This is a genomic window from Pseudacidovorax sp. 1753, assembly GCF_040544975.1.
Taxonomy (GTDB): Bacteria; Pseudomonadota; Gammaproteobacteria; order Burkholderiales; family Burkholderiaceae_C; genus Xenophilus.
In genome coordinates, this window is sequence record NZ_JBEPKY010000010.1 from 165,211 (window position 1) to 220,954 (window position 55,744).

Genomic DNA, 55,744 nt, shown 5'->3' on the forward strand with positions numbered 1-55,744 from the left:
TGGCAATGGCGCAATCCGCGTTCAAGCGGCGTGCGAGATCGCGAGCTTCGCGTGCCGTCTCGATGGGCACATGCATCACGGCCCGCGCATAAATCCCTGCAGCTCGGCCCCCGAGGCGGTCGGCCACAGCCCGCGCCTGGCCGGCTTGCTCCGGTGTTGAAAGGACGAGCGCGCGTTTGGCACCCAGCAAGTCAATCTCCCGCTCCAAATGCGCGAGGCTCCCTGCGCCGAACACCACGCGCGACGGCAGAGCGTTGTAGATAAAACTGTTCATTACGGCGCTTGGCTTTTGTCGGCGGCGGGCACGTGGTAGTCGACCTGATGCCGTGCGATACGTATGTTCTGCAGTTCTGCCTTCACACGCATGTGCTCAGGATGTTCAGCGTAGGCATCGAGTGCAGCTTGGGAATCGACTTCGCTGTAAAGCACGACGTCGCAAGAGTATGAAACACGACTGTGGTCGACGCCGATCTCAATGTGCCTTAGCCCGGGTATCCGGCCGCGAAGACTCTGGAAACTGTGTTGCAGTTGCTCCACATTGCGTTTCTTATCTTCCGGGCACCGTATGTACCAGCCCCGAGTCGGCATCCACACCGATGTGCGCCTTCATGCCGAAGTGCCACTGGTTGCCCTTCTTGCTCTGGTGCATCTCGGGGTCTCGCTTGCCATCCTTGTTCTTAGTTGAACTCGGCGCCGCAATGAGCGTGGCATCCACCACCGTGGCCACGTGGGCGAACTCCCAGCCTGCGCCGTCCACCGAGTCACGCCGGTTGCCCGTGACGCGGTGGCTAGGCCGCACGATGCGCCCGAGCTTCTTGGTGTCGATGTGCAGAAGCTCACCCGGTGCCTCTCGCTCGTAGCGCAGCGGCGCGCGGACGGGCTCGAGCGCCTTCAGGCTGGAAACACCCAGGCGGGCGAGCAGCCGGCACACCGTGGGCACGCTGCGCCCGACGATGCGAGCGATATGGCGCATGGGCATGCGCGAGCGGCGAAGCTGTTCGATGCGCTCGCACAGCCGTGCATCCAGGCAGGAGCGCGTGCGCAGGGGGCGTGAGCTGCGGTTCAGCAGGCCTTGTTCCCCCTGCTGCTCGAAGCGCTGCAGCCACTTGCTTGCGGTGCGTGGGCTGATACCCGCAGCCTCGGCTGCGGGTATCAGCCCCAGGGTGGCAATGCGCTGAACAAGCAACTTGCGTCCTTCGAAGGTCAATCTGGCATTCTTATGGCTGTTCACTCGGCAGGTCCCTCTGGTGACTGAAGCGTGGTAACTCCAGTCTCCCAGCCGCTGTCGGGTGAACAACCTATTGAGACATGACACCGAGCTCTTCATCTTCGAACCGACCTCCAACTCGTTGTTTTTTGGAGTCCGTACCCCCGCCCGTACCCCGATAAATTTGTAACCTTAAAAACGCCCTACCGATCAAGGTCCTGCACGCACTTTTCGATTCCGCCCCAGTCCCCGTGACCTTTGCGCCTTCACGACCGCCATGCCTTCCAAAGCCTCGTCTCCTTCCACTGCGCCGGCGCCGCGCAAGCGTCTGGCCCGCAAGGCTGCCGCCGCATCTGCGCCCGCGGTGGAGGCGGCCATGGACGAGGAATTCCCTGCGGACGAGGGCGGTGACGGCAGTGCCCGGCTGACCCAGGCCGAGCGCCGGGCGCTGGCCGAGCGGCGCATCCTGGACGCCGCGCTGGGGCTGGTCGCGCGCCGCGGCTCGGTGCGCATGACGCTGGCCGAAGTGGGCGAGGCGGCAGGCTACAGCCGCGGGCTGCCGGCGCATCGCTTCGGCAATAAGGGCGGGCTGTTGCAGCGGGTGGTGCTCAACATCGGCGCGCGCTTCGAGGCCCGGCGCCTTGCGCTGCCGCAGCACCGCCCGGGGCTGGATGCGGTGCGCAGTCTGGTCTCCACCTACTTCGTCCGCGACGACACCCGTTGGATCGAGACCCGCGCCCTGCTCGTGATGATGACCGAGGGCTTCATGGAGGACTCGGAGCTCAATCCCTACATCGGCGAGTACATCCGCAGCAGCATCTCGCGGCTGGAGCAGCACATCCGCGACGGCATCGCGCTGGGCGAGATCCGCGCCGACATCGACCCGACCACCGCCGCCACGCTGCTGCTCGGCGCGCTGCGCGGCGTGCTGCACCAGCGGCTGGTGCTGGGCGACCTGCGCCTGGACAAGGTGCGCGATCTGGCGATGCAGATGGTCGATCGCACGCTGGCGGTGAAGGACTAGCCGATTCCGCCATGCGGCGTTTAGCGTGACCCACCCGCCGGCGGCGTGAGGCGCTCAGCCGCCGCGCCCCGCCCGTGCGCGGGCCCAGTCGTCGGGACCCCAGGCCAGCAGGTCTTCGGCGCCGGAAGTGCGCAGGTGCTGGCCGCCGTCGATGGCGATCATCTCGCCGTTGATGTAGGCGGCACTGTCGCTGACCAGGAAGGCGGCCAGCTCGGCCAGCTCCGGCGGCCGACCGACGCGGCCCAGCGGATTGGCCGGGTAGGCAGCGCTTGCCCCCACACCCGGCGCCGCATTGGCAAACGCCCGCCCCGCCGTCGGGTCGAGCGCCTGGCCCGCGCCCGCCGTCGGAAAGGGCCCGGGGGCGATGGCCACGCTGCGAATGCCGTGACGGCCCCATTCCACGGCCAGGCTGCGCGTCATGGCCAGCAGCGCCGACTTGGCCATGGCCGAGGGCACGGTGAAGGCGCGGCCGGTGCGGGTGGAGGTCGAAAGAATGCTCAGCACCACGCCCGGCCGGCCGCTGTCGATCCAGCGTCGGCCCGCCTGCAGCGTGCAGTACAGCGCGCCATGCAGCGTGGGCCCCAGGATGGCGTCGGCCGCGCGAGCGCTCAGGCGTTCGGTCTGTGCGATGAAGGTGGCGGCGGCGTTGTTGACCAGCACGTCCAGCGGGCCTTGCTGCCAGGCGGCATCGAACATGGCGTCGACGGCGGCTGCGTCGCGTACATCGCAGGTCAGGGTCTGCACATGGGCGTCATGGCGCGCCACCAGTCCGTCGCGCGCGGCGGCCAGCACCTCGGCCCGGCGGCCGGACAACACCAGCTGTGCGCCCAGCGCCGCAATGCGTTCGGCCATGGCGAGCCCGAGCCCGGTGCCGCCGCCAGTGATGAGGATGCGCCGTCCGCGCAGCAGTCCGTCTTGAAGCATCGGGTGGTCCTTGGCCCGCGATCCGGGCGTTGTTGCGAAAGAGGAGGCGTGGGCGAGAGGTGTCGCGGGCTCACCGGCCGCTGAACTTCGGCGGCCGGCGCTCGGACATGGCCTGCACGCCTTCGCGGAAGTCCTCGCTGCGGAAGTGCGCGAACTGCATCTCGCTCTCGCGGGCCACGGCTTCGCGCAGTTGCGGCAGCAGGTCGCGCCGGAGCGTCGCGCGGGTGGCCTGCACGGCGATGGGCGCAGACAGCGCGATCTCTTGCGCGAGGGCGAGGGCTGCGCCACGCACGGCCTCGGGTGTGTCGGCCAGATCGTCGACCAGGCCCAGCGCCTGCGCCTGCGTGCCGTCGATACGCCGGCCCGTGTAGAAGAGCAGGGCCGCCTGCTGCGGACCCACCAGCCTCGGCAGCGTGACCGAGAGGCCGAAGCCGGGATGGAAGCCCAGCCGGTTGAAGTTGGCGCTGAAGCGGGCCTGCGGGCAGCTCACGCGAAAGTCCGCCGCCAGCGCCAGGCCCAGCCCGCCACCGATGGCCGGCCCTTGCACGGCCGCGACGATAGGCTTGCTGGTGGCGTAGATGCGCAGCGCTTCGGCGTAGATCGGGTTCAGCGCGCGCGGGCTGGCTGCCGCGGTGGCGTCGGTGTTGCCACCGAAGTTGGCACCGGCGCAGAAGGCCGTGCCTTGCGCCGCCAGCACCACGGTGCGGCAGTCGGCATTGGCTTCCAGGTCCTCGAGCGCATCGGCGATCGCGGTGATCAGCGGCACATCGAAGAAGTTGTGCGGCGGGCGGCGGATCTCGATGACGGCGACATGGCCGTCCATGTCGACGCCCAGTTCGGTGTAGCTGCGTGGGGGCATGAGGGTCTCGTTGCAACAGGGGGAGGGAAGGGCGGGTTCAGCCCGCGGCCGCCGCGGAGAACTGCCGCTGCGTCATCGCCGGCCAGAAGCCGGCCGCGCGGGCGCGGATGGCCGCCGCGCCCAGTCGCTGCGCCCACCAGGCGTCGGCGCCGTACGCCGCGCGCCAGGCCCACAGCCGGCGCGTGGCGAAGTGCAGCGCATGCTCGTGCGTGAAGCCGATGGCGCCCAGCACCTGGTGGGCGGTCGCGGCCACGCGGGTCGCTGCCTCGCCGCAGCGCACCTTGGCGGCGGCCACGCCGAAGCCCACCCGCGCTGCGCGGTCCGCCTCGCCGAGCTGGAAGTCCAGCCCCGCCGCGCGCACCGCCATGCGGGCCGAGGCCACATCGCCCGCGGCCTGCGCCAGCATCTGCTGCAGCGCCTGGTTCTTGCCGATGGGCCGGCCGAACTGCACGCGATCGTTGGCGTACTGGATGGCCTCGGCCAATGCCCATTCCATGGCGCCCACCATCATGGCCGCATGCAGCAGCGCCGCGGTGCTGCGCAGTGGCAGCGCGATGCCGAAGGCCGCGGCCGGCAGCACCGCCCGCACCGCGACGCCGGCCAGGCGCAGCCGGTCGGCGGGCAGGCCGGCCAGATCCAGGCCCGGCTCGCAGGTGAGGCCGGCCGCATCCTTCAGGTCCACCACTGCGATGTCGCCCTGCGGCAGTTGCACCAGCGCCCAGGCGGCATGGCGGCCCCAGGGCACGGCGGGCGCCTCGCCGCTCAGGTGGCGGCCGTCGGCCGTCAGGGCCAGCGTCTGGCCCGGCCCCGCATCGATCAGCGTGCCCGGTCCGGTCAGCGGCGCATGGCCTGCGCAGGCCAGCAGGGCCAAGCCAGCGGCCGTCTCGGCCAGCGGCAGCGGCACGCGGTGGCGACCCAGCTCTTCGAAGATCGGCAGCGCCTGGTCGGGGGTGAGGTCGAAGCCCTGCTCGCCCGCGGCCAGCGCAGCCGCGAAGCCGGCCTCTTCCACCTGCAGCCACAGTGCCTGCGGAAACTCGCCGGCCTCCACCTGCGTGTTGAGTGCGGCCCCGGCCGCATCGGCGAACAGGCGCGCGGCGCTGTCCTGGATCATCTGGTGGTCGTTGTTCATCGGAGGCCCATGCCTTTCGCGAGCATGCCGCGGAGGATTTCGCGCGTGCCGCCGCGCAGGGAGAAGGAGGGCGTGGCCAGCACCAGGTGCCGCTGCACGCGCGCCAGGTCGCTCTCGGGCGGCAAGCGGCCACCGAAGAGTTCGTGCGCCAGGTCGGGCAGGCCCTGCTCCAGCAGCGCGCCCTGGTCCTTGACGGCCGCTGCGGCGAGGGCGGGGTTCTGGCCCGCGGCCAGCATGCCGGCCACGCCCAGCGACATCTGCCGCAGCGTGGCGTACTGCGCCGCCAGGCGACCCAGCACCAGCTGGTGGTGCGGGTTGTCGGCATCGGCGGCGTCCAGCATCTCCAGCATGAGCTGCGTGCTGCTCATGTAGCGCTCGGGGCCCGAGCGCTCGAAGGTGAGCTCGGTCGTGACCTGGTGCCAGCCTTCGCCTTCGGCGCCGATCAGGTGGTGCGCGGGCACGGGCACTTCGTCGAAGGTGACCTCGTTGAACTCGTGCTCGCCCAGCTGGTTGACGATGGGCCGGATGGTCAGGCCGGGACTGCGCATGTCCACCAGGAACTGTGACATGCCCGCATGCCGGTCGGCGCTGGGTGGCGCGGTGCGCACCAGCGCGATCATGTAGTGGGCCTTGTGCGCGGCCGAGGTCCACACCTTGCGGCCGCTGATGCGCCAGCCATCGCCATCGCGCACGGCCCGGGTGCGGATGGAGGCGAGGTCCGAGCCCGAATCGGGCTCGCTCATGCCGATGCAGAAATGGCACTCGCCTTGCACGATGCGCGGCAGCAGCTCGGGCGCCAGCACCTCGGGCGAATAGCGCATCAGCAGCGGGCCGCTCTGGCGGTCGGCCACCCAGTGGGCCGACACGGGGGCGCCAGCGGCCAGCAGTTCTTCCAGCACGACGTAGCGCTCGAGCATCGAGCGCTCGCCACCGCCATAACGGCGTGGCCAGGTCATGCCGATCCAGCCCCGCTGGCCGAGCGCGCGGCTGAACTCGGGGCTGTAGCCCGACCAGTTGCGCGCCCGCTCATGAGGCGGCAGGTCGCCGAGCGTCTGCGCGAGAAAGTCGCGCACCTCGGCGCGCAGCCGCTCGCAATCGGGTGGCAGTTCGGCCGGACGGATGTCCAGGGCTTGCATGGCTTGTCTCCTTCGGAGGTGCGTGCCGGGCAGGAGCGTCCGGGTCAACACCTAAAGCAACTTGCTTGTTGGTCAACAAATATAAGTGCTAGAGTCCGCCCAGGCAAGCGAGGTCCACCCCGGGCCTACCCGGACTTGCGTGAATCCACAGCAACACAGACGGAGACATCCCATGACCCTTGAACGTCGCGCCTTCCTGGCTGCGCTGGGCGCCATCGGCGCCAGCGGAGCGCTGCTGGCCGCCAGCCCGGCCGCCCTGGCCCAGCCGGGCTTTCCCACCAAGCCGCTGCGCATCGTCGTGCCCTTCACCGCAGGCAGCGGTTCGGATTCGGACTCTCGCTTCTACGGCGACCTGCTCGGCAAGAAGCTGGGCCAGCCGGTGATCGTGGAGAACCGGCCCGGCGGCAGCGGTCTGATCGCGGTGCAGTCGGTCAAGTCGGCCCCGGCCGACGGCTACAGCATCCTCCTGGCCAGCAACTCGCCCATGTCGGTCAACCCGGCCGTGATGAAGAACCTGCCCTACGACCCGTTCAAGGACTTCAAGCCGCTGGTGGGCTCGGCCGTCGGCCCGGCCGCCTTCGTGGTGAAAGGCGATTCGCCGGCGCACAGCATCCAGGACGTGGTGGCCGCGGCCAAACGCGAGAGGCGGCCCATCGCGGTGGGCAACTATTCGGCGGGCTATCAGCTGGTGGCCGCGTGGTTGGGCACCGCCTCCGGCGCGCAGATCAACCACATCAACTACAAGGGCGGCTCGCAGATGGTCACGGACGTGATCGGCGGCCAGCTGGAAGTGGCCATCGTCGACCCGTCCGCCTTCGTCGAGATGCAGAAGGAAGGCCGCGTACGCATGCTGGCGGTCACCGGCGCCAAGCGCATGGGCACGCTGCCCGCGGTGCCCACCATGATCGAGAGCGGCTTTGCCGACTTCGAGACCTACGTCTGGAGCTCCTTCTTCGTGCGCAGCGAGACGCCCGCCGACATCACCCAGAAGCTCATCGGCGCGTTGGCCGAGGTGATGGCGCAGCCCGAGGCCGTGGCCTACCGCCAGCAGCGCGGGGCGGACTTCCTGGACCTCAAGGGCGACGACATGCGCAAGTTCCAGCAGCGCGAGTACGAGCGCTTCAAGCGCGTGGCCGAAGCGGCCGGCCTGGTGCAGCAATGACGATGACCCGGCCGGCAGACGCCTTGGGCCCGCCGGCCTTTTTTCCTTCGATTCCATGAAGCCTTCCGAGCAGACCCCTTCCTCCGCCAGCGGCCCGCTGGCCGGCCTCCGCGTCCTCGACCTCACCGCCGTCGTGCTGGGCCCGCTGGCCACCCAGATCCTGGGCGACCAGGGCGCGGACGTGATCAAGGTCGAAAGCCTGGAGGGCGACCTGATGCGGGCCAACGGCGTGTCGCGCCACCGCGGCATGAGCTCGATCTACCTCAGCATCAACCGCAACAAGCGCTCGCTGGCGCTGGACCTCAAGCGCCCCGAGGGCGTGCAGGCCCTGCTGCGGCTGGCGGCCACGGCCGATGTGTTCATCCACAACATGCGCGTGCCGGCCATCGAGCGGCTGGGCCTGGGCTACGAGGCGCTGCGCCGCGTGCGGCCCGACATCGTGTACTGCGTGGCCACCGGCTACCAGGAGGGCGGCGCCTTCGCCGGCAAGCCGGTCTTCGACGACATCGTGCAGTCGGGCTGCGGCCTGGTGGACCTGAACCTGCGCGACGGCGCGCAGCCGCGCTACATGCCCACGCTGGTGGCCGACAAGGCCGCGGGCCTGATGGTGGCGCAGGCCGTGACGGCCGCGCTGCTGCACCGTGCGCGCAGCGGCCAGGGCCAGTATGTGGAGGTGCCGATGTTCGAGGCCATGACCGCCTTCACCCTGGTCGAGCACCAGGGCGGCCATGCCTTCGAGCCGGCCACTGCGGAGCCCGGCTACGCGCGGGTGCTGGGTGGCGGGCGGCGACCCATCGCCGTGCGCGACGGCCATGTGACGGTGCTGCCGTACTCGCCCGCCCATTGGCAGGCACTGTTCGAGCGCACCGGCCACGCGGCCCTGCTGCAGAAGTACGGCCCCATGGACCGCAGCCAGCTCAATGCCCGTGTGCGCGAGCTGTATGCCGACCTGGCTGCCGTGGTGGCCGACATGGACTGCGACGCCTGCCTGGCGCTGTGCGAGGCGCTGGACATCCCGGCCACGCGCATCTATGCGCTCGACGAACTGCACGAGCATCCGCAACTGGTCAGCGTCGGCCTGTTCGAGACCCACGAGCATCCCACCGAAGGCCCCACGGTGCAGGTGCGGCCGCCCGTGCGATTCGGCAGCACGCCGGCCCGCATCGCGCGCCTGGCGCCGGCCCTGGGTGAGCATTCGGCCGAGGTGCTGCGCGAGGCGGGGCTGACGGACGAGGAGATCGCGGCCTTGAATGCTGCCGGTACCGTGAAGCAGGCAGCCTGAGTGACCTTGGGGCAGCTGGACCTGCGACCTGCTCTTCGGGGCCACGCCAGACCCCGGCAGCCGCCTACTGCACTGCTTCCTCCGCCCGCCGCTTCATTCCGGGCGTCAATGCTGTCGTTCGTGACGGCAGGGGTTGTGCGCCGCGGGTGCCGCTGCGTTCGATGTCGGCAATGAGCATCTTCATTTCGGCAATCTCCCGCACCTGGGCCTCGATGATGCCGTCGGCCAGCTTGCGCACCCGCGGGTCCGCGGTTCGGGCACGGCTGCTGGTCAGCACCGCGATGGAGTGATGCGGAATCATGGCGCGCAGGTACGCCAGATCGTTGACGGTGGCCTGGGACCTGACGAGGCCCAGTCCCGCCATGAACAGCACGAAGGCGATGCCCATGCCGCCAGATTCATCCGCCTGTTCGGGTACATGTTCCACATGAACCCCATCATGACGGCGGTCATGAGGCCGCCCATGATCAGTGCCATGAACACTCGGGTCCAACTGAACAGCACATGGTCGAGTTGATAGGTGTTGAGATACATCGCGCCCCAACCCAGGACGGTCGATGTGGCCACCATCGCCCAGAAGCGCCCGTAGCGGCCTTTCTTCATCGAAGGCATCTGGTGCTCGCGGCTCGGACCTTGCTCGGCATCTGGGCGCCCGGGGTTGGGCGGTGTTCGGATATCCATAACGGCCTCCAGCGCAAGTGAGTGGATGCGACATGCGGGGCCAGGGTACGCCGCCCGATCACCGGCCTTCGTAGTCCCGCTCCTCATGCGCCGACGGACGTGGTGCGGAAGAGGCATCTGGGCAAGTGCGATGGTGAAGGGCCCCGTTGCGGCGGTGATGCCGCGCGTCGCCGCAGGACCGCGGCTCGGCCGCTTCCATCATCGAGGCGCTGGCGTGTTGGCCTCGGCGGTGGTGGCGCTGCCGATCTCCTGCACCATCGCCGGAGAGCTGGAGCCCGAGGCCATGGCCGAGGCAAAACGGGAAGACGGCAAGGTCAGCTGAGCGCGGGCTTCAGCCGGCGATCGGCGTCGCGGCGGGCGCCTCGATGTCCACCTCGAAGTTCTCGAGGAAGCGGCTCACCATCATGTAGAAGCCGATCACGAGCGTCAGCTCGGCCACGAGGGCGGGCGAGAGTTGCTGGCACAGGGCGTCGAACATCGCATCGGGTGCCTTGACGTGCGCCACCACCTGGTCGACGTAGTCCAGCACCATGCGCTCGGTGGCGTCGAGCGCGCCCGTGTCGGCGCCGATCTCCAGGGCCGCCACCTTGTCGTCGGCCAGACCCACGTTGCGTGCCACCCGCCGGTGCTGGTGCACTTCGTAGCTCGACCCGCACAGCAGGCCGACGCGCAGGATGGCGATCTCGCGCAGTCGCGAGTCCAGCCGGTTCTCGCGCAGGATGGCGCCGCCCAGTGCCAGGAAGCCTTCGGCGACCTTGCCGGCATGCGGCAGCATGCGGTAGAGGTTGAGCGGCGGGCGCGAGCCGATCAGCTGGCGGTAGTTGTCGGAGGCTTGGTCGAGATCGAAGTAGGGAACGCGGGCCATGGTGTGGTGTGGGGTTGAGCCGCATCGGCGGGCGGGCGGCCGATGCAATGGGCAGTGGGCGATGCGCAGTGGGCAGAGCGCTCAGCGGCTTTCGGCGCTGGTGCTGGCGATGAGTGACTTGTAGAGGGTGACCTCGTCGACCATCATCTTCTGGATCGCGGGCATGTCGTCGAGCATGGGCTCGGAGCCATTCGCCCGCAGGAAGGCCGGGTAGTCGGGGCCGTGGAGCACCCGCTTGACCGCAGCCATCAACTTCTCGGTGATGGGCGCCGGCGTCTCGCTGCGAACCAGGAAGACGTCCCAGCTGTAGTAAGAGAAGTCGGGCACCCCGCTTTCGGCCACCGTGGGCACGTCCGGGTAGTTGGGGTGACGCGTGGTGCCCGTCACCGCCAGGGCGCGGATCTTGCCGGACTTGATCAGCTCCTGCGTGGCCGTGGCATCGCCGTAGCCGATGTCGATGCGGCCGGCCGCCAGGTCGGGCAGCGAGGCGGGATAGCCCTTGTAGGGCACGTTGCGCAGCTTGATGCCGGCCAGGTTGGCCAGCCGCTGCGAGGTGAGGTAGTAGCCGTCGGAGTAGGTGCCGATGGTCAGCGGCTCGGGCTTGACCTTGCCCACCTCGATCATCTGGCGGATGGTGGTGAACCTGGAGTCGGGCGGCACCGTCAGGATGGCCGGCGCGCGCAGCATGCCGCCGACGAGCTTGAAGTCCTTGAAGGGGTCGTAGGGCAGGCTCTTGCCGTAGGCGACCGGAATGGTGATGCCCGACGAGCTGCCCACCAGCAGCGTGTAGCCGTCGGCGGGTGCCAGGCGCACGGCCGAGAAGGCGATGACGCCATTCGCCCCGGGCCGGTTGTCGACCACCACCGGCTGCCCCAGTTCCTTGCCCAGCGCATCGGCGAAGTTGCGGGTGCTGGTGTCCAGCCCGTTGCCCGCCGGGAACATCAGGATGATCTTGAGCGGCCGATCGGGAAAGGTCCCGCCCTGGCCTTGCGCCTGCGCCCGCGCCGGCGCGGCGGCCATCAGGCCGGCGCCCAGCAGCAGGCCCGTGACAGCGCCCAATGCGCGGCGGCGGGGCGTGCGAAGAAGGTGCGTCATCGCGGAATCCTTTCGTGGGTTCAGTGCACAGGGCCCGAGGGCGGGTTGGTGGTGGGGAGCGCGTCGGCGGTCCGCATGGACGCCAACAGCGTGTCGTAGCCGGGCTCGAGCTCGATGTCCATGGACTGCAGGAAGCGCCCCACGCACACGTAGAAGCTCGCCGTGAGCACCAGCTCGACCACGGCGGCATCGTCGAAGCCGCTCTGCTTCAACTGCTGCACCGTGGCGTGCGATGCCGCGGGGCCGCGCGTGACCTCGTCGGCCAGCTGCAGCACCGCGCGTTGCGGGCCGTCGAACAGGGCCGATGCCTGCCAATCGGAAAGCGCATCGATCTGTAGCTGGCTCACGCCGGCCTCGAGCGCCATGGGCACGTGGTGGGCCCATTCGTAGGCAGTGCCGGAGAGCTGCGCACCGCGCAGGATCAGCAGCTCGCGCAAGGGCCGTGGCGTGTGGGCGTTCTGCCGCAGCGGCCAGGCGAAGTCGAGCCAGCCACGGAACATGGCCGGCGCCGTGGCCAGCACGCGGTAGAGGTGCGGCATCGGAAAGTCCGGGCCGCGGGCCTGGCGCACTTCGTCGAAGAGGGCGGCGGCCTGTGGATCGGCCGGGTGTTCGGGGAGGAGGGGGATGCGGGGCATGGGGCTGGATGGCGATGGGGCAGGGGTGAGCTCAGCCGGCCTTGGCCTCGCGCTCGTCGGGCTTCAGGCCCGGCGAGGGCGCCTTGCCGGCGGTGGCCCCGGCATCCACGGGCAGGATCACGCCCGTGACCCAGCGTGCCTCGTCGCTGGCGAGGTAGGCCACGGCCTGGCCCACGTCCCAGCCGGAGCCTTCGGTCTGCAGCAGCGAGCGCATGCGCCGTTCCTCGCGCACCTCGGGCGTCATGCGCCCCGCGACCATGGGCGTGTAGACCATGCCCGGTGCCACGCAGTTGACGCGGATGCCTTCCGTGCCGTGGTGCGCGGCCATGGCCCGCGTCATGTTGACCACGGCCCCCTTGGAGGTCGGATAGAGCAGGGCGGGCGTGCCGCCCATCAGCCCCGCCACCGACGCGATGTTGACGATGGCGCCGCGGCCCAGTTTGCGCATCTCGGGGATGGCGTAGCGCGCCATCAGCATCATCGAGGTCACGTTGATGCGCAGCGCACGGTCCCACTCTTCCAGGTCCAGGTCAACCGCGCTGCCGCCGGGGCCGCCGATGCCGACGTTGTTGATCAGGATGTCGACGCGGCCCCAGGCTTCCACCGCCGCGGCGACGGCCTGGCGGCAGGCCTCGGCCTGGGACACGTCGCATGCCAACGTGATCGCCTGCCCGCCCTCGGCCGCGATGGTGCGCTCGGTCTCGCGGGCGGCATCGGGCTGCAGGTCGAGCAGCAGCACGCGGGCGCCGCGGCGCGCCAGCAGGATGGCGGCCGCGCGGCCGTTGCCCACGTCGGCGGTGCGCGAGCCGGCGCCGGTCACGATGGCGACGCGGCCATCCAGGCGGCTGCTCGCGGGTTGGGAATGGTCGGCGGCGCCGAAGGGGGTCGGAGTGGTGTTCACGCGGGGCCTCGGGGCCGATGGCCCATGGAGTGATGACCCCAGCGTAGGTCTGCGCGCAACCGCACAAGAAGAGCGTTTTCCCCAGGGTGAAACGTTTCACCGTGAGGTGTATTGAGTACCGCGGCCCGAATGCCGGTGGACTCAGGTGCGCGGGGTGCGTGCGCGGCGAAGAGGCAGCGTGGGAGCGGGCCCGGTCGACTCGCGCGCCACGAAGCGGGCGGGCGCCATGGCCTCGCGCGGTTGCGCGGGCGGGTCACCGCGCATGCGTTTCAGCAACATGTTCACGCCGGCCTCGGCCGCGATCTCGTGGTCGATGGCGATGCTGCTGATCGAAGGCCGGTGATGGCGGGCAAAGTCCGGGTCGCCCAGGCTCACGATGGAGACGTCGCGCGGCACCTGCAGGCCCAGCGCTTCGGCCGCGTTGAGCGCATCGGCCAGCACGCTGGTGCCGGGGGTGATCAGCGCCGTCGGCCGGTCGGCGGGGCGCAGGAGGCGCAGCACTTCGTCATAGGCCGGGCTGGTCGATGAGCCCAGGCGCACGACCCGCTCAGGGCGAAGCGCCAGACCGGCGGCTTCGAGCCCGGCCTTGAAGCCTTCGAGGCGCCGACGCATGGGCCGGTTGGGCACATCGGCGATGAGCAAGGCTACGTCGCGGTGCTGCAGTGCGGCCAGGTGCTGCACGGCGTCGTGCAGGCCGCGCAGATGGTCGAACAGCACGCGGTCGTGCGCCACGTCCATGTCGCGGTCGAGGATGACCACCGGCAGGCCGAGCTTTTCCATCGTCTCCAGCAGGGCCGGATCACGCTCGTTGCCCGGCGCGACGATGGCGCCGTCCATGCGGCGGCTCTGGAACATCGACAGGATCTCGCGCTCACGCTGCAGGTCGTTCAGGCTGTTGGCCAGCAGCACCATGTAGCCGGCCTTGTGTAGCTTGGTCTCGAAGGTCTGATAGAGCCGCGCATAGAGCGGATTGGCCACGTCGGTGAACATGCAGCCCACGGTGCGCGAACTGCGCGAGCGCAAGGCCTGCGCCGTCTGGTCCGGCGAATAGTCCAGCTCGCGCATGGCGCGCTCCACCCGCGCACGCACTTCGTCGCCGACGTTGCCGGCCTTGTTGATGACCCGCGACACGCTGCCCAGCGACACGCCCGCGAACGCCGCCACGTCCTTGATGCTGGCGCGTTTGGCGTGGTGTTTCATGAGCAGGTGAGGGACGCTGGAGCGGGCGGATTCTAGGGGTCGGCTCTGGGGTCGACGGCCGCTGCCATCAGCGCGCTTCGCTGTCGGCGGCCAGGGCCAGTTCGGTCAGCTCGAACAGCAGCGGCACCAGCTTGCGCTCGATCTTCGGCGCACCCATCTGCGTCGACGAGCCCGCGCAATTGAAGCTGAGGATGCCGTGCGCCGGCAGGTGCACCGCCCGCGCCACGCCCACCACGTCGGCCACCCATGAGGCCTGGCACCAGCCATGCATCTGGTGGCGCTGTACGCCCGCTTCGATCTGCGCGCGCAAGGCGGCGCGGTCGCCCGTGTGGCGCGCGAGCAGGTGGGTGATCTGCGTGGCCCGTGCTTGCGCCGGCATGCAGGCCAGCGCGGCCGTGCCGAGGGCGGTGTAGGTCATGGGAATGCGCACGCCCGGCGCAATGTGCATCAGCGTTTCGCGCCGCGCGCGGCGGAAGGTGTCGACGTAGACCATGTCGTCGCCGTCGGGGGCGGCCAGGCTCACGCTCACGTTGTGGCGTTCGGCGGCCTCTTCCATGCGGGCCAGCACCTGCTGCCGCACGGATGCCATCGCCTGGAAGGTCGCAAAGCCCAGGCTGATGCAGGCTGCCGTGGGCGCGTAGCCGCCCGCGCCCGGCAACTGCCGCAGCAGGCCTGCCTCGACCAGCGCCCCGGTCATGCGGCTGACCGTCGACGGCGCCAGGCCGCTCAGCTCCGCCAGGGCGCCGTTGGTCAGGACGGGAAAGCCGGGCCGGAAGGCCTTGAGCAATGCCAGGCCGCGGCGCAGGGTCTGGTTGGTGGCGGTGTCGGTGCGGTCGACGGGCTTGCGAGGTCGCAAAGAGCAGCTCCTGGGTGCGGGGTGCCAGCGGGAGTTTTCCATTCTATGGAAATGACTGCCGCGGGCCCGGTTGAGAAAGACGGGGCTGCCGCCCATGATCGACAGCGGTCGGCAACAACAACGGAGACATCGTCATGCCCCAGCATTCCTTCACGCGCCGCCGGTGGCTTGCATTGCTTGGCAGTGCCGGCCTCGCGGCCACCCAGGCGACGGGCGCCCTCGCGGCGACGGAGCCCTTCCCCTCGCGTCCGCTCAAGCTGGTGGTGCCCTTTCCGCCGGGCAGCGGCACGGACATCGCGGCGCGGCACTTTGCGCGGCTGCTCGGGGAGATGTCGGGCCAGCCCGCCATCGTCGAGAACAAGCCGGGCGGCAATGGCTTCATCGCCGTGCAGATGGTGCTGAATGCGCCGGCCGATGGGCACACGGTGCTGCTCGGCAGCAACTCGACCCTGGCGACCAATGCCGCGGCCTTTCGCAAGCTGCCCTACGACCCGCTGGTCGACCTCGCGCCGATCTCGTTGCTGGTGGGCGCGCCCGTGATGCTGGTGGTGCCGCCGACGTCGCGCTACCGCACCGTGGCCGATCTGGTGGCCGATGCCAGGCAGCGGCCCGGCGCGCTCAACTACGGCTCGGGCTCGATCTCGTACACGCTGTATGCGGAGTGGATGGACCAGCTTGCCGGCATCAAGGCCACGCCCATCAACTACAAGGGCTCGGGAGACGCCGGTGCCGCCGTCATGGCGGGCAATGTGGACTTCGCCATCGTCGACGCGAGCAGCACGGTCGAGCTGGTCAAGTCGGGCCGCCTGCGCGGGCTGATGCTCGCGGCGCCCCAGCGCTCGCCCCTGATGCCCGACGTGCCCAGCGCGCCCGAGGCCGGCCTGGCTGCCTTCGATGCCTTCACCTGGGTGGGCGCGGCCGTGGCCGCCAGGACGCCACCCGAGGCGACGCGGCGGCTCGCCGAACTGTTCACCCAGGCCGGGCGCAGCGACGAGACCCGCAAGTTCTACGAAGGCCAGCTGGTGAACATGCGGCTTTCCACGCCCGAGGACATGCGCCGCTACCAGGTCGAGGAGATCGCGCGCTGGAAGTCGCTGGTCAAGCTCACCGGCCTGGAACTGCAATAGGCCGGCCGTCATGCACATATCCCCTTAATGCCATCACGGCGGCCCATTGCGCCGCAAGGAGTCCAAGCGACATGAATGACGAGCTGTACCGCGGCATCTACACCCTGCCCAAGATCGAGCGTGTGGTCTTTGGCCAGCCGGCGGCCGAGGTGGTCGCGGCAGAGGCCGAGCGCCTGGGCGCCAAGCGCGTCTTCGTGCTGACCGCCGCGCTGTTGGCCGAACAGACGGACGTGCCCGCGCGCCTGGCCGTCGCACTGGGCGCGCGCCATGCGGCCACCTGGAGCGGCATCGCCGCCCATACCCCGCGCGACGACGTCATCGCCGCGGTGGAGGCCGCCCGGCGCGCCGACGCCGATCTTCTGGTGGCGCTGGGTGGCGGCTCCGTCATCGATGCGGCCAAGGTGGTGGCGACCTGCCTGGTCAACGACGTCGGCACGGTGGACGACATGGACGCCTTGCGCAAGTCGCCCTCGCAGTCGATGACCGCGGCAGGTGCTGGGGTGCGTGCGCCGCAGTTGCCGCTGCTGGCGGTGCCCACCACACTCGCCGGCGCAGAGTTCACGGCCTATGCCGGCGTCACGCATCCGCGGACGCGCCTGAAGGAGGTGTTCACCCATCCGCAGCAAGTGCCGCGCGTCGTCGTGCTCGATCCAGCGGTGACGCTGCCCACGCCGCAGGCGCTGTGGCTGTCGACCGGCGTGCGTGCGCTCGACCATGCGGTGGAGGACATCTGCTCCATCGACGCGCAGCCCTATTCGCAGGGCACGGCGCTGCAGGCCATCCGCCTGCTGACCCGCGCGTTGCCGGCCACCCATCGCGACGCGGGCAATCTGCGCGCGCGGCTCGATGCGCAGGTGGCGGGCTGGCTCTCCACCGTGGGCTCTCAGGCCGGCGTCAACAAGGGCGCGAGCCATGGCATCGGCCACGCCCTGGGCGGCACGGGCGGCGTGCCGCACGGACTCACGTCCTGCATCCTCATGCCGCACGTGATGCGCTTCAACGAGCCGGTGGTGCGCGAGCAGCACGCGATGATCAGTGAAGCCATGGGCCAGCCCAGCGTGCCCGCGTGGCAGGTGGTGGCGGGCCTGATCGAGGGGCTGGGGCTGCCGCTCACGCTGCGCGCGGTGGGCCTGGACGACGACGAGCGGATCGAAGCCGTGGCCCAGGCGGCGATGCACGACCCGTGGATCCGGACCAATCCCCGGCCCATCGAGGGCGTGGCGACGGTGCGGAGGTTGCTGGAGGCGGCGCGTGCCTGAGGCTGCGCCACCGGTGCCGATCGTCTGCCGACGCTACGCAGGTCCGGTGTTGCGGCCGGCGCAAAAACCTGTCGCCATCAGCGGTACCAGGTGCCGCGCACCCAGGCCCACCCGCCGGCCTCCGGCCGCCAGACCCAATGGCCCGGCACCCACACATGCTGCGGTGAGGGCGGCACGCCGATCTGTTCGATGATGACCGGCGGCATGGGTGGCACCGGCTGGCGCACCCACTGGCCGTGCTGCCAGAGCCAGTCGTTGCCGGCCCAGCGCCAGTGGCCCGGCACCCAGTTGAAGCCCGGGCCGGGCGGATTGCCCCGGTCCTCATGCACGGGCGCGGGCATGGCGCGCACGACCACATGCGGTGCGGGTGGCGGCGGTGGTGGCCGAACGATCACGGGCCGCTCTTCGACGACGGGAGTGACGCAGGCGCTGAGGCCTGCTGCCACGGCGATCAGTGCAAGGCTGCCTGCAAGGGCGCGGCGCGCGGCCTGGGGGAATCGGTCGGTGAACGTCATGGCGGGGCTGTGTTTCTTCTTCGAGTCACCTTTGGAGGAGGAAGGAACAGCATCGTCAGGGTGGGCTTGCACGGGCCTGACCGAGCGGGCCCATGAGGCCGGCACTTTGTATCGATCTCCATCCGTGTAACCGTTGCACGGATGGCCCCGCCGCGCGGTGCTAGGTACCGGAGCGCGGCTTGACCCTGTACATCGACGTGTCGCTGCGGTGAAGAAGGGACGCAGTGGTGTCCCCATTCATGGCCTCGGCCAGACCGATGCTCACTGCCACGCGCAGCCCCGCAGCGATCGACTCCCAGTCGAAGGACGTGATGGCGAACCGAACGCGCTCGCACACCTGCGCCGCCCTGCCCGCCGTGGCGTTGGCGAACACGATGACGAACTCGTCGCCCGCCCAGCGCGCCGGCAGGTCGCGGTCGCGCAACTGCGACGACATGATGCCGGCCACCGTCTTCAGGACACGGTCGCCCACCTCGTGGGTGAAGCGGTCGTTGATCGACTTGAACTGGTCGATGTCGAGCAGCGCCACGGCCAGGGGCTGCCCGGCGGATGCATGCAGGCGCAGCGCTTCGTCCAGGACCTGCTCCAGATGTCGCCGATTGGCGATGCCCGTCAGTGCATCCTCCAGCGACCAGCGCTCGAACTGCCTGGACGCCACCAGCGCCTGCTGCAGGTGACGCTCGCTCTGCCTCGCACCAAGGCGCCAGGACACCAGCGCCTCCCGATGGCTCAGGCTGTCCGCGACGACCCGTTGTTCGCGTTGCCGAAGGATTCGGTTCTCGCGCAACGCATCTTCATGGCGGCCCTGCAGTTCGAAGACCTGGATCAGCAGCAGATGGGCACGACACGCCAGCTGTTCGTGCTCGACGCTCAGGGCGAGATCGCGCATCCTTTCCAGTTCGCGCTGCGTGGCTGCCCAGTCCTGCCGTGCCCAGGCCATCTCGGCGGCGCACCAACGCACGAAGGCATCGAGCCAGGTGACCGTCGTGCCCAGCGCACGCCGGGCGGCCTCGAACTCGGCCTGGGCCGGACCCATGTCGCCCTGCCATGTGGCAAGCAGCGCGCACGAGGCCGGGGAAATCACGGCGCGGAAGGCCTGCAGCCCCGGCAGCAGCGCAAAGCCGATGCCGGCGCGCTCCAGCTCCCGGCACTCCGCCACCAGGCTTGCCAGACGCGCCAGGCTGCGCATCGTGCCGGTGTGGAAGCGCTCATCGATCAGGCGAGACGCCTCGACCCACACCTGATTGATGCGCGGCTGAAAGACGCTGACCGCCGGTTCGCAGCGTCGAGCCGTCTCGACGGCAAGCTCCAGCGCCGCATCGCCGCGCTTGTGGTCGCCGCCCCAGGAGTAGGCCAGCCCCAGGCAGTTCAACGCGAGCACCGCGGGCGGCTGCGGTTGCTTGGTCTTGCACAGCTGCACGCTCAGCAAGGCGGCCTCGACCGCCTCGTCGTTGCGACCGAGCAGCATGCAGACATGCGCGAGCGTGGTCAGCGCATTGGCCTCGCCCTGGGCGTCGCCCAGCTGTTCGAAGAGCTGCGCCGCCCTGCGGCTGGTGCCGCTCGCGCGGCGCAGGCGCGAATGGATGCGGTCGCAATGCGCGAGGCAGGCCAGTGCGCGGGCCTCGAGCCGGAGGTTGTCGCCATTGGCCGCGGAGAGCGCGGCGGCGGCCAGGTCGTAGGCCTCATGGACTTGGCCCTGGTCGAGGGCGGCGTACGCCGCCGCCAGGGCGCCGTCCGGAGTGTCGTCGGAGTCGCCGAGGATGATGTGGCGGGTCACGGTACGCGGCCTTGTTGACGTGGGCCGCTGGCCAAGCGGTTGGGCTGGGTCCGGCAGTGCGAGGGCGGCTGATCGGGTGGGAAGTCCGGTGGCAAGGCGTGCACCCTCTGGTAACGGTGTGGACCGTATCGTATCGGGCGGGGGCAGCGGGAGTGGGTAGACCGGAGAGCTGGTGTTTGACGTGTCTGCGCCGCAGGACGTGCCGGTCAGGCGGCAAGGATCCTTTTCGCGACGGCTTTGGGTTTTGATGCGCCGATGAACCTCGAACGGCGCCGGTGCAGCGATTGCTGCCACTGGCCTGCTGCGCGCGAACTCACGCTGACTGGCCCCTCGCGGGCGTAGGTTTAAGTCACCCCGGGTGCACTATAAGGCGACCTTCGACGACGGCAAGGGCTTCATGCAGAGCGGGATGATCACCAAGATCAATCGGCGAACGGCAACGCTAGGCGATGGGCGGAAGGCACTGGTGCGTCGACTTCCAGTTGCTACGGCCAGCCTTGGAGTTGTAGCGCTCCACCGCCAGTCAACGGGGCGCTGTGCTCCGCTTACGCTGAGGCCGCTAGTCCACGCGCCAATCTTGGCATAGGCGATCATGGGCTAAATGCACCTCGTCGGCTGCCGCTGAATGGATGGCCAGGCTCCAAACGCTTGGAAAGCGCGCGACGACTCGGGCGTCGGGCGCCTCTGGCGGCGCCTTCGGCCGTCCGAAATCAAGACGCTGCAATCAGCCTCCACGGGTTGTACAGCTTTGATCTGTCGTGTACTCCTCTACACTGGCTTTCCTCCCCAGCTCCAGTCATTTTTGCCATGAATACCGCGACCGACAGCGTCATGACCGTGAAGGAGGTCGCCGACTACCTGCGCGTGAATCAGCGCACCGTCTACCGGCTGGCCGTGGACCGCAAGCTGCCTGGGTTCAAGGTGGGAACGACTTGGCGCTTCAAGCGTGCGGACATCGACCGTTGGATCGACGCTCAGGCAACTTCCAGTCTGCCTGAGCCTGGTGTAGGGATCAGCTAGGGGGCTGAGGACGCCGGAGGGAGCGCTCATGAAACTGGTGCAAAACAGCGGCTCGGACCGCGTGATCGACCTGCTGCTGCCGCACTTGGTGTCCGGCAGCAGGCTCGGCTGTGTCACGCCCTCGTTTTCGCTGCATGCCTTCGCAGAGCTTCGCGAAGCCTTGAATAGGCTGGGGCAGGTGCAACTCGTCCTGCCTGCTGATAACGAGCAGCTAGAGTTGCTTGGCGGGGAGGGTGACCGCGCGCATCGAAATCGCCTTCAAGCTCGATGGCTGGCGAACCAGTGCTCCCAATGGCTGACGCAGAAGGCAGAGGTGCGCCGTGCGCATGGCCGAGTGCCGCAAGGCGCCGCGGTGCTGACGAGCGCCCGCGATGAGCCTGCGCAAGTAGTCCTGGGCTCGTTTGCACTCAGCTCTGAGGGCTTGGGCTTGGCCCCAGGCAATCCCTTGAATCTGATCCAGGCCTCTGAATCGCCGGAGGAGGCCCGCACGTTGGCGCGCTGGTTCGACCAGCAATGGAGTGCGCTGCGGCAGCAGCCTGACGGGGCGCAGAGCCTGGTCGACGCCCTCAAGGGCATGGCGGCGCACCGAGCACCCTTCGAGGTGTACGCGCTGATCCTGCACCATTTGCTCGGCAATCGCGACGAGGCGCTGGACGAGGACCGCATCGTCAAGGCGGCCACTGGCATTCGCAATACCGTCATCTGGAAGAAGCTCTTCAAGTTCCAGCGCGATGGTGTCGTAGGCGCCATTGACAAGCTGGGCCGCTTCGGCGGCTGCATCATTGCCGACTCAGTGGGGCTGGGTAAGACCTTCGAGGCGCTGGCCATCATTAAGTACCACGAACTGCGGAATGACCGGGTTCTGGTGCTGGCGCCCAAGCGACTGCGCGACAACTGGACGCTCTACAAGGCCAACGACCGCCGCAACATCCTGGCCGCCGACCGGCTCAACTACGACGTCCTGAATCACACCGACCTGTCGCGCGATGGGGGGCAGTCCGGCGACATCGACCTGGCGCACGTGAATTGGGGCAACTACGACTTGGTCGTCATCGACGAGTCGCACAACTTCCGCAACAAGAAGTCCCCCAAGCAAGGTTCCGAGACCCGCTACCACCGGTTGATGCGCAAGATCATCCGCGAGGGGGTCAAGACCCGGGTGTTGATGCTCTCGGCCACGCCGGTCAACAACCGCCTCTCCGACCTGCGCAACCAGATCGCCTTCGCCACCGAGGGGGACGACACCGCCCTGCAAGACCACGGCATCGCCAGCATCGAGCAGACCACCCGCAAGGCGCAGATTCAGTTCAACCGCTGGCTGGACCTGCCCGAGGAGGAGCGCAACCCCGGCCGCCTGGTCGAGATGCTGGGCTTCGACTACTTCACCCTGCTGGACCATCTGACCATTGCGCGGTCCCGCCGGCACATCGAGCGCTATTACGGCACCGAAGAGACGGGGCGCTTCCCGGAGCGACGACCGCCCATCAACATCAAGTCCGATGTAGACACCGCAGGGCAATTTCGTGCGATCCGGGACATCAATTTGGAGATTCGACGGCTCAACCTGGCGTCCTATGCGCCGATGCGCTATGTCCTGCCCCACAAGGCGCAAGCCTATGACGCCAAGTACAGCACCGAAATCCGCGGCGGCGAGAGCATCTTCCGGCAGGCTGATCGTGAAGAGAGCCTGATCCACCTGCTGCGCGTCAATGTGCTTAAGCGCATGGAGAGTGCGGTCTCCTCGTTTGCGCTGACCATTCAACGGCAGCTCAAGGACGTGGAGAGCACGCTGGCTCGCATCGACGGGCATGCGGCGGAGGCCGACGAGATTGAAGAGTTGGACATCGCCGATATCGACATCGACGATCCGGCCTTCGAGCAGTTGCTGGTCGGTCGCAAGGTTAAGGTGCTGCTCAGCGATGTGGACCTGCATCGCTGGAAGCAAGACCTCATCGAGGACCGGAACCGTCTGGACAACCTGCTGCAGGCCGCCCAACAGGTGGATGCCGCACGCGACGCCAAGCTGGCCAAGCTGCGCGAAGTAATCGAGCGCAAGTGCCGCGAACCCATCAACGTGGTGGGCGGCAAAGCCAACCGCAAGATCGTCGTCTTCACCGCGTTCTCCGACACGGCGCATTACCTCTACGCCCAGCTGGCGCCGTGGGCCAAGGAGAAGCTGGGGCTTGACGCCGGCCTGGTGACCGGCTCAGCGGGCATCCAGTCCACGCTGCCGGGCCTGCGCAAGAGCATGAGCAGCATCCTTTCCGCATTTGCCCCTCGTTCCAAGGAGCGCCCGGCCGAGCTGGCCGATGAGGGGGAAATCGACCTGCTGATCGCCACCGACTGCATCAGCGAAGGCCAGAACCTGCAGGACTGTGACTGGCTCATCAACTACGACATCCACTGGAACCCGGTGCGCATCATCCAGCGTTTCGGGCGTGTGGACCGGATCGGCTCGCCGAACCAGAGCGTTCAGCTCGTCAACTTCTGGCCGAACATGGAGCTGGAGGAGTACATCGGCCTGGAGCAGCGTGTCAGCGGCCGCATGGTGCTGCTGGACGTGTCGGCCACCGGCGAAGAGAACCTGATCGAGCAGCAGTCAGGCAATCCGATGAACGACCTGGAGTACCGGCGCAAGCAGTTGCTGAAGCTGCAGGACACGGTCATCGACATCGAAGACCTCGCCAGTGGCGTCTCCATCACCGACCTGACGCTGACCGACTTCCGCATCGACCTTGCCGAGTTTCTGAAGGAGCACCCCGGCGTGCTGGAAGAGGCGCCCCTGGGCTCTTATGCCGTCACCTCCACCATCGACGCCGACATTCCGCCCGGCGTCGTCTTCTGCCTGCGGGCCGAGGGGGCTGCCGCAGCCAAAGGTGCGGCGTTGGACTACCCACTGGCACCAATCTACCTCGTGCACTTGGGCGACGATGGTGCTGTCCTGCTGCCTTACCCGCAGGCCAAGCGCGTCATGGACCGGCTCAAGCGCGTGGCGCTGGGCCGTGAGTTGCCGGACGAGGGTGCGTGTGCCCGCTTTGACCGGCAGACCCGCCAAGGCGAGGACATGCGCCATGCGCAGAAGCTGTTGGCGGCCGCCATCGCCTCGGTCGTTGGCAAGGCTGAAGAGCGTGCTGTGGCCAGCTTGTTCGCGCCGGGCGGCACGCATGCCATGAAGGGCGAGTTCGCGGGGGCCAACGACTTCGAGGTGCTGGCTTTTATGGTCATCCTGCCCGGCAGCACCCACCCTCAAGGGGGCGCCGCGTGAGCGACGCCGTGCGCGCTCTGCGCGATGCGATCGTGGCGTCGCTGGCCTTGCCGCCGAGCTGCAGGGTGGATCAACGCGTGCCCAAGAAAATGATGGCAGAGCATGGCGGAGCCACCGCGGCCGACCGCCGCCTGCTCACCGATGGCATCGAAGAGACTCAATGGCTGGCCGCCATCAAGCCTGCGACGACTGCCATTCCGACTTGGCGGGATGAGGCTCGGGAGTATCTGGAGCTCGCCGTGCTGAGCATGGCGGTGCGGCCCACTCATGCCCAACCGGCCCAGTTGCAGCGCCTGGCCGAGCTGGTGCACCGGGCCGTGCCCTACCCGGTGGTGCTGATCGTCAGCACGCCGGATACGGTGGTCATGAGCCTCTCGCACAAGCGCACGGCTCAGAACGAGGCGGGGCGCGTGGTCTTGGACGGCGATGTCGTGAGCGTCCAGTTCAGCGATGAGGTGCCGGATGGGTTGCTGTATGCCTTAGCGCTTGGGCAGCAGCCTCAGCAAGACCTGAAGGCGCTCTACCAAGGCTGGATGGACACCCTGTTGGCTGCCCAGGTGGCGCGAGTGACAGGGCACTTCCGTACGGACCCCACACCCGACCAGGCCGCCATGCGGCGGATCGCCTTGATCGAATACCACCGACTGGAGGCTGAGGCCGCCCGCTTGCGGGCCCTGGCTGGCAAAGAAAGCCAGATCGCCAAGCGCGTGGATCAGAACCTGGCCCTGCAGCGGCTGCAGGCCGAGCTGGCTGCGGTGCGTGCCCGGCTCCGATGACACAACAAGAACAGACACATTCATGACGAACTCGAACATGCAGAAAATTACCGCCGGCGCGCCCGAGGCCCAGTCCGCCGACCTGGTGGCCGGCAACATCGCCCAGCTCAAAGCCTTGTTCCCCGAGCTCGTCACCGAAGGCCCCAAGGGCGCCGCCATCAACTTGGACGTCCTCAAGGCCCTGGTGGGCGACGCCACGGTCACCGATGCCGACGAGAAGTACGGCCTGAACTGGCACGGCAAGCGCCGGGCGCGCCAACTGGCCCTGACGCCCAGCACCGGCACCCTGCGCCCTTGCCCTGAAGAGAGCGTGGACTGGGACAGCACCCAGAACCTCATGATCGAGGGCGACAACCTGGAAGTGCTGAAGCTGCTGCAAAAGAGCTACGCAGGGAGGGTCAAGCTCATCTACATCGACCCGCCCTACAACACGGGGAAGGACTTCGTGTACCCGGACAACTTCCAGGACAGTATCCAGAACTACCTGAAGCTAACGGGGCAGACGGAAGGCGGGACCAAGGTATCCACCAACTCCGAAGCAAGTGGTCGTTTCCACACGGATTGGTTGAACATGATCTATCCGCGTGTGAAGCTGGCCTGGAACTTGTTGCGGGCTGATGGTTTTTTGCTTGTAAGCATTGACGATAAGGAGTTTTCTCATCAACGGCTCGTATTGAACGAGCTCTGCGGTGAGGAGAACTTCATTGCGATTTTGGTGTTTGATCGCAACCGAAAGAACGACGCCAAATTCGTGTCCGCTGGTCACGAATACATGATCCTGTTCGCTAAGAACAAGCAATTGCTGACCGAGCTGGACCTACGGCTCCGCGCTCCTAAAGAGGGAGTGGATGAGGTACGGGAACTGTTTGCCGAACTCAGGAAACAGCATGGCGATGACTTCGCAGCGATCCAAGAGGGTCTGAAAGAACACTACGCAGCGTTTTTAGAAGACGACCCGCGTCAGCCGCTTACCCGATTTACGAAGGTCGACGAGCGTGGACCATATCGCGACGATGGTGATCCAAGCTGGCCAGGCGGCGGTGGTCCCCGGTATGACGTTTTGCACCCGATAACGGGCAAGCCGTGTACGGTTCCGAGCCGCGGTTGGGTATGGCCGACATATGAGCGAATGGCGCAGGAGATTGCCGCTGGTCACATTGTTTTCGGGGAAGATGAGAGGCGAATCCCTTCAGTTCGCCGGGACCTCTTTGAGAAGGATGACCAAGTACTGCGTAGCGTGATCTTCAGTTACGCGCAGAAATCGAGCCAGGACTTTGCCAAACTGTTCGATGGGAAGGCTGTCTTTCAGAACCCCAAGAGCTACCGAGACCTTCAAAGGCTGATTGCCTATCTCACGGAACCTGGCGACATCGTGTTGGACTTCTTTGCTGGGTCTGGAACGACTGGGCATGGAACCATGCTCGCGAGTCTCGATGCACAGCCCCCTCGCAGATTCGTACTGGTTCAATTGCCTGAGCCGCTTGATCCAGCGGACAAAGACCAAAAGGTCGCTGCTGATTTCTGCGCCGAGATCGGCCGGCCGGGAACCATTGCAGAGCTCACGAAAGAGCGGCTGAGACGTGCGGCCAAGCAAGTTCAGGCTGAAGCCCCGCATCACTCGGGTGACCTAGGCTTCCGAGTATTCAAACTCGACGCATCCAATATTCGTGCATGGACTCCGAAGTCTGACGATCTGCTTCAGTCCCTGCTCATCCATCAGGACCACGTTGTGCCCGGTCGCACCGAGCAAGACCTGCTCTATGAAATGCTGCTTAAGCTCGGCCTCGACCTCTGCGTTCCCATCCAGCAGCAAACCATTGCCAGCAAGTCCGTCCACGCCGTGGGCGCCGGTGTGCTGATAGCTTGCCTGGCCGAGGCCATCACCGCCGCTGAGGTGGAGCAACTGGCTGAAGGTGTAGTCCAGTGGCACCAGCAACTCGCGCCGGCCGGCGAGACCACCTGCGTATTCCGCGACAGCGCTTTCGCGGACGATGTGGCCAAGACCAACATGGCGGCCATCCTGCAGCAGCACGGCATCCAGAACGTGCGGAGCCTCTGACTATGGCCGTGCCCGACCGCCCGAAGCTGTACCACATCTGTCATGTGGACCGGCTGCCGTCCATCATTGCCAGCGGCGGTCTGCTGTCCGACGCGGCCGTGGTGCAGGCCGCGGCGCCCGGGACGGTCATCGGCATGAACCACATCAAGCGGCGCCGGATGACAGAACTGCAGTTGAGCTGCCACCCGGGCTTGTATGTGGGGCAATGCGTGCCGTTCTACTTTTGTCCTCGCTCGATCATGCTTTACCTGATCCACATGCGGAATGCCGACCTCGCCTACAAGGGCGGACAAGGTCCTATCGTGCATCTGGAGGCCGATCTGCTCGCGACCGTGGCCTGGGCCGCTGGTCAAGGTCTGAGGTGGGCATTCACGCTCTCGAACGCCGGGGCTTACTACTTCGAGGACCGTGCCGATTTGGCTCGGCTGAACGAAGTGGATTGGGAGTCCGTGGGCGCCACCGACTGGCGTGGACATAGGAAAGAGGGCAAGCAGGCCGAGTTCTTGCTGGAAGAGCGCTTCCCCTGGCATTTGATCGAACGCATTGGGGTACTGTCGAAGCTCATTGCCACCCAGGTCGCGCATACGCTTCCGGTGGGAGGCCACCGGCCCCCCGTGCAGCTCATGGCCGATTGGTACTACTGAATCGGAGACTGACCATGATCGAACTCACCAGTGGTGACATCCTGAAGGACGACTCGGATGCCATCGTGAACACGGTGAACTGTGTCGGCATCATGGGCCGCGGCATTGCGCTGCAGTTCAAAAACGCCTGGCCCGAGAACTTCAAGGCCTACAAGGCGGCCTGCGACCGCGAGGAGGTGCAGCCCGGGCGCATGTTCATCTACGACACGGAGCAACTGGCCGCACCGCGCTACATCGTCAACTTCCCGACCAAGCGCCATTGGAAGGGCAAGAGCCGCATGCAGGACATCGACGCCGGCCTGGAGGCGCTGGTGCGCGATGTTGCGCGCCTGGGCATCCGTTCGATCGCCATCCCGCCGCTGGGCAGTGGGCTGGGCGGCCTGGAGTGGGACGAGGTGCGCCCTCGCATCGAGGCCGCCATGCAGGCGCTGCCCGATGTGCGTGTCCGCATCTACGAGCCCAAGGGCGCCCCGGCGGCGGACAAGATGCAGCACAGCCGCGAGGTGCCGCGCATGACGGCCGGCCGGGCGGCGCTCGTCGAGTTGATGAATCGCTATGTGCAAGGTTTGCTGGACCCGGCCATTTCGCTGCTGGAAGTGCACAAGCTGATGTACTTCATGCAGGAGGCGGGCGAGCCGCTGCGCCTCAGCTACGTTAAGGCGCCGTATGGCCCCTACGCGGAGAACCTTCGGCATGTGCTGCAGAAGATCGAGGGGCACATGGTGGCGGGGTACGCCGATGGTGGCGATGACCCCACCAAGCCATTGACCGTGGTGCCCGGAGCGATAGAGGAGGCCGGGGCCTTCCTGGGTAAGCACGCGGATACCCGCGCGCGCTTCGACCGCGTTGGTGATCTGGTTGAGGGTTTCGAGACGCCGTTCGGGCTGGAGCTTCTGGCGACCGTGCACTGGGTGGCTTCCCACACGGTCGCAGGTGGGGGTATTGAAGACGTGGTCCGGGAGACGCATGCCTGGAACAACCGGAAGAAGCAGTTCACCCCGCGGCAGATCGGTATTGCATTGAACGTGCTCGATGCCAAGGGCTGGCTGCCTGCCGCAGAACAGGTGGGCGCATGAAGCTGCACTTCGAGCCCGATCTGGATTACCAGAAGCAGGCCATCGAATCAGTCTGCGACTTGTTCCGAGGCCAGGAGGCCTGCCGGACGGAGTTCACCGTCACCATGCGCTCGCCAGAGCAGCAGCTCACCCTGGGCGTGGCGGAGACCGACCTGGGCGTGGGCAACCGCCTGACCCTGCTCGATGACCAATTGCTGAAGAATCTGCAGGATGTCCAAATGCGAAACGGCTTGGCGCCAGCCGGCACGCTGGCGTCTGGCGACTTCACTGTCGAGATGGAGACTGGCACCGGGAAAACCTATGTCTACCTCCGCACGATCTTCGAATTGAACAAGCGCTACGGCTTCACCAAGTTCGTTATCGTCGTGCCGTCGGTGGCCATCAAGGAAGGTGTCTACAAGTCGCTGCAGATCACTGAGGAGCACTTCAAGGCCTTGTATGCCGGCGTGCCGGTGGACTTCTTCCTGTACGACTCGGCCAAGCTGGGGCAGGTGCGCAACTTCGCCACCAGCTCGGCCATTCAGGTGATGGTGGTCACCGTGGGCGCCATCAATAAGAAGGACGTCAACAACCTCTACAAGGACAGCGAGAAGACCGGCGGCGAGAAACCCATCGACCTGATCCGGGCCACGCACCCCATCGTCATCGTCGACGAACCGCAGAGCGTGGACGGCGGCCTGACTGGTGCGGGCAAGACCGCGCTGGATGCGATGAACCCGCTCTGCACCCTGCGCTACTCGGCCACGCATGCCGACAAGCACCACATGGTGTTCCGGCTGGACGCCGTGGATGCCTACGAGCGCAAGTTGGTCAAGCAGATCGAGGTGGCGGCGGCAACCGTGGAGGACGCCTTCAACAAGCCCTATGTGCGGTTGGTGGGCGTCACCAACAAGCGCGGCCGCATCACCGCACAGTTGGAACTGCATGTGCAAGAGGCTGCGGGGCCGAAGCTGAGGGAGCAGTCCGTCAGTGACGGCGACGATCTGCAACAGGTCACCAAGCGCGCGATCTATGCTGACTTCCGCGTCGGCGAAATCAACACGGCCAAAGGCTCCGAGTTCGTAGAGCTGCGCTACCCCGGCGGCGAGGTGGCGCTGGCCATCGGCGAGACGCACGGCGGCGTGGATGAGCTGGCCGTGCAGCGCGAAATGATTCGTCGCACGATCCGCGAGCATCTGGAGAAAGAGAAGCTGCTGCGGCCCAAAGGGATCAAGGTGCTGTCGCTGTTCTTCATCGAGTCGGTGGATCGCTACCGCAAGCTCGATGCACAAGGCCAGGCGGTGAAGGGCGACTACGCGCGAATCTTCGAGGAAGAGTACCGCCGCGCGGCCAAGCTGCCCAGCTACCAGAGCCTGTTCGCTGAGGTTGACCTGACGACGGCAGCCGAAGAGGTGCACAACGGCTATTTCTCCATCGACAAGAAGGGCGGCTGGACGGAGACGGCCGACAACAACGCGGCCGGCCGCGAGAACGCCGAGCGGGCCTACAACCTCATCATGAAGGAAAAGGAGCGGCTGCTGGACTTCGCCACGCCGCTGAAGTTCATCTTCAGCCACTCCGCGCTCAAGGAAGGCTGGGACAACCCCAACGTCTTCCAGATCTGCGCGCTGCGTGAGATGGGCTCCGAGCGTGAGCGCCGCCAGACCATCGGCCGCGGCCTGCGCCTGTGCGTGAACCAGGCGGGGGAGCGAGTGCGCGGCTTCGATGTCAATCGCCTGACCGTCATCGCGACCGAGTCGTACGAGGACTTCGCGGAGAACCTGCAGAAAGAAATCGAGGCCGACACGGGCATCCGCTTCGGCATCGTTGAGCCACATCAGTTCGCCGGCATCCCGGTGGCGGGCGCTGACGGGCAGGTGACAGCCCTCGGGGTGGAGCAGTCCAAGCTGTTGTGGGAACATTTGAAGGCTGCTGGCCACATCGACGGCAAGGGCAAGGTGCAGGACTCGCTCAAGCAAGCGCTGAAGGACGGCACGCTTGCATTGCCCGATGCGTTTGCCGCACAGCGAACGCAGGTGCTGGAGCTGCTGCGCAAGGTAAGCGGGCGCCTGGAGGTGAAGAACGCGGACGAGCGCAGGACGGTAGCGTTGCGCAAGGGCGCAGATGGCAAGGCAATCACATTGGGCGAGGAATTCAAGGCCCTGTGGGATCGCATCAAGCACAAGACGACCTACCGGGTGCAGTTCGACAACGCCAAGCTGCTGCAGGACTGCACCAAGGCGCTGCGTGACGCGCCATCCGTTCCGAAGGCGCGCTTGCAATGGCGCAAGGCTGACATCGCCATTGGCAAGGCGGGTGTGCAGACTAACGAGCAAAAGGACAGCGCCTACACCGTGGGGCTGGACGAGTCGGGCATCGAGCTGCCAGACCTATTGACGGACCTGCAGGACCGCACCCAACTGACGCGCCGCAGCCTGGTCACCATCCTGACCGAGTCGGGGCGCTTGGATGACTTCCGCCGCAATCCGCAGCAGTTCATCGAGCAGACGGCCGAGCAGATCAACCGCTGCAAGCGCCTCGCGCTGGTCGACGGCATCAAGTACCAGAAGCTGGGTGACCATCAGGTCTACGCCCAGGAGTTATTCGAGCAGCAGGAGCTGACCGGCTACCTCAAGAGCATGCTGCAGGACACGGCCAAATCCATCCACGAGCATGTGGTGTATGACTCCACCACCGAGCGTGACTTTGCCCAGGCGCTGGAGTTCAACCAGGACGTAATGCTGTACGCCAAGCTGCCCAACTGGTTCAAGGTGCCCACCCCGCTTGGCAGCTACAACCCGGACTGGGCCGTCTTGCTGCAGAAGGACGGCATGCAACGCCTGTACTTCGTGGTGGAGACCAAGAGCAGCCTGTTTGCCGACGATCTGCGTGACAAGGAGTGGGCCAAGATCGAGTGCGGCCGCGCGCACTTCGCTGCGCTGGCGACCGGCGAGAACCCCGCGCGCTACGTGGTGGCGAGGTCCTTCGATGATGTGCTGCAGACGGTCAATTGACCGTCTGCCCACGCGACCGACAGCGACGGGCGCACTTCGGACCACGGAGCCTTTGAATCATGTCCGCCAGATATCGGACACAGCGGTCGTCCGGGTTAAAAAAATCGAACGACCACAGACAGCCTGAAGCCGCCCTTCAACCACCACAATCAAGGCTCCCGGACAGTCCATCACGCTGTGCCCAGCGCCTACTTCTCGCTCCAACTGACCTTCGCCGCGCACTACGCGACCGCGGCAGACGTGCCCTTCGACGTCGCGGTCGCACGCTGCACCAACCTCCGCCGCCGTCTGCATCTCTGGGGCGAAAGCGGTGCCGAACAATGGGCCATCTTCCTGGCTGAACTGGGCACGGTCAGCCATGACCAGGCGGCCCTGCTGTCGACCACGCTCAAGTTCCACAAAGCCCGCCCACCGCTCGCTCCTGCGCCGACCTTCGGATGCTTCTCATACGACAGCCCCAATGCCACAGGGGTGCTGCGCATCCACTTCATGCCGCCGGAAGGTCTAGCCGCCAGTCCGCTCGCCGCCGCTGCGGTGGACGCGCGCCAACATGAACTGCGCGCGATGTTCCAACACGTTCGCAGCGCCCATCCTGAAGCACGGTCGGTCATGGGCGTCTCCTGGCTCTACAACCTCCGGGCCTACACGCGCTTGTTCCCACAGGCCTTCATCGAATCCATCCAGCCCGTCAGCGGTCCGCTGCACCTGAACGGCAGCTCCACCTGGGGCCAGGTGCTCGACTGGCGCCAGCAGGTGAAGCCAGCCGTGCGTGATGAACTGCTGCGCCGGCTTGTCGACATGGACGTGGCCGCGCCTTGGCGCGTGTTTCCCTTGCAGGCCCAGGTGGCCATGTGCGACGTGCAGGCGTTCCATGACCTCTTCACCTGAAGGTCGAGCGTGACCGGTTCCGTCTCCGCAGCCCCGGCCGCGCTGTTAAGCTGGCCCCGCCATGACCGCCCCGCGCATCGCCTCCATCATTCGCCCCATTCCGGGGTGGGTGGGTTAGCGCGCGGCCCAGGTCGCCATCCGCAACCCGCCCGGTGAGGCGGGTTTCTTCTTTCTGTCTCCCGGGCCCTCGTCACAGGAGATCGAAATGAACCCGCCACAAGTCCCGCCCCCTTCTGCGCCCCTTTCTTCCGTCGCCACGCTGCACATGGTCTGCGGCAAGATCGGCTCGGGCAAGTCGACGCTGACGCAGCGCCTGGCCTCCGCCCCCGCCACGGTGCGCATCAGCGAGGACGACTGGCTGTCGCGGCTCTACCCCAACGAGATCCACGCGCTCGCCGACTATGTGCGCTGCGCGGGCCGCCTGCGCGAGGCCATGAGCGGTCACGTCGAATCGCTGCTGCGCAGTGGCGTGTCGGTGGTGCTCGACTTTCCTGCCAACACGGTCGCCACGCGGGCCTGGATGCGCGGCTTGTACGAGCGGGCCGGCGCCGCCCATGCCCTGCACCTGCTGGACGTGCCTGACGAGGTGTGCAAGGCCCGTCTTCGCGCCCGCAATGCGGCCGGGGACCACCCCTTCGAAACGAGCGACGCCGAGTTCGACCAGATCTCCCGCCATTTCGTGCCACCGACGGCGGACGAAGGCTTCAACGTGATCCGCCACGGCTGAGCGCCGCGGCGCATCCAGCCGCTCTGGCGTGCCGGGCCGAGCGGCCCGCGTGCCCGAGGGGTTCAGCCCGCCCGCGCGCCCAGCACTTCCTGATTGACGATGTTCCGCGGCTGCCCTTGCGCAAAGGCCACGATGTTGTCGAAGGCCGTGCCGAAGTAGTGCTCGTAGTTGTCGCGCTCCACATAGCCGATGTGCGGCGTGCACAGGGCATTGGGCAGGTCGAGCAGCGGGTGGCCGCCTTGCAGCGGCTCCAGGTCCTGGTCGAAGACGTCTACCGCGGCAAAGCCGGGGCGGCCGGCGCGCAGGGCGTCGACCAGGGCGCCGTCCTCGATCAGCTCGGAGCGGCTGGTGTTGACCAACACGGCACCGGGCTTCATGCGGGCCAGGTCGGCGCGGGTGACGAGGCCCTGCGTCTGCGGCACCAGGCGCACATGCAGGCAGACCGCATCGCTTTCGGCAAAGAAGGCCTCGCGCGAAGGCGCCACGTCGAAGCCATCGGCACGCGCCGCAGCGGTAGAGGCTTCGCGGCCCCACACCCACACCTGCATGCCGAAGGCACGGCCATAGCGGGCCACCTGGCTGCCGATGCGGCCATAGCTCCAGATGCCCAGCCGCTGGCCGAAGAGCTGCTGCCCCAGGTGGCCCTGCCACTGGCCGGCGCGCAGCCGGTTGGCTTCGTCCACCAGGTGCCGCCGGCTGGCCAGCAGCAGCGCCCAGGTCAGCTCCGCCGTCGCCGCACCCGAGCCGCGGCCGTCGGCCACGGCCACGCCGTGCGCGGTGCAGGCGGCCAGGTCCACATGGCCGGCCACCTTGCCGGTCTGGCTGATCAGCTTCAGCCGCGGCAGCCGCGACAGCAGCTCGGGGCCGACGCGGGTGCGCTCACGCGTGAGCACCACGGCGTCGAAGTCCTGCAGGCGCTCGGCCAGCGCGGCCGGGTCGTGCAGGGTGTCGTGGAAGACGGTGACTTCGTGCCCGGCGAGCTTGCCGAAGCAGGCCAGCCCGCGCACGCAGTCCTGGTAGTCGTCGGGAATCGCGATCCGCATGGCGTCCTTCAGTCGAGCTTGATGCCGAGTTCGGCAATGGTCTTGCGCCATTGCACCAGGTCCTTGCGGATGATCTCGCCGTATTCGGCGGGCGGCACGCCGCCGGGTTCGATGCCCTGTGCGCGGAACATGGCCCGCAGTTCGGTCTCCGAGAGTGCGGCCTTGACCTCGCGGTACAGCGCATCGATCACGGGCGCCGGCGTTCCTGCCTTCACCAGCAGCCCATACCAGCCATGCACGTCGAAGCCCGGATAGCCCTGCTCGGCCACGGTGGGCACCTGCGGCAGGCCGTCGAAGCGCTGGGCCGGTGCCACGGCCAGTGCGCGCAGCTTGCCGGCCTGGATCTGCCCGAGGGCCGTGCTCATGTCCAGGAACATGAACTGCACACGGCCGCCCAGCAGATCCTGCACGGCCGGGCCGGCGCCGCGGTAGGGCACATGCGTGGCCTGGATGCCCGCGCGCTGCGCGAACAACGCACCGGCCAGATGGGCGGAGGTGCCGATGCCCGAGGACGCGTACGACAGGCTGCCTGGGTTGGCCTTGCCCATCGTCACCAGCCCCTGCAGGTCGGTGGCCGCAAAGTCCGGCTTGACGACCAGGGCGTGGGGGATGAGGCCGACGATGGTGACCGGGCTGAAGTCCTTCAGGGTGTCGAAGGGGTAGTTGGGCATCAGCGCGGGGTTGGTCACCGCCAGGATCGAGGGCATCACCAGCGTGTAGCCGTCGGCGGGGTTGCGCCCGATCTCGCTCAGGCCGATCACGCCACCGCCGCCGGGCTTGTTGTCGACGATGAAGGGCTGGCCGGTGGACTGGCCCATCGCCTTGGCGATGGCCCGGGCCATCAGGTCCGTCGGGCCGCCCGCCGCGAACGGCACGACGATGCGGACTGGCTTGTTCGGGAAGGGCGCCTGGGCCCAGGCGCTGGGCAATACCGCGCCGAATGCGGCGGCCTGAAGAAGCGAGCGGCGGCGAAGCCGAAGAGAGGTGGCAATGGGGGTCATCGAAAGTCTCCGGGCCGAACCGGTTGCATGACCGGCTCGTGCATCGGAAACAGCTTAGGCCAGGCCCCGCCCTGCGCGAAGACCGCCATTCCACCTGTTGGAACAGCGCCGGCAGCAGCCCGCCACCGCCACCATGCGCTCAGAGTCCAAGCACCTGCTTGGCCACGATGTTGCGCTGGATCTCGTTGCTGCCGCCGTAGATCGACATGGCACGTCGCCAGAAGTAGTTGGCTGGGGCGCCGCGCAGGCTGGCATCCAGGCTGGCCAGGTCGCCCTTGCCGTGGGCAAGGGCCGGGTCCAGCCGCTGCCCGAGCGGGCCGGCCGCCTCGAAGAGCAGTTCGGTCAGGCTCTGGCCGATCTCGGTGCCGCGGATCTTGAGGGCGGAGGCAAGCCCGGCGCCGGGCGAGCTGCCGCTGCCCATGCTCGACAGCGCACGCAGTGTGGTCATCTCCAGCGCCTTGAGCTGGGCCTCGGTGCGCGCGAGCTTGGCGCGGAACAGCGGCTGCTCCACCAGCGGGCGGCCCCGGTCCTGCACCGCGGCGGCCATGCGTCGCAGGCGGCGCAGCGCAAAGGTCGAGAAGCCGATGTTGGAGTTCTCGACCCGCTCATGCTCCAGCAGGAACTTGGCGTAGCGCCAGCCCTGGCCTTCCTCGCCCACCAGGTTGGCCTTGGGCACCCGCACGTCGGTGAAGAACACGGCATTGAAGGAATGGGTGCCCTCCAGCATCGGAATGGGCTGCACCTCGATGCCCGGCGTGCGCATGTCGATCAGCAGGAAGGAGATGCCCTCCTGCTTGCGGCTTTCGCGGCTGGTGCGGACCAGGCAGAACATCCAGTCGGCGTGGTGCGCATACGAGGTCCAGATCTTCTGGCCGTTGACCACGTAGTGGTCGCCCGCGTCGTCCGCCCGTGTCGCCAGCGAGGCCAGGTCCGAGCCCGAGGCCGGCTCGGAATAGCCCTGGCACCACCATACCGTCGAATCGCGGATGCCCGGCAGGTGCTGCGCCTGTTGCTGCGCATTGCCGAAGTTGTAGATGACCGGTCCGACCATGCGCGGCCCGAAGGGCTGGATGGTGGGGCAGTTCATCTGCCCGCTGATGGTCTCGAACAGGTAGCGCTGGATCACGCTCCAGCCCGGCCCGCCCTGCGACTCGGGCCAGGTGTAGGCATGCCAGCCGCGCCGGCCCAGGATCTGTTGCCAGCGCATGTAGTCGTCGCGCTCCAGGTGCAGGTCGTGCTCCACGCGCTGCGCGATGTCGGGTGGCAGATGCCCGGCGATGAAGTCGCGCACCTCGTCGGCGAAGGCCCGCTCTTCGGGGGTGAATTCGAGTTCCATGGACTGTCTCCTTGTTGATCGGGGCGAGTGCGGGACGGGTGACGGGTCAGGCAGCCTGCAGATGAAACTGCACGCCCCCGACCGTGACCTGGCCTTCGCTCCAGGGCAGCGTGCGCGCGCGGGCGGCGGCCTCGATGGCCGCGGCGTCGCGCGTGTGCAGCAGCAGGGCGGCCAGGCCTTCGCCGCGGCCACCGCCCTCCTGCACGAAGCGTAGCGTGGCGTTGTCCAGCGCCAGATGGTCCTGCGCCAGCGGACGCTGGAGGATCTGCGACCAGCGGCGGGCCAGCGCCTGAGGCTCGGCCGACTGGAGCACGGCGCCGGCGATGCCGCTCACCCGTTGTGCGCGCACATGCTGCTGCCAGTGCGGCCCCGCCGGCCAGTAGGGGCCGTCGAGCGCAGCGCCACCCAGGGTGGTGTTGAGCTCCAGCAAGGCGCCGCCGGTATCGCGCGGATGCAGCTGCATGCCTTCGTAGTCGCCCAGCGCCAGCGGCGCGGCCACGCGCACGCCGATGGCCGCCACATGGGTTCGCCAGCGGGGAAGGGCGTCGGTGTCCAGGATCACCATGTAGCCGCCATCGCCGCCGCGGCGATCCAGATAGCGGCCCGCCGCCGTGTCGGGCCGGGTCGGCGCGACCACCTCGATGAACTGCTGGCCGAAGGGCATGAGCGCGTTGTGCAGCCCGAACTGACCGACCTCGGGATCGCGGTGGCAGACCTCCACGCCGAAGACGGCGCACAGGTCCTCCACCACGGGATCGAGTTCAGTCGCCACCAGACAGATCTGGCGCAGCCGCAGGAAGGCGCTGGCCTGCGCCGAGGCGGGCGGGGCAGAGGGGGTGAAAGGATGGACGGTCATGCTTTGTCTCCAATAAATCTGTTATAACAGATAAAAAGCGCGTCGCGGAATCGAGATTAGGCAGACGGCGCGCATCCACACGGAGACATTTCCCATGACCTCGCTGGCCGGCCTGCGCGTCCTCGATCTCTCGCGCTTCATCGCGGGGCCCTATTGCGCCATGATGCTGGGCGACATGGGGGCCGAGGTGGTCAAGATCGAGCCGCCCGGCGAAGGCGAATACGCCCGGCAGGCCTTGCCCGCCGTGGAGGGCCAGAGCCTCTATACCTTCATCGTCAACCGCAACAAGAAGAGCCTGGCGCTGGACCTGCGCCACCCCGAGGGCCTGGCGACGCTGCGGGCGCTGATCGCCGAGGCCGATGTGCTGGTCGAGAACTTCCGCCCGGGCACCATGGAGAAGATGAGCCTGGGCTGGGAGGCGGTCCATGCCCTCAACCCGCGCCTGGTCATGGCGCGCATCTCCGGCTTCGGGCAGGACGGGCCGCTCGCCAACAAGCAGTGCTTCGACGGCGTGGCCCAGGCCATGAGCGGCCTGATGGACATGACCGGCCAGCCCGAGGGGCCGCCGACCATGATCGGGTCCTTCATCTGCGACTACACCACCGGCATGTATGCCGCCCTGGGCATCCTGGCCGCGCTCAATGCGCGCCATGCCACGGGCCGTGGGCAGCTGGTCGACGTGTCGCTGCTCGAAAGTGCGCTGTCGATGCTGATGACGGCCATCCCGCAGCAGCTGCTCCTGGGCACCACGATGACGCGCGTGGGCAGTCGAGACCGCTTCGTCGCGCCCTCCAACACCTTCGCCACCGGCGACGGCCGCCATGTGCTGCTGGTGGGGGGCGACGACAACATGTTCCCCCGCGTGCTGCGCGCCATGGAGCGCCCGGGCCTGATCGACGACCCGCGATTCGCCACCATGGCCAGCCGACTGGCGCACCGCGATGCGGTGGAGGGCCTGGTGGCCGACTGGATGGCCGGGCTGGAGGCCGACGAGATCGTGCGGCGCCTGGAGGCGCAGGGCGTTCCCTGCGCCAAGATCGCCCGGCTCGACGAAGTGGTCCACAACCCGCAGCTCGCCCATCGCGACGCGATCGTGCGCCTGCCCTTCGGCGGCACTGAAGTACCGATGCAGGGCGTGACCATGCACCTGTCCGACACCCCCCTGAGCGTGCGCAGCGCATTGCCGCAGGTGGGCGCGCACAACGACGAGGTCCTGCGCCAGTGGCTGGGCCGGACCCCCGCGCAGGTCGACGCCCTGCGCCAGGCCGAAGCCCTTTGACGACGAAGGAGACATGATGACCACCGAATTGATCGAGCAGCTGGACGGCGGCGTGCTCACCCTGACGCTGAACCGGCCCGAGCGGCTGAATGCGCTCACGCCCAGCATGACCGACGCCCTGCTGGCTGCCCTGCGCCGCGCAGCCATCGATGCGCAGGTGCGTGCCGTGCTGCTGACCGGCGCCGGCCGCGGCTTCTGCGCCGGGGGCGACGTGCAGGCCATGGCGGCATCGGAAGGCGCCGAGGCCACGCTGGAGGCCCGTACCCACCAGCTGCGCGAGCACATGGAGTGCGCCCGCCTGCTGCACGAGATGCCCAAGCCCACGCTGGCCGTGGTGCGCGGCGCCTGCGCGGGGGCCGGCCTGTCGCTGGCCCTGGCCTGCGACCTGCTGGTGGCCGGCTCCACCCTCAAGATGACCTCGGCCTTCGCCAAGGTGGGTCTTTCGGGCGATTTCGGCAGCACCTACTTCCTCACGCAGCTGCTGGGTCCGCGTGCCCGGGCCTTCGCGCTGTTGTCGCCCGTGCTGCAGGCCGACGAGGCCTTGCGCATTGGGCTGGTCACGCAGGTGGTGCCCGACGAGGCGCTCGATGACGAAGGGCAGCGGCTCGCACGCCAGCTGGCGGCCGGCCCGACCATCACCCTCGGCCACATCAAGGCCAACCTGAACGTGGCGGAGCAGGGCGCCACGCTGGCGCAGGCGCTGGACCACGAGGCCATCCGCCACATCCGCTGTGCCATGACCGAGGACCACCTCGAAGCCGCCCGGGCCTTCATGGACAAGCGCACCCCCGTCTTCCACAACCGCTGATGCGCCACCGGCGCCGGAGTACCCCATGGACAGCTTCTCGCTCAAGGACAAGACCGCCATCGTCACCGGCTCGTCGCGCGGCATCGGCCGCGCCATCGCGCTGGCCTTCGCCCGTGCCGGTGCGCGCGTCGTCATCACCAGCCGCAAGGCCGACGCCTGTGCCGCCGTGGTCGACCAGATCCGCAGCGAAGGCGGCGAGGCCACGGCCATCGCCTGCAACATCTCGCGCAAGGACGAGGTGCTGGCGCTGGTGGACCAGACCGAATCGCGCTACGGAAGCGTCGACGTGCTGGTCTGCAATGCGGCGGTCAACCCGTACTACGGGCCGATGTCCGGCATCACGGACGAGGCTTTCTCCAAGGTCATGGATGTGAACATCCGCTCGAACCTGTGGCTGGTCAACCGCGTGGCACCGGGCATGGCGGCCAAGGGCGGCGGCAGCGTGGTGATCATCAGCTCCATCGCCGGCCTGACCGGCTCGCGCGTGCTGGGCGCCTACGCCATCTCGAAGGCGGCGGACATGCAGCTCGCGCGCAACCTGGCGCTGGAGTGGGGCAAGCAGGGCATCCGCACCAACTGCATCGCGCCGGGCCTGATCAAGACCGACTTCGCCAAGGCGCTCTGGGACAACCCCGACACGCTGGCGGCCGCACTCGCGTCCAGCCCGCTGCACCGCATCGGCGAGCCGGAGGACATCGCCGGTGCCGCCCTGCTGCTGGCCTCCGAGGCCGGCCGCTTCATCACCGGCACCACGCTGGTCATCGACGGTGGCGCCACCGTCGGTGGCGAGGCCTGAACGCGGACCGCCGCCCGCCCATCCTTCCCCGGAGCCACGCATGCCTTCGCACGACGACTACCAGCAGATCGCCACCGCGGTGGACGACGGCGTCATGACCCTGACGCTCAACCGGCCCGAGCGGCTCAACGCCTGGACCGAGGCCATGGAGGCCGAGTTCCGCCGCGCCATCGAAGCCGCCGAGGCCGACACGGCGGTGCGGGCCATCGTGGTCACCGGCGCCGGCCGGGGCTTCTGCGCCGGGGCCGACATGGACATCCTCGAAGCCGGCACCCGCGGCACCGCGGCGGGCGACGCCACGGCCGCCGCACCCGCGGGCGGTGCGCAGACGGCCGCGCCAGAGGGACTCGACCGCAACTACGCCTGGCGCTTCAGTTACCTGCTGAAGGTGCCCAAGCCCATCTTCGCGGCCATCAACGGGCCGGTGGCGGGCATCGGGCTGTGCATGGCGCTGTTCTGCGACTTCCGCTACATGGCCGAGGGCCAGAAGCTCACCACCGCCTTCGCCAAGCGCGGACTGATCGCGGAGCATGGCGCGTCGTGGATGCTGCCGCGCATCGTCGGCCTGACGAATGCGCTCGACCTGTTGATGTCGGCCCGCACCCTCCTGACGGACGAGGCCGAGCGATTCGGCCTGGTGCGCGCGCGGCCGGCCGAGGGCTTTCTGGCGGGTGTGCAGTCCCTGGCCCGGGAATGGACGCAGTCGGCCTCGCCGCGGTCCATCGGTGTGATCAAGCGCCAGGTCTACGACGGCTTGTTCCAGGACCTGGATGCCGCCTGGCGCAGGGCCGACGCCGACATGGTGGCCTCGTTCGACAGCGAGGACTTCCAGGAGGGCGTCGCGCACTTCCTGGAAAAGCGCCCGCCGCGCTTCACCGGTCGCTGACGGACCGGCCTGTACGATATAACTTATTGCAAATGACTTTCGGCCCAGCCGCTGCAGCCATGGACGACGCGCCCCTGACCCGTGAGAGCCTCAACGGCCTGGCTTATGGCCGCCTGTGCCGCGACCTGAAGGCGGGTCGCTTCGCCCCGGGCGAGAAGCTCAAGCTGCGCGACCTCGCGGCCGAGATGGGCATCAGCCCGACACCGGTGCGCGAGGCCTTTGCCAGGCTCATCTCCGAACAGGCGCTGGAGCAGGTCGGCCACCATTCGGTGCGTGTGCCCGTGATGTCGGCAGCGCGCTTCGCCGAGGTCTGCGAACTGCGGCTGATGCTCGAAGGGCGTGCGGCCGCGCATGCGGCGGCCCTGGCCGGCCCGGAGGACATTGCGCGCCTGGAGCAACTGCACCGCGACATGGCCGCCCGTCATGAGGCGGCGGACTTTGCCGGTGAGCTGCTCGCCTCCGAGCGCTTCCACCTGGCGGTGTATGCGCTGGCGGGCAAGCCCGTGCTGCTGCGCATGATCGAAGGCCTGTGGCTGCAATGCGGGCCGCTGATGCGGGCACTGCAGACGCGGCCCATGGCAGAGCCGCGGCGCCAGCACCCGCACCAGCGCGTACTGCGCGGCCTGCGCAAGGCGGATGCGGACACCGCGCGTGCCGGCATCGAGGAAGAGATCGAACGCACGATGGCGCCCATCCTGGCCTACCTGCACGAGCAGCAGTCCGCCACGGCGGGCGCCACGGCCGCGGCCGGCGCCTGATCCACCCACGCGCCGCGCGAGGCAGCCGGGGGCTGCGGACAGCAGGCCGTGGTTTGCTGCGCCGCGCCATGCAGCCCCGGCATGCTTGCCCATGCCCAACATTCATCCGGCGCGCCTTGCGGTGGCGCTCTGCGCGGGTCATCATCCGGGAAGAAGCCGGAACCGCCCCGCGGTATCCGGTCGCATCGAATGATCCGGAGACAAGCCAGGATGATCGACTTTCGCCACGGCGAGCGACCGCTGCATGACTACCTGCGCCTGCATGCGCGCGCCACGCCCGACAAGACAGCCATCGTCTGGTACGGCCGGCGCATCAGCTACGCCGAACTCGACGACCTGAGCGACCGTTTCGCCCAGAGCCTGCGCCAGCGCGGGCTCTCGCAGGGCGACGTGCTGGTGCTGGTGCTGCACAACTGCCCGCAGTTCGTGATCGCGCACCTGGGTGCGCAGAAGCTGGGGGTGGTCGTCAGCGCCTGCAGTCCCCATGCCCGGCGGTACGAACTTGCGCACCAGTTCGCTGAACTCGACGTGCGGGCCGTGGTCGCCGGCGAGGAGGACCTGCCCACGGTCCATGAGTCCCGGCCGGGCGGGCGCGATTGCACCGTGTACGGGGTGCGGGCAGGCGACATGCTGCCTGGCGTGCTGGCCATGGACGTGCCCGCCTGCATCCGCCTGCCGGGCGAGCCCGCCAAGCCCTGGCCCGACGGCGTGGTCGATCTCATGGACGAGCTCGAGGCCATGCCGCCCTTCGAGCCCCTGGCCGACCTGGCCATGGACGAGGTGGCGCTCATGGCCTGCACCTCGGGCACGACGGGCCTGCCCAAGGCGGCCATGCTGGGCCATGACGTCGCGCTCTACAAGTCGGCCGCCACGTCGAGCTGCTGGGGGCTGACGGCCGACGACGTGCTGCTGGCCGACGTGCCGCTGCACCACATCTCGGGCCTGGTGGCGGGACTGGACGTCGTGCTCTACATGGGCGCCACGGTGGTGCTGCTGGCCCGCTTCGATGCCACGGCCGTGCTGCAGGCCATCGAGGCCTGCCGCGTGACATGGTGGTACACCATGGCGCCTTCGCTGGAGCTGGTGATGGGCGCGGAAGATGCCCCCACCTACGACCTGTCGTCCTTGCGCGGCACGGCCAGCACCAGCTTCGGCACCATCCTGACCCGTGCGCTCGCCGACCGCTGGCACCGCTTCACCGGCGGCGCCCAGGTGTTCGAGGCAGGCTACGGCCTGAGCGAGACCCACAGCTCCGACGTGATGATGCCTGCCGACGCCGTGCGCTGGGGCACCAATGGAAGGCCGGTGCCCGGCACCGAGGTGCGCATCGTCGACCCCGACACCGGTCAGCCCCGGCCCTGCGGCGCCGTTGGCGAGATCCTGCTGCGCGGCCCCCAGCCCTTCAGGGGCTACTGGATGCGGCCCGAGGCCACGGCGGCCATGGTGCGCGACGGCTGGGTGCGCACGGGCGACATCGGCCGGCTCGACGAGGAGGGCTACCTCACCTTCGTGGGACGGCGCAAGGAGATGATCAAGGTCTGGAGCTACAGCGTCTTCCCCGAAGAGGTGGAGGCCATCCTGGCGACGCATCCTGACGTGCGCCAGGCCGCGGTGGTCGGCCTGCCCGACCCGGACCGCGGCGAGGCGCTGCAGGCCTACGTGGTGCTCAAGGACCCGGCGGCGCGGCAGATCCGGGTGGACGGCTTCGGGCGCCGGCGCGACCGCACGGACCAGGTGCTCATCGAGTGGTGCCAGGCCCACATGTCGCACTACAAGGTGCCGCGCACCATCGTCTTTCGCGACGGCCTGCCCGCGGCCGACAACGGCAAGCTGCTGCGGCGCATGCTGCGCGAGCCCGGCTTTGCCGCGCCCCGCGCCAGCGGCGCCTGAATCGCCGCCGCGGGCCGGCGTCGCAGGGCGCAGGCCCCGCGGCGCCCGCGCTCAGGCGACCTTGGCGCGGTAGGGCCCCAGCTCCTGCTTGGCGACGGCGTTGGTGTGCACCTCGTCCGGGCCGTCGGCCACGCGCAGGTGGCGCGCATAGGCCCAGAAGTTCACCAGCAACGTGTCCTGGCTCAGCCCCATGGCGCCGAAGGCCTGCATGGCGTCGTCGATGACCTGGATGCAGTTGTTGGGCGCGATCACCTTGATCATGGCGATCTCCTTGGCCGCCACCTTGTTGCCCACGGTGTCCATGCGCCAGGCGGCGTGCAGCACCATCCAGCGGGTCTGGTCGATCAGCATGCGGCCCCGGGCGATGCGCTCGCGCCAGACGCCCTGGTCGGACAGCGGCTTGCCGAAGGCCACGCGCGAGACGGCGCGCTCGCACATCATCTCCAGCGCCGATTCGGCCATGCCGATCATGCGCATGCAGTGATGGATGCGGCCCGGCCCGAGGCGGCCCTGGGCAATCTCGAAGCCGCGGCCCTCGCCCAGCAGCAGGTTGGAGGCCGGCACCCGCACGTTGTCGAAGATCACCTCCGGATGGCCGAAGGGCGCGTCGTAGTGGTTCACCAGCGCCATGTCGCGCACCACGGTGATGCCGGGCGTGTCGCGCGGCACGATGATCATCGACTGCTGGCGGTGCCGGTCCGGGTTGTCGGGGTCGGTCTTGCCCATCAGGATGAACAGCTTGCAGCGCTCGTTCATCGCGCCGGTGATGTACCACTTGCGGCCGTCGATGACGTAGTCGTCGCCGTCGCGGCGGATGCGCGTGGCGATGTTGGTGGCGTCCGACGAGGCCACGGCCGGCTCGGTCATGGCGAAGGAGGAGCGGATCTCGCCGTCGAGCAGCGGCTGCAGCCAGCGGGCCTTCTGCTCCTCGTTGCCGTAGCGCGCGATCACCTCGGTATTGCCGGTGTCGGGCGCACTGCAGTTGAAGGCCTCGGCGCTCCAGTAGCGACGGCCCATGATCTCGCACAGCGGTGCGTATTCCAGGTTGGTGAGGCCCGCGCCGTGCTCGTCCTCGGGCAGGAACAGGTTCCACAGGCCCGCGGCGTGGGCCTTGCGCTTGAGCTCTTCCATGAGCGGCAGGCCGGTATAGGGGCCGCCGGTGCGCTCGGCATTCAGGTAGGACGCGTGCGCCTCCTGCGCATGGCGCTTCTCGTTCGGGTAGATGTGCTCGTCCATGAAGGCGAGCAGGCGTCGGCGCAGGTCCTGCACCTTGGGGCTGTGTTCGAAGTCCATGTGCTGTCTCTCGGTTGAATCGGGTGAAGGGCCGGGCGTGGGCGCGTGCGTCAGTCCCAGGAGAACAGGCCCAGGCTCACGGCCACCAGCGCCGGCTTGTCCTGGCCCTCGATCTCCATGGTGTTCTCGCACCGCAGCAGCGTCCAGCCGTCGTCGCGCGCCTCGGCGGCCAGCAGTCGCATGTGGTTGCGCACCCGTGCACCGGCCTTGACGGGCGATATGAAGCGCAGCTTGTCCAGCCCATAGTTGACGGACTTGGTCGGCGCCAGCCCTTCCAGCAATTCATAGCTGGTGATGGGCAGCAGCGACAGGGTCAGGAAGCCGTGGGCGATGGGCGCGCCGAAGGGGCTTTCGCGCGTGGCGCGTTCCACGTCGATGTGGATCCATTGCCGGTCGCCGGTGCAATCGGCGAAGGCGTCGATGCGCGACTGGGGCACATCGACCCATGACGAGGTGCCGATGGACTGGCCGACGAAGTCGTGGAGGTTGGCGCGGGTGAGGGTGGTCATGCTGTCATTGCGAGGGCAAAAACTGGTGCCCCGATGGTGCCGCCATGCCGCGCGCCGTGAGTCGCCGGGGCATGCAGTGTTTTCATCGGAGCGATTCAAAGTGCTGATGCGTGGCGTCGCGCGGGCGACTGAACATCGGACCGCCGGCCTTCCGGGCCGCCGCATTCCCCCCACTCCATGACCCGACGAGGAGAGCACGCATGAGCGGCAGCTACGCGATTCAGGACGGCATCGCCGTCATCACCATGGACACGCCGCCCGTCAACAGCCTGGGCCTGGCCAACCGTCGCTTCATCGCCGAATCGGTCGCACGCGCCGGCAGCGATCCGCAGGTGCAGGCCATGGTGCTCACCGGTCGCGGCCGGGCCTTCTGCGGCGGCGCGGACATCCGCGAGTTCAATCGACCGGAGGCGACCATGGCGCCCGACCTGGTCGACGTCATCGACCTCATCGAGCGCAGCGACAAGCCCATCGTCGCGGCCGTGCATCGCGTGGCCATGGGCGGCGGGCTGGAGCTGGCCATGGGCTGCCACTACCGCCTGATGCAGCGGGGCACGCAGGTCTCGCTGCCCGAGGTGCGCATCGGCATCCTGCCCGGTGCAAGTGGCACGCAGCGGCTGCCGCGGCTCATCGGGCTGGAGCCGGCCCTGAACATGATCGTGACCGGCGAGACGGTGATGAGCGAGCACCTGGCCCGGCTGCCGGGACAGCGGCTGATCGACGAACTGGTGGACGCCGATGTGGTCGGCGCCGCGGTGGCCTTCGCGCGCCGGCATGCGGCCGTGCGCCCGCTGCCGCGCGTGCGCGAGCTGCAGGTGGTGCATCCGGCGCCCGAGGCCTACTTGCAGTTCGCACGCACCCAGGTGGCCGCGGCCTCGCGCCACTTTCCGGCGCCGCTGCTGTGCCTGGATTGCGTGGCCCAGTCGGTGCGCCTGCCCTTCGACGAAGCCCTGGCTTTCGAGCGCCGCGGTGTGACCGAGCTGGTCTGGACGTCCGAATCGGCGGCGCTGCGCAACATCTTCTTCGGTGAACGTGCCGCGGCCAAGATCGCCGACGTGCCCGACGACACCCCCCAGCGCACCATCAAGACGGTGGGCGTGATCGGCGCCGGCACCATGGGCGGCGGCATCAGCATGAACTTCCTGAACGCCGGCATCCCGGTGACCATCCTCGAGATGAAGCAGGAGGCGCTGGACCGCGGCGTGGCCACCATCCGAAAGAACTACGAGGCCCAGGTCAAGAAGGGCAAGCTCAAGGCCGAGAAGTACGAGGAGCGCATGGCGTTGCTCAAGACCACGCTGAGCTACGACGACCTGAAGGACTGCGACCTGATCATCGAGGCCGTGTTCGAGGAACTGGGCGTCAAGGAAAAGGTGTTCAACCAGCTCGATGCCGTGGCCAAGCCTGGCGCCATCCTGGCCTCCAACACCTCCACGCTCGACGTCGACAAGATCGCGGCCTTCACGAAGCGTCCGCAGGACGTCATCGGCATGCACTTCTTCAGCCCGGCCAACGTGATGAAGCTGCTGGAAGTGGTGCGCGGCGCCAGGACGGGCAAGGACGTGCTGGCCACGGTGATGAGCCTGGCCAAGAAGATCAAGAAGACGGCCGTGGTCTCGGGCGTGTGCGACGGCTTCATCGGCAACCGCATGATCGAGCAGTACGGCCGCCAGGCGGGCTTCCTGCTGGACGAAGGCGCGACGCCGGCGCAGGTGGACAAGGCCATCGAGAAGTTCGGCTTCGCGATGGGCCCGTTCCGCATGGGCGACCTGGCGGGCAACGACATCGGCTGGGCCATCCGCAAGCGCCGCTCGGTGGAGCAGCCCGACATGAAGTACAGCCGCACGGCCGACAAGCTGTGCGAGCTGGGCCGCTTCGGCCAGAAGACCGGCGCCGGCTGGTACGACTACCAGGCGGGCAAGCGCGACGCGATCCCGTCCAAGCTGGTGGAGGACATGATTGCCGAGCACCGCAAGCAACTGGGCATCACGCCGCGCAAGATCAGCGACGAGGAGATCGTGCAGCGCCTGGTGTATTCGCTGGTGAACGAGGGCGCGCACATCCTGGAAGACGGCATCGCCAGCAAGGCCAGCGACATCGACATGGTCTACATCACGGGCTACGGCTTCCCGATCTTCCGCGGCGGCCCGATGCACTACGCCAGCCAGCAGGGCCTGTTCAACGTGGTGCAGGCGATGCAGCGCTTCGGTCGCAACCCGAACGACGATGCCAAGTTCTGGGAGCCGGCGGGCCTGATCCGCCAGCTGGTGAGCGAAGGGCGCGCCTTCGCCTGAGCGTGCGCGCGGGCGGCCTGCCGCCCTCAGGCACACCGCAGCGTCAGGCCACCGATCCTCCACGGGCCGGCCGGCGGGGGGGCGAGCCGCAGCGCGCGTGTCCACGTCTGCAGGGCGCTTGCTTCCTCGGACCGCATTCCCAGTCCTTCGATACCGGCGTCGGCATGCTCAGCCGCTGGCATGAAGCGCAGCGTGCCGCACGGGGTGGCCACACCGGGCAGACCCTCCTGCCGCACCATCGGCAGGGCCAGCAGCCGGCTCCAGTGGGCGGCCACCCGTTCTGGCGCGCGCACGCGCAGGTCGATGGCGGCCAGTGGTCGGGCGTGCGGGCAGGCGGGTGCCACGGCCGTGGGAGAGCCCGGCATGCCCGGCAGGCCGTGCCGCTCGCTGAACTCCAGCACACAGCCGCCGGTGTCCTCGGCGGCCAGCTGAAGCGCGCTGTCGGGACCGAGCAGTCGCTCGTCCGCGACGCTCAGGCCCTGGCGATGGCAGTGCCGCTGCCAGTCCAGCAGGTCGGGCACCTGCCAGCCGAGCAGATCGGGGCCTGCCGCGCCCGGCCGGCCGTCAGCCGCGGGCGCCGTGCTTACCTCCACCTGCAGACCGGGGCCGCGGAAGAGCCGCCGGCCCCGGGCCTCGGACATCGACCAGCCCAGCAGGTCGGCGAAGAGCGCGCGAGCCAGGGCCGCGTCGGACATGCGCAGGCGCGCGAAGCGAAGTCGGGGCGCGGTGCGGGTGGCATCCATGCGCGGAGGGTCAGTGGTTTTGGCCCACGCAGCGCCAGCCGAGCTCGGCGAGCTGCCGGGCCTGGCGACCGGCCTGCAGGGCTTCGCTGCTGGCCGCATTGCCGGCCAGGGCGCGACCCATGATGCCCTGGGCGATGGCGGCGGCGCGGAACAGGTTGAAGGCCTCGTAGAAGCGCCAGGTCCGGGGATCGACCGGGGGCAGGGCGCGGCGTTGCAGGTAGCGCGCGAGGTAGGCGGTGACCGTCGGAATGCCGGCGGCCTCCAATCGCGCCGCATCCAGGTCGCCGAGGCCGCGCACCTGCGGCGGCAAGCGCCAGACCATGCAGTGGTAGGCGAAGTCGACCATGGGGTCACCCAGCGTCGACAGCTCCCAGTCCAGCACCGCCACGACGCGCGGCGCGTCCTGCGCGAACATCAGGTTGTCCAGCCGGAAGTCGCCATGCACCAGCCGCGTGCCGGTGTCGGCGGGTTGATGCCGGGGCAGCCAGTCGATCAGCTGCTCCATCGCCTCGATGGGCTCCGTCTCGCTGGCGCGGTACTGGCGGCTCCAGCGGTCGATCTGCCGGGCGATGTAGCCACCCGTGCGTCCGTAGTCGGCCAGACCGACCGCGGCCACATCCACCTCGTGCAGTGCCGCGATGGTGCGGTTCATGTCGTCGTAGACCGCGACGCGTTCGCTCTCGGCCATGCCCGGCAGGTGCGGGTCCCAGAGGATGCGGCCGGGCACGCAGTCCATCACGTAGAACATGGTGCCGATCACCGCCGCATCGGTGCACAGCGCATGCACCCGCGGCACGGGCACCTCGCTGCCGGCCAGCGCCTGCATGACGCGGAACTCGCGGTCCACCGCATGGGCCGAGGGCAGCAGCGTGCCGGCGGGCTTGCGCCGCAGCACGTAGCGACCGCCGGACGTCTCCACCAGGAAGGTGGGATTGGACTGGCCGCCCTTGAACTGGGCAAGGGCGAAGCGCTGCCGGGCGCTGCCGTCGACGTGGTCGATCCACCATTCGCGCAGGGCCTGCTCGTCCAGGCGGTGGCCGGGTCGCACCGCGGTGGTGTCGGCAGAGGTGTCGGTCTGGGGCAAGGGGCTGTCTCCGGAAGGCATGCAGGGCGCCCCGCTTGCGGGCATCATCGGGGGCCGCCAAGGCTAAGCGCCCCGGCCCGCGCTGCCCAATGAAAGCGCGGCATGCCCGCCGATACAGTCCATGCATATTTCGAGGGTCGATCTCAACCTGCTGGTCGTGCTGGACACGATCTACACGGAGGGCGGCATCACCAAGGCCGCCGACAAGCTGCATCTGACCCAGCCGGCGATCAGCCACGCCCTGGCACGGCTGCGCGACCTGTTCAACGATCCTCTCTTCGAGCGCCAAGGCCACCGCATGGTGCCCACCGCGCTGACCAAGCGCATCATCGATCCGCTGCGCGGCTCGCTGCAGTCGCTGGGCTCGCTGCTCAACGACACCCAGAGCTTCGAGCCCGCCACCAGCACCAAGCGCTTCGTGATCGGGTTGCGCGACTTCATGGAGTCGACCGTGATGCCGCCGCTGATGCGCACGCTGGAGCGCGAGGCGCCGGGCGTGGAGGTGGCCAGCGTGCGTGCGAGCCGCCGCACGCTCGAGGGCGAGCTGGCGGCCGGCACGCTCGACCTCGCCGTCGACGTGTTGCTGCCGCTGTCGGATGCCGTCAAGTTCACCCGCATCACGGTCGACGGTGCGGCGGTGGTGGCGCGGCAGGGCCATCCGGCCATCCAGGGCAGCGTGGACATCGACACCTACCTGGCGCAGCGGCACGTGCTGGTCACCACGCGGCGGCAGGGCCCCGGCTTCGAGGACATCGAGCTGCGCCGCCTGGGCATGCAGCGGCAGGTGGCGCTGCGCTGCCAGTATTACTTCGCGGCCTGCCGCACCGTGTCGCAGACCGACCTGGTGCTCACCATGCCCGAGAGCTACGCCCACATGGTCAACAAAACCTTCGGCAACCAGGTGCTGCCCATGCCGGCGCCGCTGTCCTCCATGGACGCCTACCTGTACTGGCATGCCAGCGCAGACAACGACGCCGCCAACCGCTGGCTGCGCTCGGTGATGCTGCGCTGCTACGCCCGCTGAGGGCGTCTTCCCCCTCCCGGCATGTCCTTCGCGGCCGAGCGCCGTGGCTTTGCTTCGCCTGTCGCAGGCGACCCTTAGGGGTTAATGCCGGTGACAGCGCTCGCCTGCACGAACACCATCGCAAATCTGTTATAACAAATACGCCGATCCAAGGCGGAACTGGAGACATGCGATGAAGACCGATCGACGCCATTTCCTTCAGGCGACTGCGGCGGCTGCCGTCCTCGGCAGCGTCGGCGCGCGTCCCGCGCGGGCCCAGGGTGGCCCCGTTCGCATCGGGCTGATGCTGCCGATGAGCGGCATCGGCGCGGAGGCGGGCGCCGCGTGGCTGGCCGGGGCGCGCGTGGCCGTGGCCCAGTGGAACGCCAAGGGCGGCGTGCTCAAGCGGCAGGTGGAACTGGTGGTGCGCGACGACAAGTTCACCAGTGCCGGCGCCGTGGCCGCCGCGCGCGAGCTGGCAGGCAGTGGCGTCAACCTGCTCATCGGCGGCTCGCAGTCGCCGATGGCGCTGGCGACCGCGCCCATCCTGCCCGAGCTCAAGGCGCTGATGGTGGCGCCGTGCCCCACCGTCATGTCGCTCACGCACGAGGGCTTCCAGCGCAACTTCTTCCGCCTGTCCTGGAACGCCTACATCGCCTTCGCCGGCATCGGCAACATGCTGACCGACCGCTTCAAGGAAGTGCAGACCTGGTCCTGCATCGTGCCCGACAGCGAGAACGGCCGCGACATGGCGCGCTTCTTCAGCGTCGGTGTGCAGCGCGCCGCGCAGAAGGCCGGCCGCACGGTCAAGGTGCTCGACCCCGTCTTCGCCAGCCTCAACAAGGCCGACTACAAGGTGGAGATCAACAGCCTGATGAACGCGCCCTCGCAGGGGCTGTTCGTCGGCCTCACCGCGGCGCCCTGCATCAGCCTGCTGCAGCAGGGCCGGGCCGTGGGCATGGACCGCAAGTTCAAGGTGATCGGCGATGCCGGCACCGAACTGATGATCGCCAAGGCGATGCAGAAGTCCACGCCGGCCAACCTCTGGAGCATCAGCTACTGGGTGCCGGGCACCGAGGCCGGCCGCCGCCATGCGATGAGCAAGGCGCTGTACGAGGACTACGTCAAGCTCACCGGCGACCGCAATCCGCCGAGCATCGTGCAGTCCAGCCACCGCTGCGCGCTGGCGCTGTTCAACGGCATCGAGAAGGCCGGCGGCACCGACACCGACGCCGTCATCGCAGCGCTCGAAGGCCTGGAGTTCGACACCGCGGTGGGCCGATACCACATCCGCAAGGAAGACCACCAAGGGCTGGGCGAGGCCTACATCGCCCAGGTGGGCGCCCGCGAGGCCGACCCCGGCTACGGCATCGTCGATGCCATCGCGTACCGCGAGGCCGACGTGGCCGAGCCGCCGAGCCCGGGCAAGCCGCTGTCGATGTGAGGAGCAGCACCATGTCCTTGCAACGCAGAACCCTGATCCAGGCCGCCGGTGCAGGCGCCGTGCTGGCCGCGACGGCGGCGCCGTGGGTGCGCGCCCAGCCCGGGCCGGTGCGCATCGGTGCCATGCTGCCGATGAGCGGCATCGGCGCCGAGGCCGGTGCCAACTGGCTGGCCGGCATCCGCGCCGCCCAGATGCAATGGAACGACCAGGGCGGCCTGCTCGGTCGCCAGATCGAGATCGTCGTGCGCGACGACAAGTTCACCAGCGCGGGTGCTGTGGCGGCTGTGCGCGAGCTGGCGGGCGAGGGTGTCAACCTGTCGGTGGGTGCGGGCCAGTCGCCCATGGCGCTGGCCATCGCGCCCATCCTGGCGGAGCTTAAGGCGGTGGTGGCCGCGCCAGCGCCGACGGTGATGTCGGTCACGCACGAGAACTTCAGCCGCCACTTCTTCCGCGTGGCGTCCAACGCGCTGATGCTCTTCGGTGGCATCGGCAACATGCTGGCGACCAAGTTCCCGCAGGTGGGCAGCTGGGCGCTGATCCTGCCCGACAGCGAGAACGGCCGCGACATGGCGCGCTATTTCCGCCTGGGCGTGGAGCGGGCCGCCAAGGCCGGCGGCACGGCGCCCAAGGTGCTGGAGCCGGTGTATGCCTCGCTCAACAAGGCGGACTACAAGGTCGAGATCAACAGCCTGATGAATTCGGGCGCCGAGGGGCTCTTCGTGGGCCTGACGGCCGCGCCCTGCGTGAGCCTGCTGCAGCAGGGCCGGGCCGTCGGTATGGACCGCCGCTTCAAGGTGATCGGCGAGGCCGGCACCGAGCTGATGATCGCCAAGGCCATGGGCCGCTCCACGCCGCAGAACCTCTGGGGTGTGAGCTTCTGGGCGCCCGAGCTGGAGCCCTTCAAGAGCCAGTACCCGCTCAGCCGCCAGTTGTCCGAGTACATCGTCAAGGTCACCGGCACACCCCATGTGCCGGGCATCGTGCAGGCCTCGCACCGCTCGGCGCTGGCGCTGTTCAATGCGGTGAAGAAGGCGGGCAGCACCGAGACCGAGGCCGTGATCCCAGCGCTGGAGGGCCTGGCTTTCGACACGGCGGCGGGCCCCTACCGCATCCGCAAGGAGGACCACCAGGGCATCGGCTATGCCTACTTCGCGAAGATCGGCGCGCGCGAGGCGGCGCCCGGCTATGGCCTGGAGCAGGTGATCCGCCTGGACGAGGCCGAGATCGTCGAGCCGCCGTCGCCTGGCCGCAAGTACGAGGCCTGACGCGATGGCCAACGAGATCCTCTTCGCCTTCTTCAACGCCGCCGCCTTCGGCATGGCCATCTTCCTGGTGGCGGCCGGGCTGACGCTCATCTTCGGGCTGCTGCGGCTGCTCAACATGGCGCAGGGCGGCTTCTTCATGATCGGCGCCTACACGGCCTATTCGGTCATGGGCCGCGACGTGCAGTCGCTGGGCATGTTCCTGCTGGCGGCCCTGGCGGGCGGCGTGGTGGTGGCGGTGCTGGGGCTGGTCACCGACCGGCTGGTGCTGCGGCGGCTGCGCCATGTCGATCCGCACTACGTGCTGATCGCCACCTTCGCGCTCATGATGGTGTGCACCGGCGTCACCAAGCTGGTGTGGGGGGTGGACTTCTTCTCCGTCAACCCGCCGCCGGGGCTGGACCAGCCGCTCAACCCCTTCGGGCTGTTCTTCTCGGCCTACCAGATCTTCGTGATCGGCGCGGGCCTGGTGATCTATGTGCTGCTGGAGATCGCCATCCACCGCATGTGGTTCGGCAAGCTCATGCAGGCGCTGGCGGCCGATCCGTGGATGTCGGGCGTGCTGGGCCTGAACGTGTCCTTCGGGGTGGCGCTCAGCGTCATGGCCAGCTTCATGCTCGCCGGCCTGGCGGGCGGGTTGCTGCTGCCCAACCAGAGCCTGTCGACGGGACTGGGCGACTCCTACCTCATGTATGCCTTCTTCGCCGTCATCATCGGCGGGCTCGGCAACATCCGCGGTGCCTTCATCGGCTCGCTGGTGCTGGGGCTGGTGCAGAGCTTGAACACGGTGCTGCTGCCGCAGGTGCCGGGCCTGGCGGTGTACGTGGTGCTGGCGGTCTTCCTGCTGTGCAAGCCCAGCGGCCTGTTCCCGGCGGTGGGCAGCCAGGACGCTGGCCACCACGAGGCCGGCGGCGGTGGCAGCCTGCACCGCCCGCAGGTGCCGCGCCCGGTCTGGCAGGCGCTGGGCACGGCGCTGGTGCTGCTGCTGGCGACGCTGCCCTGGTGGGTGGGCGCCGGCCCGCTCTATGTGGTGGGCACGGTGCTGATCCAGGTGGTGTTCGCGCTGTCGTGGAACATCCTGTTCGGCTACACCGGCCTGGTCTCCTTCGGCCATGCGGGCTTCTTCGCCATCGGCGCCTACCTCACGGCGCTCGCGCTGCGGCACGTGGCCGGCGTGCCCTTCCTGCTCGTGATGGGCGGCGCGGCGTTGCTGGGCGCGGCGGCGGCCTGGCTGGTCGGCGTGCTGGCGCTGCGGCGCATGAGCGGGGTGTTCCTGGCGGTGCTGACCGTGGCCCTGGCCGAGGCGCTTCGCCTGGTCATCGGCTTCAGTGCCTTCCTGGGGCGGGAGGACGGCATCACCGACATTCCCCGGCCGGTGCTCGACCTGCTGCTGCTGCGCGTGGACCTGGGCAGCTCCAACGCCTACTACCTCTTCCTGCTGGCGACCTGCGTGCTGATCACCGGGCTGCTGTGGTGGCTGCTGCACAGCCGCTTCGGCCGCACGCTGCAGACCATCCGGCAGGATCCGGAGCGCGCGGCGTTCATGGGCACGCCGGTGGCCAGCTACCGGCTGGCCGCCTTCGTCATCTCCGGCGCCGTGGCCGCGGTGGCCGGCTGCCTGTATGCGCCCTGGTCGCGCATCGTGACGGTGGAAGAGGTGCACTGGCTCGCCTCGGCCCAGCCGATGCTCAACACGCTGCTGGGCGGGGTCAGCTCCTTCTGGGGCCCGGTGGTGGGTGCCGGGCTCTTTGCCGCCATCGCCTATGCCACGCGCACCCTGGTGGGGCTGTCGGAGTTGATCGTGGGCTGCGGCCTGCTGGCGATCATCCTGCTGGCGCCGAACGGGGCCGTGGGTCTGTGGCGCAGTCTGGAACTGCGGCTGTGGGGCGGGCGCGCCCGTCCGGCCACCCCGGCCGATGCGCCACCGCCGCCCATCGCCTCGGCCCGGCCGCTGCGCGCAGGGGGCACGCCATGAGCACCGCATTGCTGGAGGTGAGCCAGGTGCGCAAGAACTACGGCCCCATCGAAGTGCTGCGCGGCGTCAGCCTGGCGGTGGAGCCGGGCCAGGTGTTCGCCATCATCGGACCCAACGGCGCGGGCAAGACCACCATGTTCCGCGTGATGACCGGCGAGGTCGCCAGCAACGGCGGCAGCATCCGCTTCAAGGGCGAGGACGTCACGCGGCTGCCGGCGCACGAGCGGGTGCGCCGCGGCTTCGGCCGCACTTTCCAGGTGGCGCGGGTGTTCGCGGACTTCAACGTGCTGGACAACGTGGTGGTGGCCATCGAGGCGCGCCGCCGCCATACCGGCGAGCCGCTCGGCTCGTGGCGGCGCTGCGCGCCGTCGCCCGACATCCGGGACGAAGCGATGGCGCTGC

Annotated in this window: 50 protein-coding genes and 2 pseudogenes (2 of these 52 running past the window's edge); 27 read left to right on the top strand and 25 right to left on the bottom strand. The window is 68.4% G+C overall.

Annotated features, from left to right (window positions below; genetic code table 11):
• The 4 genes and pseudogenes from ABIC63_RS14555 to ABIC63_RS14570 all read right to left on the bottom strand — a co-directional run.
• Positions 1–274, bottom strand: partial view of a maleylacetate reductase gene (locus ABIC63_RS14555; RefSeq protein WP_354320277.1) — the beginning only. The gene continues 800 nt to the left of window position 1, outside the view; only the first 274 of its 1,074 coding nucleotides appear in the window; the start codon lies at positions 272–274; the stop codon falls past the left edge of the window.
• Complete coding sequence (locus tag ABIC63_RS14560) at positions 274–588, bottom strand: Dabb family protein (protein ID WP_354320357.1); 315 nt, start codon at positions 586–588, stop codon at positions 274–276. Before ABIC63_RS14560 ends, ABIC63_RS14555 begins: the two co-directional genes overlap by 1 nt.
• Positions 554–721: pseudogene (locus ABIC63_RS14565) on the bottom strand (transposase); the annotation flags it as partial. The pseudogene ABIC63_RS14565 and the gene ABIC63_RS14560, both read right to left, overlap by 35 nt.
• A pseudogene (locus ABIC63_RS14570) lies at positions 722–1,231 on the bottom strand (leucine zipper domain-containing protein); the annotation flags it as partial.
• A gap of 253 nt (positions 1,232–1,484) precedes the next feature.
• Here ABIC63_RS14570 and ABIC63_RS14575 point away from each other — a divergent pair.
• Positions 1,485–2,231 (top strand): TetR/AcrR family transcriptional regulator, encoded by a 747-nt coding sequence (locus tag ABIC63_RS14575; protein ID WP_354320278.1) that lies wholly within the window; start codon positions 1,485–1,487, stop codon positions 2,229–2,231.
• A gap of 54 nt (positions 2,232–2,285) precedes the next feature.
• Here the strand turns inward: ABIC63_RS14575 and ABIC63_RS14580 are convergent, their stop codons facing one another.
• The 4 genes from ABIC63_RS14580 to ABIC63_RS14595 all read right to left on the bottom strand — a co-directional run bounded on the left by ABIC63_RS14580 (position 2,286) and on the right by ABIC63_RS14595 (position 6,279).
• Entirely contained in the window at positions 2,286–3,155 is an 870-nt protein-coding gene (locus tag ABIC63_RS14580) for an SDR family oxidoreductase (RefSeq protein ID WP_354320279.1), read from the bottom strand.
• 70 nt (positions 3,156–3,225) lie between these two features.
• A complete protein-coding gene (locus ABIC63_RS14585) occupies positions 3,226–4,014 on the bottom strand; it encodes an enoyl-CoA hydratase/isomerase family protein (protein WP_354320280.1) in 789 nt (262 codons plus the stop codon).
• A gap of 37 nt (positions 4,015–4,051) precedes the next feature.
• Entirely contained in the window at positions 4,052–5,143 is a 1,092-nt protein-coding gene (locus tag ABIC63_RS14590) for an acyl-CoA dehydrogenase family protein (protein ID WP_354320281.1), read from the bottom strand.
• Positions 5,140–6,279 carry an acyl-CoA dehydrogenase family protein gene (locus ABIC63_RS14595; protein ID WP_354320282.1) on the bottom strand — a complete coding sequence of 380 codons (1,140 nt, stop codon included), beginning with the start codon at positions 6,277–6,279 and terminating at the stop codon, positions 5,140–5,142. The genes ABIC63_RS14590 and ABIC63_RS14595 overlap by 4 nt, the downstream gene beginning before the upstream one ends.
• 172 nt (positions 6,280–6,451) lie before the next feature.
• Between ABIC63_RS14595 and ABIC63_RS14600 the strand changes: the two genes are divergently transcribed.
• Together ABIC63_RS14600 and ABIC63_RS14605 are read left to right on the top strand one after the other, a co-directional pair.
• A complete protein-coding gene (locus ABIC63_RS14600) occupies positions 6,452–7,441 on the top strand; it encodes a Bug family tripartite tricarboxylate transporter substrate binding protein (protein ID WP_354320283.1) in 990 nt (329 codons plus the stop codon).
• Between the two features lie 55 nt (positions 7,442–7,496).
• On the top strand, positions 7,497–8,723 hold the full coding sequence (locus ABIC63_RS14605; RefSeq protein WP_354320284.1) for a CaiB/BaiF CoA transferase family protein: 1,227 nt from the start codon (positions 7,497–7,499) through the stop codon (positions 8,721–8,723).
• A gap of 64 nt (positions 8,724–8,787) precedes the next feature.
• Here the strand turns inward: ABIC63_RS14605 and ABIC63_RS14610 are convergent, their stop codons facing one another.
• Entirely contained in the window at positions 8,788–9,111 is a 324-nt protein-coding gene (locus ABIC63_RS14610; protein WP_354320285.1) for a DUF305 domain-containing protein, read from the bottom strand.
• 423 nt (positions 9,112–9,534) lie between these two features.
• Here ABIC63_RS14610 and ABIC63_RS14615 point away from each other — a divergent pair, with 423 nt between their 5' ends.
• Entirely contained in the window at positions 9,535–9,726 is a 192-nt protein-coding gene (locus ABIC63_RS14615; RefSeq protein ID WP_354320286.1) for a hypothetical protein, read from the top strand.
• Between the two features lie 9 nt (positions 9,727–9,735).
• Here ABIC63_RS14615 and ABIC63_RS14620 read toward each other — a convergent pair whose 3' ends face one another.
• The 6 genes from ABIC63_RS14620 to ABIC63_RS14645 all read right to left on the bottom strand — a co-directional run bounded on the left by ABIC63_RS14620 (position 9,736) and on the right by ABIC63_RS14645 (position 14,956).
• Entirely contained in the window at positions 9,736–10,269 is a 534-nt protein-coding gene (locus ABIC63_RS14620) for a carboxymuconolactone decarboxylase family protein (protein WP_354320287.1), read from the bottom strand.
• A gap of 81 nt (positions 10,270–10,350) precedes the next feature.
• A complete protein-coding gene (locus ABIC63_RS14625; RefSeq protein ID WP_354320288.1) occupies positions 10,351–11,364 on the bottom strand; it encodes a tripartite tricarboxylate transporter substrate binding protein in 1,014 nt (337 codons plus the stop codon).
• A 20-nt stretch (positions 11,365–11,384) separates the two neighbouring features.
• Complete coding sequence (locus ABIC63_RS14630; RefSeq protein ID WP_354320289.1) at positions 11,385–11,999, bottom strand: carboxymuconolactone decarboxylase family protein; 615 nt, start codon at positions 11,997–11,999, stop codon at positions 11,385–11,387.
• 31 nt (positions 12,000–12,030) lie between these two features.
• The gene (locus ABIC63_RS14635) at positions 12,031–12,900 is read right to left on the bottom strand and encodes an SDR family NAD(P)-dependent oxidoreductase (protein WP_354320290.1); all 870 of its coding nucleotides are present in this window, start codon (positions 12,898–12,900) and stop codon (positions 12,031–12,033) included.
• 141 nt (positions 12,901–13,041) lie between these two features.
• A complete protein-coding gene (locus ABIC63_RS14640) occupies positions 13,042–14,100 on the bottom strand; it encodes a LacI family DNA-binding transcriptional regulator (RefSeq protein ID WP_354320291.1) in 1,059 nt (352 codons plus the stop codon).
• Between the two features lie 67 nt (positions 14,101–14,167).
• A complete protein-coding gene (locus ABIC63_RS14645) occupies positions 14,168–14,956 on the bottom strand; it encodes an IclR family transcriptional regulator (protein ID WP_354320292.1) in 789 nt (262 codons plus the stop codon).
• 134 nt (positions 14,957–15,090) lie between these two features.
• On the opposite strand from ABIC63_RS14645, the gene ABIC63_RS14650 reads away from it, so the two are divergent.
• Positions 15,091–16,083 (top strand): Bug family tripartite tricarboxylate transporter substrate binding protein, encoded by a 993-nt coding sequence (locus ABIC63_RS14650; protein ID WP_354320293.1) that lies wholly within the window; start codon positions 15,091–15,093, stop codon positions 16,081–16,083.
• Positions 16,084–16,154: 71 nt separating this feature from the next.
• On the top strand, positions 16,155–17,342 hold the full coding sequence (locus ABIC63_RS14655; protein ID WP_354320294.1) for an iron-containing alcohol dehydrogenase: 1,188 nt from the start codon (positions 16,155–16,157) through the stop codon (positions 17,340–17,342).
• Between the two features lie 77 nt (positions 17,343–17,419).
• Here the strand turns inward: ABIC63_RS14655 and ABIC63_RS14660 are convergent, their stop codons facing one another.
• A complete protein-coding gene (locus tag ABIC63_RS14660) occupies positions 17,420–17,857 on the bottom strand; it encodes a YXWGXW repeat-containing protein (protein ID WP_354320295.1) in 438 nt (145 codons plus the stop codon).
• A 160-nt stretch (positions 17,858–18,017) separates the two neighbouring features.
• A complete protein-coding gene (locus tag ABIC63_RS14665) occupies positions 18,018–19,634 on the bottom strand; it encodes a GGDEF domain-containing protein (RefSeq protein ID WP_354320296.1) in 1,617 nt (538 codons plus the stop codon).
• An 807-nt stretch (positions 19,635–20,441) separates the two neighbouring features.
• Here ABIC63_RS14665 and mads1 point away from each other — a divergent pair.
• The 9 genes from mads1 (at position 20,442) to ABIC63_RS14710 (ending at position 33,082) form a co-directional block, all read left to right on the top strand.
• A complete protein-coding gene (mads1, locus tag ABIC63_RS14670) occupies positions 20,442–20,654 on the top strand; it encodes a methylation-associated defense system helix-turn-helix domain-containing protein MAD1 (protein WP_354320297.1) in 213 nt (70 codons plus the stop codon).
• A gap of 28 nt (positions 20,655–20,682) precedes the next feature.
• Positions 20,683–23,919, top strand: a complete 3,237-nt coding sequence (locus ABIC63_RS14675) for a helicase-related protein (protein ID WP_354320298.1) — start codon at positions 20,683–20,685, stop codon at positions 23,917–23,919.
• A complete protein-coding gene (locus ABIC63_RS14680) occupies positions 23,916–24,695 on the top strand; it encodes a DUF4391 domain-containing protein (protein ID WP_354320299.1) in 780 nt (259 codons plus the stop codon). Before ABIC63_RS14675 ends, ABIC63_RS14680 begins: the two co-directional genes overlap by 4 nt.
• Before the next feature lie 22 nt (positions 24,696–24,717).
• On the top strand, positions 24,718–26,754 hold the full coding sequence (locus ABIC63_RS14685; RefSeq protein WP_502935877.1) for a site-specific DNA-methyltransferase: 2,037 nt from the start codon (positions 24,718–24,720) through the stop codon (positions 26,752–26,754).
• Positions 26,755–26,756: 2 nt separating this feature from the next.
• Positions 26,757–27,398: a type II toxin-antitoxin system toxin DNA ADP-ribosyl transferase DarT gene (gene darT / locus ABIC63_RS14690; protein WP_354320300.1), complete on the top strand. Its 642-nt coding sequence runs from the start codon at positions 26,757–26,759 to the stop codon at positions 27,396–27,398.
• Between the two features lie 14 nt (positions 27,399–27,412).
• The gene (gene darG / locus ABIC63_RS14695) at positions 27,413–28,474 is read left to right on the top strand and encodes a type II toxin-antitoxin system antitoxin DNA ADP-ribosyl glycohydrolase DarG (protein WP_354320301.1); all 1,062 of its coding nucleotides are present in this window, start codon (positions 27,413–27,415) and stop codon (positions 28,472–28,474) included.
• Complete coding sequence (locus ABIC63_RS14700) at positions 28,471–31,467, top strand: type III restriction-modification system endonuclease (RefSeq protein ID WP_354320302.1); 2,997 nt, start codon at positions 28,471–28,473, stop codon at positions 31,465–31,467. The genes darG and ABIC63_RS14700 overlap by 4 nt, the downstream gene beginning before the upstream one ends.
• Before the next feature lie 177 nt (positions 31,468–31,644).
• On the top strand, positions 31,645–32,355 hold the full coding sequence (locus tag ABIC63_RS14705; protein WP_354320303.1) for a hypothetical protein: 711 nt from the start codon (positions 31,645–31,647) through the stop codon (positions 32,353–32,355).
• Between the two features lie 205 nt (positions 32,356–32,560).
• Entirely contained in the window at positions 32,561–33,082 is a 522-nt protein-coding gene (locus ABIC63_RS14710) for a P-loop nucleotide/nucleoside kinase family protein (RefSeq protein WP_354320304.1), read from the top strand.
• A 62-nt stretch (positions 33,083–33,144) separates the two neighbouring features.
• On the opposite strand, the gene ABIC63_RS14715 is transcribed toward ABIC63_RS14710, so the two are convergent.
• From ABIC63_RS14715 to ABIC63_RS14730, 4 genes are all read right to left on the bottom strand, one after another.
• On the bottom strand, positions 33,145–34,125 hold the full coding sequence (locus tag ABIC63_RS14715) for a D-2-hydroxyacid dehydrogenase family protein (protein ID WP_354320305.1): 981 nt from the start codon (positions 34,123–34,125) through the stop codon (positions 33,145–33,147).
• An 8-nt stretch (positions 34,126–34,133) separates the two neighbouring features.
• Positions 34,134–35,126, bottom strand: coding sequence for a Bug family tripartite tricarboxylate transporter substrate binding protein (locus ABIC63_RS14720; RefSeq protein WP_354320306.1), 993 nt, complete (start codon positions 35,124–35,126; stop codon positions 34,134–34,136).
• 139 nt (positions 35,127–35,265) lie between these two features.
• On the bottom strand, positions 35,266–36,462 hold the full coding sequence (locus tag ABIC63_RS14725; protein ID WP_354320307.1) for an acyl-CoA dehydrogenase family protein: 1,197 nt from the start codon (positions 36,460–36,462) through the stop codon (positions 35,266–35,268).
• A gap of 46 nt (positions 36,463–36,508) precedes the next feature.
• Entirely contained in the window at positions 36,509–37,318 is an 810-nt protein-coding gene (locus ABIC63_RS14730; protein WP_354320308.1) for a VOC family protein, read from the bottom strand.
• A gap of 94 nt (positions 37,319–37,412) precedes the next feature.
• Here ABIC63_RS14730 and ABIC63_RS14735 point away from each other — a divergent pair, with 94 nt between their 5' ends.
• The 6 genes from ABIC63_RS14735 to ABIC63_RS14760 all read left to right on the top strand — a co-directional run bounded on the left by ABIC63_RS14735 (position 37,413) and on the right by ABIC63_RS14760 (position 43,735).
• The gene (locus ABIC63_RS14735; protein ID WP_354320309.1) at positions 37,413–38,597 is read left to right on the top strand and encodes a CaiB/BaiF CoA transferase family protein; all 1,185 of its coding nucleotides are present in this window, start codon (positions 37,413–37,415) and stop codon (positions 38,595–38,597) included.
• 16 nt (positions 38,598–38,613) lie between these two features.
• Positions 38,614–39,405: an enoyl-CoA hydratase gene (locus ABIC63_RS14740; RefSeq protein ID WP_354320310.1), complete on the top strand. Its 792-nt coding sequence runs from the start codon at positions 38,614–38,616 to the stop codon at positions 39,403–39,405.
• Between the two features lie 25 nt (positions 39,406–39,430).
• Positions 39,431–40,201: an SDR family NAD(P)-dependent oxidoreductase gene (locus ABIC63_RS14745; RefSeq protein WP_354320311.1), complete on the top strand. Its 771-nt coding sequence runs from the start codon at positions 39,431–39,433 to the stop codon at positions 40,199–40,201.
• 40 nt (positions 40,202–40,241) lie between these two features.
• On the top strand, positions 40,242–41,087 hold the full coding sequence (locus tag ABIC63_RS14750; protein ID WP_294371267.1) for an enoyl-CoA hydratase-related protein: 846 nt from the start codon (positions 40,242–40,244) through the stop codon (positions 41,085–41,087).
• A gap of 59 nt (positions 41,088–41,146) precedes the next feature.
• On the top strand, positions 41,147–41,845 hold the full coding sequence (locus tag ABIC63_RS14755; RefSeq protein ID WP_294371265.1) for a GntR family transcriptional regulator: 699 nt from the start codon (positions 41,147–41,149) through the stop codon (positions 41,843–41,845).
• Positions 41,846–42,055: 210 nt separating this feature from the next.
• Positions 42,056–43,735 (top strand): AMP-binding protein, encoded by a 1,680-nt coding sequence (locus ABIC63_RS14760; RefSeq protein WP_354320312.1) that lies wholly within the window; start codon positions 42,056–42,058, stop codon positions 43,733–43,735.
• Positions 43,736–43,786: 51 nt separating this feature from the next.
• Here ABIC63_RS14760 and ABIC63_RS14765 read toward each other — a convergent pair whose 3' ends face one another.
• Positions 43,787–45,028, bottom strand: a complete 1,242-nt coding sequence (locus tag ABIC63_RS14765; protein ID WP_354320313.1) for an acyl-CoA dehydrogenase family protein — start codon at positions 45,026–45,028, stop codon at positions 43,787–43,789.
• Between the two features lie 50 nt (positions 45,029–45,078).
• Entirely contained in the window at positions 45,079–45,537 is a 459-nt protein-coding gene (locus ABIC63_RS14770) for a MaoC family dehydratase (RefSeq protein ID WP_354320314.1), read from the bottom strand.
• Between the two features lie 200 nt (positions 45,538–45,737).
• Here ABIC63_RS14770 and ABIC63_RS14775 point away from each other — a divergent pair, with 200 nt between their 5' ends.
• Positions 45,738–47,831, top strand: coding sequence for a 3-hydroxyacyl-CoA dehydrogenase NAD-binding domain-containing protein (locus ABIC63_RS14775; protein ID WP_354320315.1), 2,094 nt, complete (start codon positions 45,738–45,740; stop codon positions 47,829–47,831).
• Positions 47,832–47,857: 26 nt separating this feature from the next.
• Here ABIC63_RS14775 and ABIC63_RS14780 read toward each other — a convergent pair whose 3' ends face one another.
• Both ABIC63_RS14780 and ABIC63_RS14785 read right to left on the bottom strand, forming a co-directional pair.
• Positions 47,858–48,574 (bottom strand): VOC family protein, encoded by a 717-nt coding sequence (locus ABIC63_RS14780; protein WP_354320316.1) that lies wholly within the window; start codon positions 48,572–48,574, stop codon positions 47,858–47,860.
• A gap of 10 nt (positions 48,575–48,584) precedes the next feature.
• Positions 48,585–49,679, bottom strand: coding sequence for a phosphotransferase (locus ABIC63_RS14785; protein WP_502935878.1), 1,095 nt, complete (start codon positions 49,677–49,679; stop codon positions 48,585–48,587).
• A gap of 100 nt (positions 49,680–49,779) precedes the next feature.
• Between ABIC63_RS14785 and ABIC63_RS14790 the strand changes: the two genes are divergently transcribed.
• From ABIC63_RS14790 to ABIC63_RS14810, 5 genes are all read left to right on the top strand, one after another.
• A complete protein-coding gene (locus tag ABIC63_RS14790) occupies positions 49,780–50,682 on the top strand; it encodes a LysR family transcriptional regulator (RefSeq protein WP_354320318.1) in 903 nt (300 codons plus the stop codon).
• 172 nt (positions 50,683–50,854) lie between these two features.
• The gene (locus ABIC63_RS14795) at positions 50,855–52,105 is read left to right on the top strand and encodes an ABC transporter substrate-binding protein (RefSeq protein ID WP_294371243.1); all 1,251 of its coding nucleotides are present in this window, start codon (positions 50,855–50,857) and stop codon (positions 52,103–52,105) included.
• Positions 52,106–52,116: 11 nt separating this feature from the next.
• Positions 52,117–53,370: an ABC transporter substrate-binding protein gene (locus ABIC63_RS14800; RefSeq protein WP_354320319.1), complete on the top strand. Its 1,254-nt coding sequence runs from the start codon at positions 52,117–52,119 to the stop codon at positions 53,368–53,370.
• A gap of 4 nt (positions 53,371–53,374) precedes the next feature.
• Positions 53,375–55,342: an ABC transporter permease gene (locus tag ABIC63_RS14805; RefSeq protein WP_354320320.1), complete on the top strand. Its 1,968-nt coding sequence runs from the start codon at positions 53,375–53,377 to the stop codon at positions 55,340–55,342.
• Positions 55,339–55,744 carry the 5' portion of an ABC transporter ATP-binding protein gene (locus ABIC63_RS14810; protein ID WP_354320321.1) on the top strand. Its footprint extends 368 nt past the window's final position, so 406 of the gene's 774 nt are visible here — the first part of the coding sequence; the start codon lies at positions 55,339–55,341; its stop codon lies off the right edge, out of view. Before ABIC63_RS14805 ends, ABIC63_RS14810 begins: the two co-directional genes overlap by 4 nt.

What these genes read in the sequence shown, in the direction of transcription:
- ABIC63_RS14560 (WP_354320357.1), bottom strand. Translation starts at nt 588, where the DNA reads ATGCCGACTCGGGGCTGGTACATACGGTGCCCGGAAGATAAGAAACGC.
- ABIC63_RS14575 (WP_354320278.1), top strand. Translation starts at nt 1,485, where the DNA reads ATGCCTTCCAAAGCCTCGTCTCCTTCCACTGCGCCGGCGCCGCGCAAG.
- ABIC63_RS14580 (WP_354320279.1), bottom strand. Translation starts at nt 3,155, where the DNA reads ATGCTTCAAGACGGACTGCTGCGCGGACGGCGCATCCTCATCACTGGC.
- ABIC63_RS14585 (WP_354320280.1), bottom strand. Translation starts at nt 4,014, where the DNA reads ATGCCCCCACGCAGCTACACCGAACTGGGCGTCGACATGGACGGCCAT.
- ABIC63_RS14590 (WP_354320281.1), bottom strand. Translation starts at nt 5,143, where the DNA reads ATGAACAACGACCACCAGATGATCCAGGACAGCGCCGCGCGCCTGTTC.
- ABIC63_RS14595 (WP_354320282.1), bottom strand. Translation starts at nt 6,279, where the DNA reads ATGCAAGCCCTGGACATCCGTCCGGCCGAACTGCCACCCGATTGCGAG.
- ABIC63_RS14600 (WP_354320283.1), top strand. Translation starts at nt 6,452, where the DNA reads ATGACCCTTGAACGTCGCGCCTTCCTGGCTGCGCTGGGCGCCATCGGC.
- ABIC63_RS14605 (WP_354320284.1), top strand. Translation starts at nt 7,497, where the DNA reads ATGAAGCCTTCCGAGCAGACCCCTTCCTCCGCCAGCGGCCCGCTGGCC.
- ABIC63_RS14610 (WP_354320285.1), bottom strand. Translation starts at nt 9,111, where the DNA reads ATGGGCATCGCCTTCGTGCTGTTCATGGCGGGACTGGGCCTCGTCAGG.
- ABIC63_RS14615 (WP_354320286.1), top strand. Translation starts at nt 9,535, where the DNA reads ATGGTGAAGGGCCCCGTTGCGGCGGTGATGCCGCGCGTCGCCGCAGGA.
- ABIC63_RS14620 (WP_354320287.1), bottom strand. Translation starts at nt 10,269, where the DNA reads ATGGCCCGCGTTCCCTACTTCGATCTCGACCAAGCCTCCGACAACTAC.
- ABIC63_RS14625 (WP_354320288.1), bottom strand. Translation starts at nt 11,364, where the DNA reads ATGACGCACCTTCTTCGCACGCCCCGCCGCCGCGCATTGGGCGCTGTC.
- ABIC63_RS14630 (WP_354320289.1), bottom strand. Translation starts at nt 11,999, where the DNA reads ATGCCCCGCATCCCCCTCCTCCCCGAACACCCGGCCGATCCACAGGCC.
- ABIC63_RS14640 (WP_354320291.1), bottom strand. Translation starts at nt 14,100, where the DNA reads ATGAAACACCACGCCAAACGCGCCAGCATCAAGGACGTGGCGGCGTTC.
- ABIC63_RS14650 (WP_354320293.1), top strand. Translation starts at nt 15,091, where the DNA reads ATGCCCCAGCATTCCTTCACGCGCCGCCGGTGGCTTGCATTGCTTGGC.
- ABIC63_RS14655 (WP_354320294.1), top strand. Translation starts at nt 16,155, where the DNA reads ATGAATGACGAGCTGTACCGCGGCATCTACACCCTGCCCAAGATCGAG.
- ABIC63_RS14660 (WP_354320295.1), bottom strand. Translation starts at nt 17,857, where the DNA reads ATGACGTTCACCGACCGATTCCCCCAGGCCGCGCGCCGCGCCCTTGCA.
- mads1 (WP_354320297.1), top strand. Translation starts at nt 20,442, where the DNA reads ATGAATACCGCGACCGACAGCGTCATGACCGTGAAGGAGGTCGCCGAC.
- ABIC63_RS14675 (WP_354320298.1), top strand. Translation starts at nt 20,683, where the DNA reads ATGAAACTGGTGCAAAACAGCGGCTCGGACCGCGTGATCGACCTGCTG.
- ABIC63_RS14685 (WP_502935877.1), top strand. Translation starts at nt 24,718, where the DNA reads ATGACGAACTCGAACATGCAGAAAATTACCGCCGGCGCGCCCGAGGCC.
- darT (WP_354320300.1), top strand. Translation starts at nt 26,757, where the DNA reads ATGGCCGTGCCCGACCGCCCGAAGCTGTACCACATCTGTCATGTGGAC.
- darG (WP_354320301.1), top strand. Translation starts at nt 27,413, where the DNA reads ATGATCGAACTCACCAGTGGTGACATCCTGAAGGACGACTCGGATGCC.
- ABIC63_RS14700 (WP_354320302.1), top strand. Translation starts at nt 28,471, where the DNA reads ATGAAGCTGCACTTCGAGCCCGATCTGGATTACCAGAAGCAGGCCATC.
- ABIC63_RS14710 (WP_354320304.1), top strand. Translation starts at nt 32,561, where the DNA reads ATGAACCCGCCACAAGTCCCGCCCCCTTCTGCGCCCCTTTCTTCCGTC.
- ABIC63_RS14715 (WP_354320305.1), bottom strand. Translation starts at nt 34,125, where the DNA reads ATGCGGATCGCGATTCCCGACGACTACCAGGACTGCGTGCGCGGGCTG.
- ABIC63_RS14720 (WP_354320306.1), bottom strand. Translation starts at nt 35,126, where the DNA reads ATGACCCCCATTGCCACCTCTCTTCGGCTTCGCCGCCGCTCGCTTCTT.
- ABIC63_RS14725 (WP_354320307.1), bottom strand. Translation starts at nt 36,462, where the DNA reads ATGGAACTCGAATTCACCCCCGAAGAGCGGGCCTTCGCCGACGAGGTG.
- ABIC63_RS14730 (WP_354320308.1), bottom strand. Translation starts at nt 37,318, where the DNA reads ATGACCGTCCATCCTTTCACCCCCTCTGCCCCGCCCGCCTCGGCGCAG.
- ABIC63_RS14735 (WP_354320309.1), top strand. Translation starts at nt 37,413, where the DNA reads ATGACCTCGCTGGCCGGCCTGCGCGTCCTCGATCTCTCGCGCTTCATC.
- ABIC63_RS14740 (WP_354320310.1), top strand. Translation starts at nt 38,614, where the DNA reads ATGACCACCGAATTGATCGAGCAGCTGGACGGCGGCGTGCTCACCCTG.
- ABIC63_RS14745 (WP_354320311.1), top strand. Translation starts at nt 39,431, where the DNA reads ATGGACAGCTTCTCGCTCAAGGACAAGACCGCCATCGTCACCGGCTCG.
- ABIC63_RS14750 (WP_294371267.1), top strand. Translation starts at nt 40,242, where the DNA reads ATGCCTTCGCACGACGACTACCAGCAGATCGCCACCGCGGTGGACGAC.
- ABIC63_RS14755 (WP_294371265.1), top strand. Translation starts at nt 41,147, where the DNA reads ATGGACGACGCGCCCCTGACCCGTGAGAGCCTCAACGGCCTGGCTTAT.
- ABIC63_RS14760 (WP_354320312.1), top strand. Translation starts at nt 42,056, where the DNA reads ATGATCGACTTTCGCCACGGCGAGCGACCGCTGCATGACTACCTGCGC.
- ABIC63_RS14765 (WP_354320313.1), bottom strand. Translation starts at nt 45,028, where the DNA reads ATGGACTTCGAACACAGCCCCAAGGTGCAGGACCTGCGCCGACGCCTG.
- ABIC63_RS14770 (WP_354320314.1), bottom strand. Translation starts at nt 45,537, where the DNA reads ATGACCACCCTCACCCGCGCCAACCTCCACGACTTCGTCGGCCAGTCC.
- ABIC63_RS14775 (WP_354320315.1), top strand. Translation starts at nt 45,738, where the DNA reads ATGAGCGGCAGCTACGCGATTCAGGACGGCATCGCCGTCATCACCATG.
- ABIC63_RS14780 (WP_354320316.1), bottom strand. Translation starts at nt 48,574, where the DNA reads ATGGATGCCACCCGCACCGCGCCCCGACTTCGCTTCGCGCGCCTGCGC.
- ABIC63_RS14785 (WP_502935878.1), bottom strand. Translation starts at nt 49,679, where the DNA reads ATGCCTTCCGGAGACAGCCCCTTGCCCCAGACCGACACCTCTGCCGAC.
- ABIC63_RS14790 (WP_354320318.1), top strand. Translation starts at nt 49,780, where the DNA reads ATGCATATTTCGAGGGTCGATCTCAACCTGCTGGTCGTGCTGGACACG.
- ABIC63_RS14795 (WP_294371243.1), top strand. Translation starts at nt 50,855, where the DNA reads ATGAAGACCGATCGACGCCATTTCCTTCAGGCGACTGCGGCGGCTGCC.
- ABIC63_RS14800 (WP_354320319.1), top strand. Translation starts at nt 52,117, where the DNA reads ATGTCCTTGCAACGCAGAACCCTGATCCAGGCCGCCGGTGCAGGCGCC.
- ABIC63_RS14805 (WP_354320320.1), top strand. Translation starts at nt 53,375, where the DNA reads ATGGCCAACGAGATCCTCTTCGCCTTCTTCAACGCCGCCGCCTTCGGC.